Below are 56,293 nucleotides of genomic sequence, written 5' to 3'. Positions count from 1 at the left end.
TGTTCTATAGCAAAAACGGCGTGCCCATCAATGAAGATCTGACGTTCGACTACGGCAAGCGCTACACGCTCCGCAAAGCAGTACCGGCCGAAAGGTTCTGGGTAAAAGACGGGGAAGAGACCGCCGCGCTGCACTTTGACCGCGAGCCGCGTTTCTACGCCAGCGTATCCTTTGACCGGGGTACCTGGTTCGGCAACTGGGTAGAAAACTACGATGTTACCAAAGCGCTGCTGTACCCGCAGCTGCGGAACACGGAATTCAGCGCCCGCCGCGGCATCAGCAACTACTCCGTAACCGGCTACGGCATCAAGAAGCTGGTGAACATTGAAACCAGCGTGGCTACAGACGGCAACATGACCAACAACATCATTTCCTACCCCTGGCCCGAGTTCCGCATGGCAGACCTGTACCTGCTCTACGCCGAATCACTGAATGAGGCAAACGGTTACAGCACCGCCACTACTGAATACCTGAACTTGGTAAGGGCAAGGGCCGGCCTTAAAACTGTAGAAGAATCATGGAGCAGCTTCAGCCGCGAGCCGCAGAAATACCTTTCCAAAGAAGGCCTGCGCAGCATCATTCAGCAGGAACGCTGCATAGAGCTGGCGTTTGAGGGCAGCCGCTACTGGGACCTGCGCCGCTGGAAAACAGCGCACGTTGAGCTGAACAACCCCATCAAGGGTTGGGACATTACCCAGAAAGATGCGCCCTCCTACTACAAAGAAAGGCTGCTCTTCAACCAGCGGTTCACCATGCGTGATTACCTCTGGCCCATTGAACTGAACGAGATCACCATCAACAAGAACCTGGTGCAGAACCCGGGTTGGTAATGCCTGAAATGGTTTTGATTTTTTTCATGCAAAAACATTTTTTTATGAAACAACTGATCATTTGCTTTCTGCTGGCCGTTGCCATAACGGCCTGCAAGGAAGATTCCTTTTCTCCCATTTCCAAAGACGGGAATGTACCCCAACCCGTAAGCAACGCTACTTATGAAGCCATGGCCGGCGGGGCCAAAATCAGCTATTCCCTGCCCGATGACAAAAACCTGGCGTATGTAAAGGCTGAATATGAGGTGAACGGGGAAAAGCGGGAAATGAAATCGTCTTTCTACCAGCGCTCCCTCATTGTAGAAGGCTTCGGCAACACCAGTGAATACATCATAAAACTGTACAGCGTCAGTTATGCTGAAAAAACTTCTGCCCCGGTAGAGCTGAAAATACGCCCCCTGCCCCCGGCTATTGATACGGTACGGAAGTCCCTCCAGATCGTGGAGTCTTTCGGCGGCATCAATACCCGCTTCGATAACCCGCACAAGGCCAGCATCATGATAGGCGTGCTGCGCTGGGACGAAGCGCAGAAAGAATGGGTGAGCATAGACGCGCATTACACCGCGCTTGATTCCGGCAAGTTTTCCGTACGTGGCCAGGAAGCAGTGCCCATCAAATTCGGCATATTTGTGCGCGACCGCTGGAATAACCATTCCGATACGCTGCAGATCGTCAAAACGCCTATTTATGAAGAAGAGCTGGATAAAGACAAGATCAAGGACATGCGCAAGAAATGGCCTATTCCCCAGCGGGAGCCGCTGCCAAAATCAGGCGGCGCCATACTGGAACCCGGCAACCTCTCCAGCTGGAAGTTTGACGCAATGTTTGACGGCGTGATCGGCAACAATGGTTTCCATACCACGGAAAACAAAGACGTTCCCATCTGGATACCGATGGACCTTGGCGTAACAGCGCGGCTGAGCCGTTACAAGATCTGGCAGCGCCAGAGCGGCTACATCTACAACCACGGCAACCCTCACCAGTGGGAGATATGGGGTACCAACACCCCCACTAACGTGAATAGCTGGGTACTGCTTGACGCCCGCATTATGGTGAAACCCTCCGGCCGCCCCCTCAGCGACAACAGCACGGAAGACACCCAGGTGGCCGCCAACGGACAGGAATACGAGTTCCCGATAGACGCACCGGCCGTTCGGTACATTGCCTGGAAACATATTGACAGCTGGGCTTCCATAGAAGGTTACCTGGGGCACTTCCACCTCTCTGAAATGTCTATCTGGGGCCAGATTAAATAACATCTCAATCAAAAAGGACAATGCGAATGAAGAAATATATATGGGGCATACTGGGCCTTGGCCTGCTGGCCGCATGCAGTAAAATGGAAGACAACTACCAGGAGTACCTCAAAAACGGCGTGATCATCTATACGGCCAAGGTAGATTCCCTGAAAGCCTTTCCCGGCAGGAACCGTATTGCGCTTTCCTGGCTGCTGGTGTCTGACCCGAAAATAGACAAATGCCGGGTGTTCTGGAACAGCGGGAAAGATTCCGTGACCGTACCTGTACAGCGCAGCGCAGGCATTGATACCATCAACGTGGTGCTGGATAACCTGGAAGAAAATGTATTCACTTTTGACGTGTACACATATGACAACACCGGCAACTCTTCCGTAAAGGAAGAAATAATAGGCACGGTATATGGCGATAACTACATTGCATCTTTGTACAACCGGCCGGTGCGGAAAACCACTTACCAGGGCGGCACCAAAAGGGCGGAAATAATCTGGTTTGGTGTAAACCCGCAGGCGGTGGCCGTAGACATTGAGTATACCAATGTAAATGGGGACCTGGTAAAAAAACGGGAAGTGGCCGTAAGGCCGGACCCTTTCAAGCCCATGGCTTTCCCGGATACAACAAGGCTGGCTGACTACAAACAGGGCACCAGCTTCCGTTACAGAACGGCATACAAACCTGTGCCAACGGCCATTGACACGTTCTATACCGCCTATGATACGCAGGCGGTGCCGTAAACGCCGCTGCAGCTGAAGGGAGCTGATCTGTGAAAGTAGGTCAGCTCCCTTTTTTGTTAAAGATTCCCTAAAGCCCCTTCATCGTTCCCCCCTACTCTACAACTCAGCCCCCTTCCTCAACGGTTCAACAAAAATTTCATGGCGCCCCGGCGCAATGGGTGCACATTTGTTGTCAAATGCCATCAGCATGAAAATTTTAATGAACCTTATCATTATGAGCGCGGTGTTTATACAGCCACTTTTTGCCCGCCAGCCGCTTACCGGTGACTTTACGCTGGTAAAGCAGGCAGACAACATTTTCCTGTACGAGCGGTGGATAGACGCTCCTGAAAGCGGGAAAGTAAGGGAAATAAAAGCCGTGTTCCTGGTCAGGGCCAGCGTGCCCGCAATTGTAGCGCTGATCAAAGACCCTGCGCGCGGCCGCAGCTGGAATGCCAACGCCAGAACCTACCAGGTGCTGCCCCTGCAGGATGCCAACCGCTGGATCAGTTATATACAGTATGATATTCCCTGGCCGTTTGATGACCAGGACTGTTGCCTGGCATATCACTATCACAACAACGAAGTGAGCTTTGAAAGTACGCATAACGCCGCTTTCCCGGTTACGGCCGGCATGTCACGCATGACGGGCACCAAGGGCAAGTGGGTGATGGAAAACATGCACTCCGGCCATGTGAGGGTCACCTATTTCATCACCACAGACAGGAGCAAGAAAATACCGCGCTGGGTATCAGACCCTATTGTGCACAGCAACCTGTTCAAAACCATGGCGCAGTTCAAAAAACTGGCGGAGCAATAGTCAGGGGTGTGTGATAAACACCGGCACGTGCAGGTTGCGCAACAGGTTACGGGTATTGCCGGGGTTAAAAAAGCGGGAAAAAGTATTGCGGCCATATGCGCCCATTACCGCCACGGCGTCTTCCTTCTCCTGCAAAAACTTCCTGATCTCCACCTCCGGCAGGCCCTGCAATACTACAAAGGTCACTTCAGTAAAGTACAGGTGCAGGTATTCTTTCAGCAATTGTTCGTTGGGAATGATGGGGATGCCTTTCTCCGGCACATAAATAACGGTGGCCTTTTCATGCCCCAGGCGGGGAAACAGCTGCAGGAACTTCTTCATGGCGTATACAGAGGAGTAGCTGCCGTTGTAGGTAAACACCACTTCCCCGAAGCGGCCCGCGCCCTCCGGCAGTACCAGCACGGGGCACTGGGCGTCTGCCGGTACGTCTTTGATAAAACCAGGTACATCTGCCGGGAATAAATTACTGAGGGAGGTATTGCGGTCTATGAGCAGCAGGTCTGCAAACCGGCTCTCCCGTACCACTTCTTTCAGGGCAATGCCCTTGCCCCGCTGCCAGGTGGTTTGAATGCCCCGCTCGCGGCATTCCTCTTCCAGTATTTGCAGGTCTGCCGGCGGTATCTGTGCGGGGGGCTGCCACATTTCGGCGGGTACGGCGAGACTAGCCTCATTCTCCAGCAACAATACTTTCAGGCTGCCCTCCAGCAACCAGGTCACATACTGAAAAGCGTCTAACTGCTCTTCCCTGAAATGCACCGCGTCAACAACTGCTACTATCCTTTTCATATTTTCCGGCAATGGGTTTTGATTTGTCGCCAAATCTACCATGCCGCCATTCCCTCAGCAATGATGGATAACAGGGCTTTGTGTGACGCCTGTCATCAGTTCATCATCCTCTCCAGCTTTTTCAGGTTGGTGAGCACTATTTCTCCCTCCACGATGTTCACCAGCTTTTCATCCCGGAAATCTCCCAGCGTGCGTATGAGGGATTCCTTGGCTACCCCGGCCACTGCAGCCAGGTTATCACGGCTGATATCTATGCTGAATTGGGGGTTATTGTCCGGGTTATACTTTGCGTTGAGGAACAGCAGCGCGTCTGCCACCTTTTTGCGCAGGGAATTATAAGCTATACCCAGCAGTTGCCGCTCACTGTCTGCAATATTGCGGGCCAGCAGGTGCATGAACTTTTTCATCACGTCTATGCTGTTAAAGGCCAGCTCCTCAAAATCTTCCCGCGGAATAATGGCCAGCTCCGTTTCTTCCAGCGCCTCCGCGTTTTCCTTGTATATGCCAGACTCCAGCAAGGCGGTGTACCCCAGGAACTCTCCCTGGTTGTACAGGCCGGTAATTATTTCCTTGCCGTCTTCGTTGCGCTTGCAGGTTTTCACCTTCCCTTTCAGTATGTAATACAGATAGGCAGGATGGTTGCCTTCCGAGTAGATCACTTCCTTTTTCCTGTAGCGGTTTACGTTGCGGCCTTCCCGGAGGTCTTCCAGCAGGTCTTTGCCGCTAACGGAATGCAGCAGGGTATTGAGGCCGTTCATATCCTGCGGCAGCTCCTGCCTGAGACGGGCCGCCTTTTTCAGCCGGCCTTCAATGGCATTCAGCAGCTCTATGGGGTCAAAGGGTTTGGTGATGTAATCATCCGCGCCCATTTCCATGCCTTTCCGCACGTCTGACCGTTCCGAGCGGGCGGTGAGGAAAATAAAGGGAATGCCAGACATTTCCTCGTGCTTGTGCAGCAGGTGCAGCACGCCGTAACCGTCCAGCACCGGCATGGTGATATCACAGATCACCAGGTCTGGCTTGTGCTCCATGGCCAGCTGCACCCCTTCTTTGCCGTTCGGGGCCGTCAGCACCTTGTAGTTGGCCAGTTCCAGTATTTCTGCCGTGTTGGCGCGGATGTCCGCATTGTCTTCGATGACCAGTATTGTTACTGCCATAATATGTCAAAGGTTAAATATCACTGTAAAAGTAGTTCCTTTCTCGAGCTCGCTTTTGCAGGTAATACCGCCGTTCATCAGCTCGGCGTATTTTGCCACAATATGCAGGCCCAGGCCGGTGCCCTGGATGTTGTCTACATTACTGCCCCTGAAAAAGCGCTCAAAGAGGTGCAGCTGGTCTTCTTTTGAAATACCAGCCCCTTCATCCTGCACGCGCAGCGTAAACCGGCGGCCGTCATGCGTGGTGCTGACGCGGATAACGGAGCCCGGCGGAGAAAACTTGATGGCGTTGGAAAGCAGGTTCATCACAATATGCTTCAGCAGCGCCGGGTCCAGGTGGAGGCGGGCATTCCCTTCATGCACGTAGGTAACCTGCTGCCCTTCCTTGCGGAGGCCCTGCATTTCCGCTATTATATTGCCTACATGCTGCTGGGCGTCAAAGTCTGCGTACCGCACCTGTATCTTTCCTTCTTCAATTTTTCCGACAGACAGGAAATCGTTCAGGATGTCTGTCAGCATATTGACGGAGGATACGATACGCTGTGTATGCTTTTCCCGCTGCTCCTGCTCTTCCGCCCTTTTGTAGCGGGAAATGAGGAAGGTGGAGGAAAGAATGGTGCTCAACGGCGTGCGGAACTCATGAGAGGCCAGGGAAACGAAGCGTGACTTCAGCTCGTTCAATTCCCTTTCTTTTTCCAGCGCCACGCGCAGCTCGTTCTCCGCTTTTTTACGTTCCGAAATATCTATCGCAATGCCCAGGTACCCGCTGATAAGCCCATCTCCGTCTCTCAGGGCAGACACCGTGAGGGTAACGGGAAAGCGGCTGCCGTCTTTGGCCAGGTACTGCCATTCATGCTCACTGGGCAAGTTAAGCCGTGCCCTGGCCACGAACGTATCAAAGCCGGGCGCTACCTCCTGCTGCAACTGTGTGGAGAAAAGAGCGGCCCTTTCCGCCGTTTCCTGCGGGTCATGAAAAAGTGTGAGGCTGTGTTTGTTTACCACTTCTTCTGCTGTGTACCCCAGTTGCTTCTGCGCCGTGGGGTTAAACAGCTTGATGATGCCATTGCTGTCTGTGGCAATAATAATGGCTTCCGCGTGGTTCCAGATGCTGCTCAGGAAACTGTTCATGCGCTGCAGCTCCGTGTCTTTCGCCTGCACTTCCTTCATCTGTTCTCCCAGCTTTCTCACCGTGTCAGAAAGAGACTCCGTGCGTTCCGCCACCTTCATCTCCAGCTCGGCATTAAGGCGTTTCAGCTCGTTTTCAGATTCCTTGCGGTAAGAAATATCACTTACAAAAGCGATCACGAACTCACCGTCTCTCGTATTGTTATATGTGCCCAGGCTCACTTCTACCGGGAACTCTGTGCCGTCTTTCTTTACGCCGAACAGATCGAGGCCAACGCCCATGGGGCGGCTGCGGGGATGCTGATGGAACTTTTCCCGGTGCTGCTCATGGCGGTGGCCAAAGCGGGACGGCACCAGTTTTTCCACGCGTTCTCCCACCAGCTCCGCCTCCGTGTAGCCAAACTGGTTCAGCAGGAAGGGATTGGCCAGTATAATGCGGCCGCGCCCGTCTGTTACCAGTATCCCGATGGTAGCATGCCGGAACAATGCGTCAAAGCTGATCAAACCGTGTGATTCCTCCATTTTACTGCCTTAAATTATAAAAAGTAAATCTAGCATTTTTCCGTAACACATGCCGGTTTGATTAGTAGCTCCTTAGCTGTACAACAATAGCAACGGCTGTTTGGCGGCTAAATTAAATCCGGCCAAACGCCCGAAAAATGACCGCCGTTATGGTTTTTACTGATTTTAATTGGTTATGTTGCAGGAAGTGCTTCAGCAATATTACGGCTCGCTTATTGATGTTATATCAGGATGTATCAGTTTTACCATTTAAACCCTGTTATATGCTCACAGAAAAGTTCCATATCAATTTGAATTATGATGGCCGCCAGCTGCACCTGCCGGTAAAAATTGCGAAGTCCGGCATCTATTACGCCATTAGTGTTGAGGTAGACGGGGCAGAGATATTTTTCTCCCGAGACGGCCACCATGGCCTCCGGCCACTGTGCCACACGGATGATTTCGACCCCCAGTTCCTGTATTTGCTGGGGCGGGAGATAGAACATCAGAGTTGATCCAGATCTTATAAAAGAGAAGCGGGCCATGTTGAGGCCCGCTTTTTTTGCCGCATACAAAGTGGTGCGTTATTTCCCCAACATTCCACAACCGGGCGTTAGCGCACCGGGCGCAAATTCCAGCACACTTCCCTTCAAATGCACCAGCTTCACAAATGCGTCTGTTTCCCTGAACCCCGCGTCTATCCAAAGCTGCCGGCATTGGGGATTGGCATACAGTATTTTCACTGCGCGCGGCAGGCGCTGCAGCGATTTTTTTACCTGTTCAATAAAAAGCTCCATCATGGGCGCATCAAAGGGGTTGAAAAGAAAAATGACGCCCGTAGTATCAGGCACTTCATAGTAGCGGGCATTTACGCAATGTACGGCTATGGAAAGGTCTGCATAAGCGGTTTCCAGTTCTGCCCTGAGGCGGTTGGCCGCCATATAGAGTTTTGGAGAAAAGTCAATGCCTGTGATATGTCTGAAACCATATGCTGCCGCCATAGCCAGCACACGCCCCTTGCCGCAGCCAACGTCCAGGAAACCGGTTTGCAGGTCTGCCGGCTGTAAACGGTCAAACAGCCAGCCGGCGGAATAATAGTTCACCGGCTCGTACCAGGTAGCATACTGCCGGTCTTCCCGGGCAATAGCATCTGACAGGTTGTAGGTACCGGTAGTGCGGATGCCGTACTTCCGCTCGCCTGCAATTTCATGGCGGATCACGAAGTACGCCAGGGTAAAGTTCCAATGCCAGCCAATGTACAGAAAGTAATAAAAATACCGCATGGTACGGGTGAGTTTGGGCCATACCGAATATACTGAATTTCAAGGCATAACGCGTCTTTAGCCCGTTCTGCGGGAATGTGTTTAAATTTGGGAAGCATTCGCCGCACTGCCAAAGGGCATTTATTTTGTTACACCATCACCCAAACCGCTCCGTTATGAACAGCATCAAACGCACCATTTCCACCCATCTTCCGCCCATGCGGGCTTACGCAAAGTTTGTACATGAGCTGAACAACTGGTGGCCCAGGGAGTATACCTGGGCGCAGGAGAAGCTGCAGCATATTTGCATAGACGACCGGCGGGGCGGCTTTTGCCACGAAACGGGGCCTTACGGTTTCCGCTGTGACTGGGGCCGCGTAATTGCCGTAGAAGCAGGTGAGTCTATCGTTTTCACCTGGCAGATAGGGCCTACCCGTGCGCCGGAGCCCAACCCGGACAAATCCAGCGAAATAAGTGTACGTTTTTTACCTCAGGCTATTGAGTTTGAGCACCGGCATTTTGAGCGGCATGGAGATGGAGCGGATGAATACCGGCAGGCCATGGATTCAGAAAAGGGATGGGATTACATTCTGCAATGTTTCTCCGGTTACAGCAGGGAATAAAATATCATCACCGTATCATGAAAAGACCGTATAAAAAAACAGACCTTCCTGTATGGCAGGTCCGCAAATTCCTGGAGCCGGGGCCAATTGTGCTGGTCAGCTCGCACTGGCAGGGCAGGAACAATATCATGACCATGGGCTGGCATACCGTGCTGGAGTTTTCCCCTTCCCTGCTGGGCTGCATGATCACCAGCGCCAACCACAGCTTTGACATGATCCGCAAAAGCGGGGAATGTGTCATCAATATACCTACGGCAGACATGATAGATACCATTATTGCCATTGGCAACAGCCACGGTACACGGGTAAACAAGTTCTCCCGTTTTGGCCTTACGCCGGAGGCCGCCTCCACGGTAAAAGCTCCCCTGATAAAAGAATGTTATGCCAACATAGAATGCCGCCTGGCAGACCGCCGGCTGCTGGACAAATACAATTTTTTCATTTTTGAGGTACTGAAAGCGCAGGCCGCTGCTTACCCGGCATACCCTAAAACAGTGCACTACCGCGGAGAAGGTGTGTTTATGATATCCGGAAAGAACATTGCCATGCCGGAGAAATTCAGGAAAGAGAACCTGTAGCACATACCATCCGCCCTCTCGGAACATCAAAACAACCGCAGCTGCACTCCTTTGGCCCGCTTCGGCGGCTGCGCCTTGCCAAACACCGTACGCCCTCCGTACATCCAGGAGTTATCACGTTCCTGCTGCACCAGTTCCTCAAACCGGTCATTGGCCACAAAATCTTTCTCGGATCTCAGGGCCAGCTCATGCAGCGCCTTAATGGCCTGCTGTTTATCTCCCTGCCCTATTTTGGCCTTGTATACGGCTGTTTGCAACGTGCTGATGGTTTCGTCATATACTTTTAACGGTACGGGGAAAGGATGGCCGTCTTTCCCGCCGTGGGCAAATGCAAAGCGGGCAGGGTCTTTGAACCGGGAAGGCGTACCGTGTATCACCTCGCTCACCAGCGCCAGGGACTGCAGGGTGCGCGGGCCCAGCCCCTGCAGCAGCAGCAGGTCTTCAAAACCGGCCGGCTGCTGCTCCTGCGCCAGCCACAACACCGTACCCAGCCGCTTCAGGTCTACGTTTTCGGCCCTTACATCGTGATGGTGCGGCATTACCAGTTGCTGTACTTCCTGCAGCATCAGCTCCGGCTTTTCCTGCGTGAGGTGCAGAATGCCGTTACGGGCGCCTGCGGCTTCCTGCGCCGTGAGGTTGAGAATGGCGCCCTGATTGGGGCCGCATACTGCTGTATGCGGCTCTTCTACGAAAGACCTCAATTGCCCGGAATGCCAATGATAACGCCGCGCTGTTTTGCTGCCGGCGCTCATGCCCTGCTGTATAACAGACCAATGGCCTTCGCTGCTGACAATAAAGTTGTGCGTATAAAGCTGAAATCCGTCTTGCACGGCCGTATTATCTACCTTGGCGCTCAGCTTGCTGCAACGCACCAGGTAATTCCCGTCCAGCCCGGTTTGATCGGCAATTTTAAACAGCTCCGCGGGAGCTTCTTTGGAGAACTTCCCTTTGCCGCCGCAAATATAAATGCCAAGTTCTTTAGCATGAGGGTTGATGGCCTTTTTCAGAGCGCCCATCACGGAAGTGGTGATGCCGGAGGAGTGCCAGTCCATTCCCATTACCGCACCCAGGCTCTGGAACCAGAATGGGCTGCTGATGCGGCTCAGAAAGGCTTCCCGCCCATATTCCGCCAGAATGGACTCCGTAACGGCCAGGCCCAGGCGGGCCATTCTTTCCGCCAGCCAGCGGGGCACGTAACCGTAATGTAAAGGCAAGTCTGCAGATCCGGAGCGCTTCATGCTAACAAATTTAGCATTTTATGCATTACGGAGCGAATTATCTTTACCAGCGCGTGGGAACGCTCCGCACACTAACTTCCCTTCAACGCAGCTGCCCCGGGGCAACGCCGAACTTCTTCTTGAACTCGTTACTAAAATGCTGCAGCGTGGTATATCCCGTTTCATACGCCACTTCGGTAACCGTGCTGTTCCCTTCCAGCAGCAGCTGCCGCGCCAGGTTGAGGCGATGGTCTTTAAGGTAGCCGAACACAGTGTTGCCGAACACTTCCTTGAAACCGCTTTTCAGCTTGTATTCATTGAGGCCGGCCAGCCGGGCCAGCGCCCCAAGGGAAGGCGGGTGCTGTATGTCCCGCAGCAGGACTTCTCGGGCCTGGTGTATTTTGTCTACCTCCGTGCGCCGTAACGATGACAGGCGGACGGCATCTTCCTGTTGTTTGCATTGCAGCGCCAGCTGCTCCAGCGCCCGGGCCTGCAGGTAAAGATGCTGCCAGCCGCCCTCGTTGGTGATGTGCCTGTATGTTGTTTCCATAATAATCCGTTTTACGCAACTTGTTTTCCGTTTTCTGCAAGCCGCCGCTGTTTGAAATCCTTCTCTTTGCACTGCGCAGCAGCAGCGCTCTATAAAAGGAACGGAGAAAACAGGTTTCACCCCTACCCGCTCCTGCCACTTCATTAACTATATGCCAATGCTATATTTCATTTTGTATAAAATTTTCCGGTACCGCTATGGCGTAGTGGTGCAAAATCTTTCCCGCTCTTTCCCCGAACGGTCTTACGGCGAGATCAGGCAGGTAGCAGCGGGCTTTTACCGGCACTTCTGCCGTATATTCATCGAAATGGGCCTCATGTTGCTGATGCCGGAGCGGCGGGTGAAAGAAAAGGTAGTGGTGCGGGACACGGCATTGCTGGAGCACTACCACGCGCAGCAGAAGAACATCATCATCATGCTGGGCCACTATGGCAACTGGGAATGCCTCAACATATTGCCGCGATATTGCAGCTTTCCCCTCTATGCCGTATACAAACCGCTTTCCAATGCTTTCTTTGACCGCGTCATGCAGCGGCTGCGTTCCCGCTTCGGGCTGCGGCTGTTGCCTATGCACAGAACGGCGCGCCATATGCTGACCACCCGCGGCCCCAAGGGGGCATATATTTTCGTGGCGGATCAGTTCCCGCCCCAGGAGGCCCATACCCTGAGCTTTCTGCATCAGCCCACCCGGGTTATTACCGGGGCGGAAAGGCTGGCTAAAACAACCGGTGCGGCCGTAGTGTACGCATCGGTCAAAAAAACGGAGGGGCCGGCAGACTGGGAAATTTCCTTCCGGCTGATCTGTGATACCCCTGCCGTTTCTCCGCCCTACCACATCACCCGGAAGTTCACGGAAATGCTGGAGCAAGACATCTGCGAATCTCCGCAGTACTGGCTATGGACGCACCGGCGGTGGAAACAGCGGTAACAGCACCGGTGAACACCCTGCCACCTGTAGACATATTTCCGCATTCTGGGTACGCCGTGCAAGCCCCGCCCCTGCCACCATTCCACCTGGCAGGGAAGCTCCACCATCGGGAATATTTTTTGTGCCCATCTATCAGGAACAAAAAATTATAGCCATGAATACCATTGCAAAACGAAACAGATCATTTCCTGCGTACGACCCCTGGCGTGATTTTATGAACCTGGAAAGTTTTTTCCCGGAGTTTTCCACCAAACGCTCCGCCTTGCCGGCCGTAAATATTTCTGAAGATGACAAGAGCTACCAGGTGGATGTGGTAGCCCCAGGTTTCAAAAAAGAGGATTTCAAGGTAAATGTGGAAGAGGATACGCTTACCATCAGCGCGGAAACAAAACAGGAAACCACAGAAGGCGGGGACAACAAACAATACAGCCGCCGGGAATACAGCTACAGCTCCTTCACCCGCTCCTTCCGCCTGCCTGATAATACGCAGGACGGGGCTATTACCGCCAGCTATACAGACGGGGTGCTGAAGCTCACTATTCCCAAAAGCGAACAGCAGGTTAAGGCTAAAAAAGAGATAACCGTCGGTTAGGTACCTGCCCTGCCGGCGAATTGCCTGGGCTATGGATAGCGCCGGCTCACCTGTAATTGCACAGCGCGCTCCGGAAGGGCGCGCTTTTTTATGTAAAAAAAACGTGCGGCCGCATTGCAGCCGCACGTTTTATATTTCTCAGCATACTCAATAGCCGGGGTTCTGGGCCAGGTAACCCGGCAGGTTGCTGGCGCCGTCTATAGCGGTTTGCGGAATGGGGAAAATTCTTTTCTGTTTGTCTGTATTGGTCTTTTCCGTCCAGGTGCCTTCATATTTGCCGAAGCGGATCATGTCTGTACGGCGTTGCGCCTCCCAGTAAAACTCAAACCCTCTTTCCCGCAGCAGCAGGTCAAGCGTAATGGTGGTGAGCGGGGCAGCGGGCGTAGTGGCCGTTCTGGCCGCACGTACGGCATTTACGTCTGCCAGCGCGGCGGTGGCGGCGTCTCCCCTTCTCAGTTTGGCTTCTGCGCGCATCAGGTAAACATCTGCCAGGCGGAGTATCACAATATCATGCTCGCCAAAATTACGGCCGCTCACGGAAGTTTTGCTGAACTCGTACTTGGATACGCGGTAACCCGAGTTGTAATTGCTGCCGGCCACGGTGAAATCTACCTGCTCCGTAAAATCTACGGCTAGCGTGGGTTTGTTGCGGGTGTTGTAATACAGCTTCCTTACCGTCATTTTCCCGTCTGCGCATTTCAGGAACACACCGCCTTCCCGTATCAGGCCATATTGCTGGCCACGCAGAATACCACGGTTGATGTTGAATTTGGACGCTTCCACGCAGGAATCTCCGGGATTGGTGTAGATAGACAGGTTCTGCTTGTAGAAACGCGGGTCTGCCACGGCGGGGTCTAGCGGCGCGGTGGCATTTACCCAGGCCCTGTAGAAATCTGATGTAATGGCCGGGCCGTCTGTACCGTTGGCGCCAGTATAAGCGGGCAGCGGGAACTGGTCTCCCGATATGGAAAAGTACGCCATGCGGTTATGCCCGTTCAGGTCTGCGCGCTGGTCTACCACAAAGATCAGCTCCTTGTTGTTGTGATTGGCATCGTCAAACAGGGAAAAATAATCTGCCGACAGTGCGAACTGCGGCGTGCCGATGATCTTGTCACAATATTCCACCACCTTGTCCATGTCTTCCTTTTTAAAATCGAAAGTAGCAGCATACCTGTCGCGGTACACGGCCGCATTGAGGTGCAACCGCGCCAGCAAGCCCCATACCCCGGCTTTGGTGAGGCGGCCGGGGCCGGTGGTATTGTCCAGCACTGGCTCTACCGCCAGCAGCTCGGATTTGATGTATTCTAGGGCTTCCGTGCCGCGCAATATTTTGGAGGCCTCATCCAGCTTGTCTTTCACAAACACCAGCCCGAAGAGGTCAAGCGTAAGCATGGAGTAATAGGCACGCATGGCCTTTGCTTCCGCCAGGAAGAGCGCGGCATTGGGGTCTTTGTTTTCCGGCAATGTATTAATGGCGGTAATGGCACGTGATGCCCCCTGCAGAATGTTGTTCCAGGTACCGCGTACATTGGGGTCTGTGCTGGTGGTCTCATGCTTATGCAGGGAAATGTAGATACCGTTATCTCCCCAGTCCGTACCGCCACGGTAAGGCAGAATGGCCTCGTCCGTAGAAATTTCCTGCAACGCAAAATAATTGGTGTGCAGCCAGATCTCCGGCAGCTTGGCATATACCGGCGCTATAATACCTTCGGCTATCTGCTTGTCTGTAAGCCCGGTTACAGAAGATTCATCCAGTACTTCCTCGTTCAGCTTGGTACAGCCGGAAAGAATGGCAATGCCTGCGCCCGCTGCCAGTAATGCTAGTTTTATCTTTTTCATATACGAAAGCTCTTAGAATGAAACATTTAAACTGAAAATGACGGATTTGGCCTTGGGATAGCTCATGAAGTCAATGCCGTAAGACGAAATGCCGTTGATGGTCCTGTCTGTATTCACTTCGGGATCATAGCCGTCATATTTGGTGGCTACAAAAAGGTTCTGCCCGGTTACAGACAGCCGGAGCGAGTTTACCCAGTTCTTGATGCCGAGCGCGGTAGTGTTGAAGTTGTACCCCAGGGTAACGTTGTTCAGCCGCAGGTAAGCCCCGTCTTTTAAATAACGGGTGCTCACCGGGGCTGAGTTGTTCACTGATTCTTCAGGGTATGCGATGGCCTCCGGCGTGGTGTTCACGTTTTTGGAGAGCTTGAGTTTGTAGAAGCTGGCGTTGGCCGTATTGTCATAGATCTTGTTGCCGGACACGCCGTTGAAATTGGCGGTGAGGTCAAAGTTCTTATAGTTCACGCTGCCGTGGAAGCTGTACAGTACGTTGGGCAATGCAGTACCGGCGGCAACACGGTCTTTGTCTGACACTATACCATCTTTGTCAAGATCTGCGTAGGTGCTGAGGCCGTTGTTGTCAAAACCCGTCCACTCCTTCAGGTAGAAAGTGCCGATAGGTTCCCCGTTGATGTAACCGTTGATGGTGGCAGACGTAAGGCCCGAGCCGGAAGCGGAACCGGAAGGGATCACGGAGTAGGGAGATTTTTTCACCTCATTGTTCATGTAAGTGATGTTACCGCCCAGGTTGAAGCCGAGGCCGGAAGCCGTAAAGTGCTGCCGGTACTCCAGGTCAAGTTCCACGCCTTTGTTGGTGATGGTCATGTCTTTTACGTTGGTCCAGAACGTACCGGCCGGCTGCACAGGGTCTGCAGGTATCACCTCCAGCAGTATGTTGCTGGATATTTTGTTGAACACATCTACAGAACCTGAAAGCGCTCCTCTCATAAAACCGAAATCGAGGCCTATATTGGTCTGCTTGGAAATTTCCCACTGTATGTCAGGATTGGCAAGGCGGGAGTACACCGTACCTGCCGGGTAAGGCCCGGTACCGTAAAGCGGGTAGCTGGTACTGCCTGACACGGTAGACGTGAACAGCGCCTGCGTGATCTTGGAGGGTATTTCCTGGTTGCCCGTTTGCCCCCAGCCTGCGCGCAGCTTCAGGCTGCTGATGGAAGAAGAGCCTTTGAGAAAGTTCTCTTCAGAAATTTTCCAGCCCAGGGAGAAAGACGGGAAGAAACCGTACTTGTTGTTGGCCCCGAACTTGGAAGAGCCGTCTGCCCTGAAGTTGGCCGTTACCAGGTAGCGGTCTGCATACTGATAGGTAACCCTGCCAAAGAAAGACTGCAGCTCGTTGATGAAAGCATAGCCGCCCGGCCGGTTGTTGGCCAGCGTCAGCTCCTGTCCCAGCCCCGGATTGTAAATGGGGTCTACCGGGGAGATGGGAAACTTGTTGATGCTCGTATTCCTGCCTTGCACAAAAATTTTCTGATAAGAATGGCCGGCCATAGCCGAGAGGTTATGCAGGCCCTGGTCATACGTATAGGTAAGGTAGTTTTCTATCAGGCTGTTGCGGTTATAATTATGCCATGTTTCCAGGCGCCCGTCACGTTGCGGTACAGCACTGGGCTTGTTCACAATGTCACGCGTGCCGGTGGCATTGTCTATGCCGAAGTTCAGCTTGTACACCAGCCCCTTGATGATACGGAGGGAGGGAGAAATATTGCCCGTTACACGGTTAATGGTGGTAATGTCGTCATCCAGGTCGAAATACATCAGCGGGTTATTCATGTTCTCGTACCTGGCCTGCTGGCCATTGGCGTCATACGCCGGGTAGGTGGGATTGTTGCCGATGGCGTCCCCGATGATAGTGCTGATGGGCGGACGCTCGTTTTTGGTGTTAGACACACCCAGGTTCACTTCCACCACCAGCCTGTCATTATCCCAGAACTTCTGTGTGGCGTTGAAGCGGCCGGAATAGCGGTTCATTTCATTGTCTTTGATGATCCCTTCCTGCCGCTGCATGCCGAAAGACGCATAGTACGTCAGTTTGTTGGCGCCGCCGCTGAGGGCCAGGTTGTAGTTTTGGGTGAATGCCGTTCTGGTCACCTCTTTCTGCCAGTCCGTATCCCCTCCCTTATCATCCAGTGTGCCGCCGAGCTTGGGTACTTCCGCGCGGAACTCACTGGCGGTGAACAGGGGCAATGCCCTGGCCAGGGAAGAGAAACCCGCGCTGGCCGAAAACTGCAGCGAGGAAGCGCCGGCCTTGCCTTTGCGGGTGGTGATAAGAATAACGCCATTGGCGCCGCGGGAACCATAAATGGCCGTGGCGGAAGCGTCTTTCAATACGTCTATAGACTCAATGTCTTGCGGGTTGATGAAATTAAGCGGGTCACCGCCGCCGGTGCTGGAATTGTCAAGCGGCAAGCCGTCTACCACAAACAGCGGCGTGCTGCCCGTTCTCACTCCGCCGGGGCCGCGCACGGTGATACCCAGCATACCACCCGGTTCACCACTTACAGACGTAACGTTCACACCTGCCATCTTGCCCTGCAGCAGCTCCTGCGGCGCGTTGATGATACCTTTGTTGAAAGCTTCGCTTTTTAAAGACTTCACCGCGCCTGTTACATCCTTCTTTGCCTGCGTGCCGTAACCTACCACCACTACCTGCGTAAGGTCTGTAGTGGCCGGCTGCAGGCTCACGTCTATCCGCGTTTTGCCTGCAATAAGCACTTCCTGCGTTACATAACCGATGAAACTTACCACCAGCACGCTTGCATCGTCTGGCGCTACGAGCGAGAACGCGCCTTTTACATCTGTGCTGGTTGTTCTGGCAACGCCTTTGACGCCCACGGTGGCGCCCGCCAGCAGCTCCCCGGTAGTGGCGTCTTTTACAGTGCCGGTAATGGTTTGTTGGACCTTGGCGCTGCCTTTTTCATGTACAAGGCCGGCCGCCCGCGCATGGCCGGTAGTGGAAAGAGAACAGCAGCAGACTACAGAAGCGAGAACCAGCGGGAGGTAATGCTTTTTGAGGTAGAATTTGTTCATGTAAAACAATTGAGTTTGTTTACGTAATAAAAGGACAAAGAAAACAACCCGCTGTTACCGGATCGTTATGTGGAACTGAACACTGTATTATATTTTTTGTATCAGATCTTTTGGTTGATATACCTGTAATTGCGATAGTAATTTAACGGGTTTTATACACATGCACGATGATTTTTACGAAACCGTTTTCGCTGTTCTTTCGGTCATCCTGCATGTCTTTAATTCTCCGCTATGCCCTGCCTATAAAGCGTTTCAGGAACATTTAAAAAGCGGGCATGATATGTTAACCGGGGATGGGATGCCCGGCATGGGGTGTATTATTTAATTGTTAAGGGCGGGGCACAGTTTAAAGCATTATTGAAGGAATGGTCAATGCCATTCATCTTTATACACGAACTTCGGCATCTGCCATTCATACCGGATAGCTACAATGCGCAATACAAAACCCGCGGTTGCCGCAATGAGGCTTGCCCAATGCATGCCCCACTCCACGTATTGCAGGCCAACATAAATACCGCCGGTGACGATAGACACGCTGGCATATACTTCTTTCCGCAGCAGCAGCGGAATATCCCCGCAAAGCACATCACGCAGCACGCCGCCGGCGCAACCGGTGATCATACCGCTGAACAGCACAATGATGATGGAAAGATGCATGTCCTGCGCCATCTGGCAGCCAATGATGGTGAACACCACCAGGCCCAGCGCATCCAGGTAAAGGAAGAGTGTTTTGAGCTTTTTCATCACGGAAGCAATAAGCGCTGCAAACAAGGCCGCGCCTGCAGTGATCAGCAGGTATTCGGGATGCTCCACCCAGGTCATGGGGTAATGGCCCAGCAATATGTTACGAATGGTACCGCCACCCAGCGCGGTTACCCAGGCTATGATACAAACACCCACCCAGTCCATATTGCGCCGGCCGGCAGACAGCGCCGCCGTCATGGCTTCGGCGGTGATGGCAATAATGTAGAGGATATGCAGCATATATGTATGTTTGAGGCTGGATTAAAAATAGCGTTTCAGTGGCAAAGTGCCATGGAAAAATAAACAAGGCCGGCGGGGAAGTTCCCTGCCGGCCTTGTTGGTGTACCTTATGCATCAGGCCTAGTTTTCCCGTTTCCAGTAAACGCCCTGCCCGTCTATATCAATAATTTCTTCTGTAATGCCATGTTCCTTGCGGTAGTCCATTACGGCGCGGCGGCAACCTTCTACAGCGCCCCAGTCGTCAATAATGAGGAAGCCGCCCTTAGACAGCTTGGGATACAATGCGTTGAGCCCGTCTATGGTAGACTCGTACATGTCCCCGTCAAGCCGGGCCACGGCCAGTTGCTGAATAGGCGCGGTGGGCAGCGTGTCTTTGAACCACCCTTTCAGGAATTTCACCTGGCCGTCCAGCAGGCCGTATTTTTCAAAGTTGTATTGTACTTCTTCCTGTGATACGGCCAGCTCTTTAAAGATATGGTGAATGTCTCCCTTGTCTGCTTCATATTTATCATCCGGCTCCGGCAGGCCCTCAAAAGAGTCTGCCACCCATACGGTACGGTCCGTTACGTTCAGCGCGTAGAGGATGGCCCTCATCAGGATGGTGGCCCCGCCGCGCCATACGCCCGTCTCAATCAGGTCTCCGGGCACGTTGTTGCGCACCACTTCCTTTACGCAGTACTCGATGTTGTCCATACGTTTCATGCCGATCATGGAGTCTGCGTTCACCGGCCAGTCAAGCCCGTTGATACGCTGGTCCCGCATGAACTTCACCTCCTTGCAGACGGACATGTTCCACGGTTTTATCCACTTGTCTAAAATGCCCCACAGCTTCTTTTTGCCAAACAGGGTCATCCTGGATACCGGAACGTACTCGCCTTTTTCCAGGCGGTGCATATCCAGCAGCACGTTTTTCATCAGATCGATGTACTTCTCGTTTATGGAGTTCATTTGTATGTATTAAAGGGCGCTAAAGATAATAAAGAAAACATAATTTCACAGCTGCCGCTACATTACGGGCAGATCAAGGCGGCTATCTCCATAAAAATAGGGAAAATATAACATGTAACTTTTCCCTCCCCTGTATCGTTTAACAGGCATTGATCTCAACCCCCTCTTCATGAAAAACAAGATACTCACGCTTTCCGTACTGGCCCTGGCCGCCGGCCTTGCCGGCTGTAAAAAGGACAATACAGATTCAGCGTTTAACGGCAGCTGGGAAAAAAGGGTCAGCTTTGGTTTCACCGGCCGCATTGAATACCCCGAAGGCAATGGCACCGGTTTTGACTTTCAGGGCAACCGGTATACCGCGTTCAATAGCGGCATACCGGGCCAGGCCGGCACTTTCCGGCTGGCGCCCGACTGGTTTTACCAGTCCAACGAAAAAGGCTGGCGCATTGTTTTTGACAAGGAGCTGACCCAGAAGCGTTTTTACGAGCTCCGGGGAGATACGCTGTCTATTTTTGACGACCGGAGCGTATCAGACGGCGGCATGACGCAGTACGTACGCAGGGAGAGCCTTTTCGTGCAGCCTGAATAAGCATTACTCCGCTGCCGGCAGAATGGATTTTTTGATGTCTATCACCAGGGTGTCAGACCATTTGTCTTGCCAGGGGCGGCAGGGCGTGCCCAGGCCGCTGAGAGCGTTAAACGGAATGGCCCTGATGATGCCGCGCTTGAAAGCCGTACCGCCGGTAATGGGCGTACCATCTTCATTGACGGCCACGGTGCCGGTGATCATCTTGCCCAGCGTTTTGCCTTTAAAAAGCGCTTCCACCGTCCCCATGTACAGGCCATAAAGCAGCAGGGTAAGAAAACGGTCTATCAGCTCGCCGCCTGGGTTGTCTACGTAATCGAAAAGGGTCGGGTACAGTATGCCCAGTACAATAGCAAGCATGAACACTACCAGGTAAAAACTGGCCAGGTCAATCAGGTAATTGGCCAGGCGCTTGCCGCTGCTGGCCATTTCGAGGCTGATCTCATTGGCCAGCAGGTCCGGGGAGGGTTTTTCCATAGATGCAGATTCCATAGACAAGGGGGATGAAGGTTAAAAATGTTTACAGGCTAAAAATTAACACAATTTCTAATATCTGCAAATACCAGCCGCTATTTGGCCGAAAAAACGGGCAGCCAATGGAGTAAAACGCCCGTAAATAACAAGCCCCCGGCAGCGTCTGTGCTCCGGGGGCTTGTACGTTTATGTCACCGTGTTATTTCACTTTCCTGGCCAGGGCCTTACCGGCCATGGCATAAGCTTCAGATATCCTTTCGCCGGTATCGAAATCATTGCCCCAGAAGCTTCTGCCGGGCGCCTTTTCAATAGTGGCCTTTGCTACTACCTTGTTTTTGTCTGCCGTTTCCACGATCAGGATCTCCCCGTCTATATAAGCGTTCTTTTTCATCACGCCTACGTTAAAGCCGGGCTCTACAAAGGAGGTGTTGAAGATGATGGTGTATTTGGCTTTGGTGGCCAGCGTCATGTCGGCCGTTTTGGTGAACAGCTCGTCAAACTTCGGTTCAAAGCGGCTTTTGCGGTCTGCCACCCAGGCCTTGGCCCAGGTGTCTCCACGGCCCGGTTCCTTTTTGTTCAGCTCTTCCGTTCTGCTCGTTACATAATCCGCTTCCTTGTCAAATTTGCCCACTTTCATATGGTCATAAGAATACTCGATGTTGATGTCTTTTTCATTTTTCAGTACGTCCAGGCTGCCTTCTGTGACCCTGATGCGTTGGGCATGTACATTGGCGGCCAGTGCGGTAGCGGCTGCCATCAGCATAATGGGGCGTAAAACTTTCATGTTGGTGCTTGTTTTTTTTGAGGTTAAGAAAGCGCAAGTATAGAACTTTTCCGGCACAAGAAAGGCTATTTCTGCCAACCAGTTCGCCAATAGCATAAAATGAGGGGTGAATGGCGGATTATGGCCGGTGAAAGTATGCCCGCAGACGCATTCCCCAGCCATAAATTCATTATTATTGCAGGTATGCTCCTTTCCAAACCCATCTTGCTGGCCTTATGCCTGCTGCCTGCACTGCTGCAGGCACAGGAAAAGAAACGCAGCCGCGATTACGGCCTCCGCACGGGAGTAATGGCGCCCGGCCCGCTGAACGCCATCACAGACGTGCCCGGTGTAAAAGTAGGCCACACTACGCTGGTGAAGGGAGATTCCGTACGCACGGGCGTTACGGCCATTTTGCCGCATGGCGGTAATATTTTCCAGGAAAAAGTACCCGCCGCCGTCTACACCGGCAACGGCTTCGGCAAACTGGCCGGCAGCACGCAGGTAAACGAGCTGGGTAATATGGAAACCCCGGTAGTGCTCACCAACACCCTCAGTGTGGCCACCGCCATGGACGCCCTTATTACCTACACCCTGCGGCAAAAGGGCAATGAGAACGTGATGTCCGTAAACGCCGTGGTGGGAGAGACCAACGATGGTTACCTGAATGATATACGCGGCCGTCATGTAACAGCAGATGACGTGCTGCAGGCCATCTCCGGCGCCCAAAGCGGCCCCGTGGAAGAGGGCGTCACCGGCGCAGGCACCGGCACGGTCTGTTTCGGCTTCAAGGGCGGCATCGGCACTGCGTCGCGCCGGTTGCCTGCCAGCCTGGGAGGGTATACGGTAGGTGTGCTGGTGCAAACCAACTTCGGCGGCAACCTGCAAATTGGCGGGGCGCCTGTTGGCAGGGAAATGGGAAAGTTCAGTTTTAGCGACCGGCTGCTGAACAATGCAGACGGCTCCTGCATGATAGTGGTGGCCACCAACGCGCCCATTGACCACCGCAACCTGATGCGGCTGGCCAAACGCGCCATGCTGGGCCTGGGTAAAACCGGCGGCATTGCCTCCAACGGCAGCGGGGATTATGTAATTGCCTTCTCCACGGCGGAAGCGCTGCGCATCCCTCATTCCCTCGCTACGCCCGTTATCAGCACCCCGCTGCTGCAGAATGACAACACGTCTCCCCTCTTCATGGCCGCTATTGAAGCTACGGAAGAAGCCATCATCAACTCCCTGTTTGCCGCCCGCACCGTTACCGGCAGGAAAGGCAACAAGGCCATGGCCTTGCCATTAGAACAAGTAATCCCTATCTTGAAAAAATATAACAGCATTCAACAATGACCAATACCTACGCCGTGATCAACGGCACATACATTGCGGAAACAGAAGCCAGGCTGCTTATTTCAGATCTTGCCATCCAGCGCGGTTACGGCATATTCGACTACCTGAGAACGGTGAACGGCCAACCCGCTTTCCTGGATGATCACCTTGACCGTTTCTACCATTCCGCCGCTTTCATGAACCTGCCGGTAACGGCAGACCGTGCGCAGCTGAAGCAGCTCATACACGGCCTGACAGAGAAAAACAACCTGCCTGATTCCGGCATCCGCCTCACGCTCACCGGGGGCTATTCGGAAAACGGGTACACGCCCGCGCAGCCCAACCTGCTCATCACCCAGGCGCCTTTCATCTTCAACAAGGATGCGTTCAGCAAAGGCATCCGCCTCATCACCCATAATTACCAGCGGCAGCTGCCACAGGTCAAAACAATAGACTACCTGCAGGCCATTTACCTCCAGCCCCACATTGCGGAGCAGCAGGCAGACGATGTGCTGTACCACCATAACAACAGCCTCCGGGAATGCCCGCGGGCCAACTTTTTCATTGTAACGGAAAATGATGAGGTGCTGACGCCGGCGGAGAATATCCTGAAAGGCGTTACGCGAAAAAAGATACTAGCGTTCCCGGACCTGACAGTGAGGGAAGCTGATCTGCAGCTGGCAGACCTGGCCCGAGCCCGCGAAGCCTTTATTACCAGCACTACCAAAGAAGTGCTGCCCGTAGTGAGCATAGACGGCCGCCCTGTTGGCAATGGAACGCCGGGGCGCATCACGGCAGATATCTATGAACGCGTGCTGGCGCTACGCAGCTAACGCGTTACAGTACTCAGGAACCTGTATTGCGCAACTCCCGTAATTTTCCCAGCAACTGCTGCCCGGCATCTGAGGGCGGCATGTTACGGGTGCGGTATTCCATGTTACGGTCACAGGCGTGGATAGCCATTTTGCCGTTCTCCATTTTACCGAACAGCAGCCATTCCTCCCCTTTGGCAATGAACAGGTCGCAACTGGTGCCTTTGGCGGGCTCAAACACCAGCTTGCGCTTTTCTCCCCTGAACAGCTCTTTTACTTTGATCTTGATCTGTTGCCCTTTCACCTTTGTGACTTTCACACGGGCAATAAAACTGTAACCCTCCAGCTGGGCAGTATTTTCCAGCGCGGGCAAGGGCAGGCACCTGCAGGCTGAAGCAGGTTGCATATAGAGGAGCCCGGCCAGCAATATCAGGAGGTATTTCATATGAGTTTCCGTTTAGTTACAACAAAGATGTTTAAAAAACGCCAATTCCATAATTCCGGAAGGCGCCTAGAAGATATAAGGCGCTAACGGCGGGCCGGTTTTCTTTATGATCACTTCAGGGCCGGTAACCGTATCCTGCTGTTGCCGGCGCGCGGTTTCCATGTCTTTCCTGAACTGCTGCATCAGTTCCGTATACGCCGTATCGGCAGCCAGGTTGCGCCTCTCGGAGGGGTCTGCCCGCAGGTCATACAGCTCTTCCGCCGGGCGGTGATGATAGTGCCACAACACGGCGGCGGCATGCTCTCCGGTGAAAGCTGCTTTCCGCCAGGAATCCCAGTACTCGCGGCCGCCGTCGTGGTCACGGGCCTTGTTCATATGCGTGTTGTAGAGCGTGTCAGGCACAATGTTGAGAATGTATTTGTAGCGGGTGGTGCGCAGCATGCGCATGGGCGTGCGGTTCATCATGCCGTCTCCGGTGTGGCTGGCAAATACTGTTTGCCGGTGTGTTTGCAGCGCGCCTTTTTGCAGCGGAGCGTAGAAGCTGATACCGTCTATGTTTTGCGGCGGCGTGCCGCCGGCTATTTCTACCATGGTGGGCAGCAGGTCTACAAGTGAAACCAGTGCGCCGGTTTGTGTACCCGGTTTTACAACGCCCGGCCATTTAACCAGCAGCGGCACCCTGATGCCGTAATCATACAAGCTCCATTTGCCGAAGGCCCACTGCGGCCCCTGGTCTGCCGTGAACATAAGCACGGTGTTTTGCGAGAGGCCATGTTTGTTCAGCAGGGCCATCAAACGGCCCACGTTGCCGTCCATTTTGGTGATGTCTGTATAATACCTTGCCCGTGACTTGCGGGTTTCCGGGGTGTTGATGTGAAAGTCCGGCACGTCGATGCCTGCCGTATCATAGGTGGCTTTTTCCGGCCATATCACGTGCGGGCTGTGATCTGCCACCAGCAGCACAAAAGGTTTATTGTGCCCCGCTTTGCCCAGCCACTCGTCTACCGGCCCCAGGTTCAGGTCATAATGCAGCCCCGGTGTTTTCTCAAAGCCCGGCTCAATGGTATTGGTACCCGCAATATGCTCCAGCGGGAAAACGGACGCCGGCCCAAAGTGCAGCTTGCCCGCAATAGCCACGCGGTAGCCCAGCGCCTGCAGGTAGTGTACCAGCGAGCGGGTGCCTTCCTTCACTCCGCTGTGATTACCATGCGCCCCATGCCGCATGGGCAGCAGCCCGGTCAGCAAAGAACTGCGGGAGGGGCCGCAGGTGGGTGAAGCGGCAAAGGCTTGCGTGAACAGCAGGGATTCCTTCCGGAGCCGGTCAAGGTGCGGTGTTTTCACCACTTTGTTGCCGTAGGCCGGCAGGTCAATAGTGCCCAGGTCATCCGCTATGAAAATGACCATATTGGGTTTGTGTTGTGCAACAGCGGAAAAGCCGGCCGCCTGGAGCAGCAGCGTGAGCAGAAAAATGTTTTTCATGTTGATGGAAAGGGTGCGGCATAAAGATAATAGATAAATAACAGGCTGTACCCTTCATTGGCATTTCGGGAAAAACCGATATATCTCCGTACCTTTGCCGCATGGAGCATCTAGAAATATTCAAAGCGCTGTCTAACAAAACCCGCTTGCAGATCCTTCAGTGGCTGAAAGAGCCTGACAAGCACTTTCCCAACCCGCACAATAATGATTTTGAGCGGCAGGGCGTGTGTGTGGGTTATATTCAGCAGAAAGCGGGGTTGACGCAATCCACTATTTCCGAATATTTGTCCATGCTCCAGAAAGCCGGTTTGCTCACTTCCGAGCGGAACGGGCAGTGGACGTATTACAAACGGAACGAAGCGGCCTTCAAGGCCCTGAGCCGTATTATCAAAACAGACATTTAGCAGAGAGGAAATGAAAGACATTCAATTATCCGTTCTTGAACTGGCCACAGTAGTGGAAGGCGGCAGCGCCAGGGAAGCTATCAACACCACCGTAGCTGTAGCGCAGCACGCGGAAGCCCTCGGTTTCAAACGCATCTGGCTGGCAGAGCATCACAATATGGAGCACATTGCCAGCTCCGCCACATCCGTGCTGATAGGCCATGTAGCCGGTAAAACCAGCACCATTAGGGTGGGCTCCGGCGGCATTATGCTGCCTAACCACGCCCCGCTGGTAATTGCGGAGCAGTTCGGCACGCTGGAAACCCTGTACCCCGGCCGTATTGACCTGGGCCTGGGCCGCGCGCCCGGAACAGACCAGCTGACGGCCATGGCGCTGCGGCGCAACAATATGGCGTCTGCCCACAACTTCCCTTCGGAAGTGCGGGAGCTGCAGGCGTATTTCGAGAATGACGATACGGATACCAAAGTAAGGGCCTTCCCCGGTGAGGGCTTGCAGATACCCATGTGGATATTGGGCTCCAGTACAGACAGCGCCCACCTGGCCGCGGAAATGGGGCTGCCATATGCCTTTGCGGCCCACTTTGCCCCGGCGCAGTTTGCCACCGCCATAGACATCTATCGCAAGAACTTCCGCCCATCCCCCTACCTGCAGGCGCCCTACATCATAGCCTGTGTGAACGTGATTGCGGCAGATACGGACGCGGAGGCGGAGCACCTTGTTACCAGCCTCTACCGGCTCTTCATGAACATCATTACCAACAACCGCAGCGGCCTCAAACCGCCGGGTGAGCTGCCGGCCTTTTTCTACCACCCCGAAGTACAGGCGCACGTGAAAAACATGACGGCCTGCACCTTCACCGGCGGTGTAGACAGCCTGCGCCGCAAGCTGTCTTATTTCATTGAAGAAACCGGCGTTGACGAACTGATGATAGCCAGCCACATCTATGACCCGCAGGCCAAACTGAAATCTTATACCATACTGACGGAAGCCATCAGGGGTATTGAATAACGCGCTCAGAAACTGAAGCACCGCAGCTGGTTGCTACGCTCATTTTCCCGCCTGAAATAATAGCCAACGGATATTTCATGGGAGCCGCCTGCGTATGCCCGGTAGCTGCTGAGGGGATGGTCATATGAATACCCCACCCGCAATTGGGGCCGCGCAAATACTTCTATAATGCCCGTTATATCACTGGCGCGGGTGAGGCCTTTCTGCAAATGGGGCTTATTGTAAAGTAATACCGCCGTGCGGTAGCTGGCCCCCAGCCATACCAGCTCCTTCAGCAGCAGAAACAGGTTGAGGTCTGCGCTGGTGGGGCCGCCCCTGTCATCTTTCAGCAGGAAGGATGGTTTCAACCACACCTCCTCTCCCAGCTGCAGCATGCCGCCCGCCGTCAGGAAGTAGTGCGGTTTTGGTACGGGTAAGTAACTGGTGAGCGGTTTGTTTTTTTGCTGGTATTGGGCCGTGAGGTTGTCTGCAGAAAAACCGGCAAAGAATTTTTCCGTGCTGAAATAAACGCCGGCCCGCGCATCAAAGAAACGCATGCTTTGGCGGCCGGCAGCCAGCATGGGGTCATTGGGATTTTCTGTATCAATGCGGCCGGCGTCAAGCCCGGTTTGCGTGAGCCCTGCACCGATGCCGAAGGCCAGCTTCCCATGTTCCCCTACCGGGATGCGGTAGGCGTAGCTGGCGTACGTTGAAAAAAGGCTTTGCGCACCTACCCTGTCATGCGCCATTTGCAGGGCCAGCCCTACCCGCTCGTTGCCGGTAACGCCGTCTACCGCCAGGCTCATGGTTTCAGGGGCGCCGTTAACGCCCGTCCACTGCCGGCGGTAATAAGCATGGAGGTTCAGCTCCTGCCGGTAACCGGCGTAAGCAGGGTTGATGTAGATGCCGTTGAAAATATACTGGCTGAACTGCGCGTCTTGCTGTGCAGTGGCGGCACGGCAAACGGCCATCAGGCAGAAAAAACAGATCAGGGAACGCATGTTCATAAATTTCAGCGTGAACGGAGAATCATGATATAACCTTTAAAATCCTGCCAATGCCCGCCTTCATCTTTGATCCGTAACAGGTAGAAGTAGGTGCCTTCCGTGAGGCCTTTCCCCTCCCAGTTTTGCTGATAGTTCTTTTGTTCAAAAACATGATTGCCCCAGCGGTTAAGGATAATGAGCTCATTTTCAGGATACCGCTCCAGCCCCCTGATATGGAGGCGGTCGTTTATGCCGTCTCCGTTGGGAGTGATGGTATTCGGTATGTGGATGGGCAGCACCTGTTGCACATGCACGGCTGTGTTGTTGCCCGGTACGCTGTCTTGCTGCGCGGCGGTAACGCTGGCGGTGTTGGTAATAGCCCCCGCTTCCAGCACTTTGGCGGTAAGCGCCAGCGTAGCCGGCTGCTGTACACCCAGCTCTCCCACCTGCCAGGTAATACGGCGGGTGGCGGGGTCATAGCTGGCCGTACCCGCAGAAGGAATGCCGATGCTCTCCAGCCCCAGCTGCCGCGGCAGTGCGTCTGTTACCACCACGGCGGCGGCCGTTTGCGGCCCGTTGTTGATAACGGTGAGCAGGTAACCCAGGCTGTAGTCTACCAGCGCGGCCCGCTTGTCTGCCTGCTTGCTTATGGCCAGGTCAACTGCTGTGCCGGCCATTTCCCTGATCACCACCGGAGGGGAAAAATCAGAGGGGCATTCCAGCCGGTAATATGCCTGCACGGTGTAGGTGCCCGGCGTGGATGTAAGCAGCTCACGGGCCCTGGCCCCGTTCAGGGGCAGGCCATCGCGGTACCACTGGTAATGGGGGGCGGAAGACGCCGTGGCGGTGAGCTTCACCTGCTGGCCCGGAGTAATGTAACGGGTCAGTGGTGTGCCCTGCGCCATGACGCCGGCCGCGGCCCCGGTGAAGAAGGCAGCTAATATGACGGCGTTCAGGCGCATCCGTTATTCAATAGTGATGGTGGGAGCGCCGGGTTTCGGTGTTACGGTAATGGTAGCCGTACCGGAGCCGCCGCTGAGCACCGCGGTCACGTTCTTCAGGTCACAAGCCTTCACGGCATAATCTGCCTCCAGCCGGTAGGTGTACTTTTTTACGGTGGTAGCGCCGGTGGTGGCGGCATCGTTCACTTCATACTCGTCATCGTTACTGCCAACGGCAGTACCTGTAGCGCTTCCACCGTCTTCTACCTTGTACCAGGCGTAGTTGATCTTGAAGTCGGCAATAGTAAGCGTAGGCAATGTTGTAGTGGTACCTGCACCGGTGCTGCCGGGCACAGCGCGCAGCGCGGTGGCAAAGGAGGGCGTGGCTGTGAACCTGATTGCGCCGCCGGTGCTGGCTGCGGTAGGCGCGCCGTTTTCCGCGCAATAGGTCAGTTCGTCAGCAGTAGCTTTGTTGGCTTTGGCTTCCACGCTCAGTGCAGGTAATACGAATACCGTATACAGCACCGGGTCTGCCAAACACCCTGCCGTGCTTACGGCGGCGGTTACACGGTAAACATGCCAGCCCGGTGTGGCGCCGGTCATTCTCAGCTTGTGCGGCTCTCCGGTTACGGCGGCGCCGCTTTCAATAGTGGTTGACCAGGAGCCGTTTGTCTGCAGCTCCTCCCACTTCCAGTCGGTGTACGGAACGCTGCTGGCATCTGCCGTGGTAGATACCAGCGTAAAGGCCGCGGCGTTGGCGCAAATAATAGTGTTCCCGTCATTGGTGGAAGTACCCTGCAGCGGGTCTCCGGTGTTCTTGTAGAGGTCTGCCGGGGTGTTGATGGTCTGCGCCTGCAGCTGGCCGGCCAGCATCAGCAAAAACGCAAGGCAAAAGCCTGCAGTAATTTTGGTAAAAAGGGATGAGCATTTCATATGTTAAGGATTAGTTTGAATGGTGAGCGTTGGCGGCCCGGGCCGGGCGCTAACGGTGAGGGATAGCTGTTTTTTTGTTTCGATATTGGTGCAGCCCGTACGCTGGGCGGCTACATAGAAGGTATAAGTACCTGCTGTGGTGATGGCCGGCGTAAAAGTGGGGCCGGATGACAGCAAGGTATTGCTGGCGTTATACCAGCGGTAGGTGGCGCAGCTTTCCCCGCTGGCGGTGAACAGCACGTCGTTCACCTTTGTGATACAAACCGGGCTGCCGGCCGGCTGGCCGCCCAGGGTAAAATCGGGATCAGGCTCCCGGGCAATGCGTGTTACGTCATATATGCGCAGCTCTCTCGCCAGGCCGGTCAGCCCCCCTGCAATGATCTCCACCCGGTCAAAAGGGCCGGCTATAGCCGCGGTAAGCACATACTGCTGGTCTGTTCCCCCATCCAGCAGCCGGAGATTAAGCAATGCAGAAGCACTGGTAAGCGGGGCGCCCACGGGAGTTTGGCCCAGGTAGGGCTGCACGGTAAAACCCGTCAGCAAAGCAAGGGTCAGCACAGGGTTATTAGGGTCTTTGAGTATGACCCGCAGGGAATCTCCCGGGCTGGAAGGTGTTTTAAAAACCACCGTTTCATACAAGGCCGTTAGCACGCCCACGGCCGTTTGCAGGGCCGCATAAGTAGACAGGTCGTTATCGAAAGCTTTTTCCGGCTCAACTACCTTGTTGGCAAAGGTGAGCAGGTTGACGGCGTTGGCTTTTACGCCATAGAGGTAATCTACCGGCTGGTTGCAGGAAATGTCTGCGGTGGCATCCTTCATCACATAAGCGTGGTAAAGGGACATGCTCACCGTAGTCAGGTTTACTCCCCCCAGCGTTACAGAAATACCGTCGTAGTCTACATTAACCCCTGCCCCCGTCTTCGGGGTGAAAGTAAATTCCATACCACCGGAAGATGTCAGCACATTGAGCAGGGAGGCGTCAACCACCGGGCTGCCAACATTTGTTCTCACCCCTGATGAAGACTCCGTATAGGCCTGCAGCGTGAGATTGGAAAGCACGCCAATACCTCCCGAGGGGGCAGTCAGTTTTATGGTAACAGGCGTACCACCGGCAATTCGTTCACTGAACTTCAGGTATTGGGTACTGGTAAACACCAGCGTTGCCTTGATGGTGGAAAAATTGCCGGGCTCGCCGTCTACCGCACTCCCCGCATCCGTCACATCTCCGGAAGTTTTCGTTGAAGATGCATACAGGCGCTCCTGACGGGTGCACTGGGCACGCAACACGCCGCAATGAATTAAAATTATCCCTAATAGGAAGAAGGTGGGCCGCCATGCCCTGCCGGAATAGTTCCGCAGGAGAGTTTGGTTATGCATTACAGGACACGGCATCATTCGGTACAGGGATTTCTCATCAATAAGGGGTTGCTGCCCCCTGGGTTACTGTACCGGCAAAGCACGGTCAAAAACGCCGGTTTTGATATAGGAGCCAAGGAATGAACGGAAAATGAACAGGGAGATCAGCGAATGAACAGAATGAACAGTTGTTGCGGGGAGGTTCCCCCAGGAACGGTTTCAACAAGTGTGAACCCTACACTAGAAATTTTCACATTTTTTTTACACTTTTTATTTGTCTTTCTTTTTAATTTGGCCGCCGCCGGAGCAAAAAAAGTTCCGTATCCTTTGCTTAACGGAAAGGTAAATAGGTAGGTATTATTTCAACCGGAATATAATTATCATTTATTAATCTAATCAGCAATGTCAGCCAGTTACGAAAAACACCAACGCCGGATTAAGCTGTATCCGAACCACCTGTTTTGTTTTATTTTATCGTTCTTCCTGTTTGCCCAGCGGGGCACGGCCCAGACCAACAGCCCGTCTTCCCCGCCCTTCACAGTGCGCCTGATGAACATTGAGGCCGCGGGCAACGCCACTTTCACCTACAACGCCAGGCTGCAGAACGTCACCTCTTCACCGCGCATCTACCAGTTATCTGCCGCTGCCCCTCCGGGCTGGAACGTTTCTTTCAAGGTGGAAGGCATACAGGTTACTTCTCTCAGCATGGAGCCGCAAAAAGCGTATGACATTGTCATAGACGTCAATCCCGCTGTAGACGTAAAGCCGGGGAAATATCCCGTTCCTGTACGCGCTACCGCCGGCGCTGACTCGCTGAAGCTTGACCTGGAAGCGGTAGTAAAAGGCTCTTACGCCCTCACGCTCACCACGCCTACCGGCCGCCTCAGCGCAGACGTTACCGAAGGCAGCCGCAAGGAGATACGCCTGCAGGTGAAAAACACCGGCAGCATTGCGCTGGATAACATAGACCTCTCCGCGCAGGCGCCCCCGCAATGGGAAGCCACCTTTGCACCTTCCACCATCACCCGCCTGGAGCCGGGTAAAGATGCCGAGGTAACGGCCACGCTCAACGTGCCAGACAAAACCATTGCCGGCGATTATGTGACCAACTTCACCGCCAAAAACTCCAACGCCACGTCAAGCGCCTCTTTCAGAATGACGGTCAAAACCTCCGTGCTCACCGGCTGGCTGGGCCTGCTGGTGATACTGGCGGCACTGGGGGCCGTTTATTACCTCATCCGTAAATATGGCAGGAGGTAATGGGCTATGGAATCACCAATAATTGAAATGCATGGGCTGACAAAACGCTACGGCTCCCTCAAGGCCGTAGATAACCTGCACCTGTCCATAGCAAAAGGAGAAATCTTCGGCTTGCTGGGCCCTAACGGCGCCGGCAAGTCTACCACCATACTCATGCTGCTGGGCCTCACGGAGCCAGATGCAGGCGAGGCCCGCATCTGCGGCCTCAACGCCACGCGCAACCCCATTCCCGTAAAACGGAAAGTAGGGTACCTGCCGGATAACGTAGGGTTTTACAACGACCTCACGGCATTGGAAAACCTCTCCTACATTGCCCGGCTCAACGGCGTTCCCGAAGCGGAGGTGCACAGCCGCGCCCGCCAGATGCTCATAGACGTGGGGCTGGAGGCCGCCATTCACAAAAAGGCCGGCGCCTTTTCCCGCGGTATGAAGCAGCGCCTGGGGCTGGCAGATGTGCTCATCAAACAACCGGAGGTGATCATTCTCGATGAGCCTACCCTGGGCATAGACCCCGCCGGCGTGCGTGATTTCCTGGAGCTGCTGCGGCAGCTCAACCAGCAGCAGGGCCTTACCATATTGCTTTCTTCCCATCACCTGCACCAGGTACAGCAGGTCTGCAACCGCGTAGGCATTTTTGTAGGCGGGCAGCTGCTGGCGGAAGGCAACGTGGAAAAGCTGGCCGCCAACCTCTTCAATGCGGCCCCCTGGGTAGTGGAAGTAACGCTCAAAGCGGCCGTGCCGCAACGTGAAGCGCTGGAGCAGGAGCTGCTGCAAATGCCCGGCGTAAAAACGGTTACCGGCGGTGCTAATACCGTGGAGATCTCAGGCGGGGAAGATATTACGCCAGACGTTGTGCGTTTCTTCGTTGCAAAAGGTCTTGACGTAACGGGCGTGCACAAAAAAACCTACGGGCTGGACGAGATCTATCACCGTTATTTTGAAAACAACTTAAACGAAAATATTGCCAATGAAAAGTCAAGCGGCCTATTTCAACGGTCTTTTTTCGGCAGGTCAAAGAAACGTTAGCGCCTCTCCCTTTTCGGTGATGGTGCGCAAGGAAGTATCTGACCAGGTGCGGAGCTGGCGGTTTATTGTACTGGCAGGGCTGATACTGCTTACTTTCCTTGGTTCCATGTACGTATCGCTCTCCAACATCCAGAAAGCAACGGCCAACGTGGCAGACCCGGACAGGCTGTTCCTCTACCTCAAGCTGCTGACCATTACAGACGGCACCCTGCCGCCCTTCCATGTGTTCATCAGCTTCCTGGGGCCTCTGCTGGGCATTGCCCTGGGTTTTGACGCTATCAATTCGGAACAGTCTAACGGCACGCTGGTACGCCTCATGGCCCAGCCGGTGTACCGGGATTCGCTGATCAACGCCAAGTTCACGGCTTCCCTGATTGTGATCAGCACGCTCTTCCTTTCCCTCAGCCTGCTGATGATAGGCGGCGGCCTCTTCATCACCGGCGTAAAAATTGAGCCGTCAGAACTGGTGCGCATACTCTGTTTTACGGCGCTGAGCGTTGTTTACGTTGCCTTCTGGCTCAACCTGTCCATACTGCTGTCTGTAAAGTTCCGGCAAACGGCCACCTCAGCGCTGACGGCTATTGCCATCTGGCTGTTTTTCACGGTGTTTTACCAGATACTGGTAAACCTCGTCATCAGGGCCGTGCTGCCAGACCCTAACACGCTTTCGGAAGACCAGATCATTTCCTATAACAACATCATCCTCACCTTCCTGCGCTTTGTGCCCAGCCAGCTGTTCACAGACGCCACCACTACCCTGCTGATGCCCTCTGTCCGCAGCCTGGGCCCGCTCACTATGGAACAAATGGCCGGCGCCATTCCTGCGCCCATTTCCGTGCGGGAAAGCCTGCTGGTGGTATGGCCGCAGGTAAGCGGGCTCATTGCCGCCACGGTGGTGTGCTTTGCTTTGTCTTACTACCTGTTTATGCGCAGGGAGATACGGACCTGATGAAAAAATAGGTATCCATAAAAAAGGGCTGCCTCCAAACCCGGGGCAGCCCTTTCAGTTCATGTTCATGTTGATGGGCGCTACTTCTTTTCGTAATCATAATTCACCATCCAGACAATGCCGAACTTGTCTGTGAAAGAGCCAAAGAGCGCACCCCAAAAGGTTTTTTCCAGCGGCATCATGATTTTCCCGCCGGCAGACAGCCCGTCGAAGATCCTTTTTGCTTCTTTTTCCGATTCCACGTTCACTGACAGCTGTATGTTGTTGCCGTCTACAGTTTGTTTGGCCCATTCACCGCCAATGTCACTGCCCATCAGCACGGTTTCCTTGCTGATGGGGAGAGACATGTGCATGATCTTTTCCCCGTCAACATTCCCGAAATGCTGGGCATCATCTTTAGGCATGTCTTTGTAACGGCCTACCATCGGAAATTCTCCACCGAATACCGACTGATAGAATTTGAAGGCTTCTTCGCAGTTGCCCCTGAAATTGATGTACGGATTCACTTGTGGCATAAAATAAGTTTTGGTAAAAGTACGCCGATTTCCATCAATCCATGCCGGCGCTTTCACACATAAAAAAAGGGATGGCAGCACCCCGCAATCCCTTTTTTTACCCTGCTGTTCCGTTAGCCCAGCGAACGGCTGATCTTTTCTGCAGCCTGGGCCAGCAGGTCTATCAATTCATTCTTGTTGGCATTTTTATACCGGAAATCCGGCAGGTAAACACTGAGTGAGGCTACTACTTTTTCTCCCAGGTATACGGGTACGGCCAGCCCCACTATCTTGCCGGCCGTTTTTTGCATGGCATAACCTTGCTGCCTGATCTTGGCGGTTTCTTTCAGGAGAGACTTTTTGTCTTTCGCCTCTTCCCACTCCCCTGCTTTCGGCAAACCGTATTTTTCAAGAAAAGCCAGCAGCTCCGTTTCCGGCAGCATGCCTATCAGCAGGCGCCCGGAAGCGGAATCATACGCGCGTTTCTCCTGGTTGGTAACGGCCTGTACCGGGTGGGTGCTGCTCACACTGGCAATCACGAGGCGGGTTTCTTTGTTCAGCACGGCCAGCACGGAATTTTCATTCAGCTTGCCGGTCAGCTTTTCCATTTCTTTTTTTGCCGCGGCTATCAGCTCTCTCTTATATCCCTCATTGCCGGTAAGCGCATAGGCCCTTGCGCCCAGGCAGTACCCCTGCCGCTTCTCTAACTTGTCAACAAACTTTCTATGTACCAGGGTTTTGATAATGTTGGCGCAGGTGCCTTCGTTCAGATTTAAATGCCCGGCAATTTCGCCCAACGGCTTGGGCCTTTCCGGCTCAGCAGCCAGGTATTCCAATATGTCAATTGCCCTGTTGATTACCTGTATCATTGGCCAAATATAACAAATGCGCTCCTTTACAACTAAAGTTGTATTTTTAATGACACATAGTTAATCCGTTTATGCAATTACCTTTTATTGAGATTATTGAATCCGTTACGCCACACCCCAATATGCTGATGTGGAAGTTTGCGGATGGAGACAAGGAAATAAAGGATGGCGCCATGTTAACCGTAAGGGAAAGCCAGCAGGCCCTGTTCCTGAATGAAGGCCAGCTGGCCGATGTATTCACTGCCGGCAAGTACAAGCTGGAAACAGCCAACATCCCCCTGCTTACCCGCCTAAAAGGCTGGAAATACGGCTTCAAAAGCCCCTTCAAGGCAGACGTCTATTTTTTCAACACCCACCCTTTCATCAACCTCAAATGGGGTACTCTTGCGCCGGTACTGATGCGAGACCAGCAGTTCGGCCAGGTGCGCGTGCGCGCGTTCGGTTCCTTCAACGTGCAGATAACGGATGTGGGCAGGTTCTTTAAACAATACGCAGGCACCTGGCCGCAGCTCAGCGTAACAGAACTGGAGTGGGAGCTGCGTGATTTTATTGCGCCCAAATTTGCGGAAGTGCTGGCGCAGGCCAACATCTCTGTGATAGACGTAGCCTGCAACCTCACTGCGCTGAATGAAAAGGTGCAGCCCCTCATTCAGCCCTATTTCAACGAGCTGGGGCTGGAAGTGACCCACTTCACCATTGCCAGCGCTACCCTGCCGGAAGACGTGCTCAAACATTACGATACCGTTACCGGCATGAACATGGTGAATGATATGGACAAGTTCACCCGCTTCAACTCCGCCAATGCCATCGGTAAAGACCATACCGCGCTGAATGACGCCGTGAAGCAGGCAGCCGCCTTCAGCATCATGATGCAGCAGCAGCAACCCGCCCAACCGGCGGAAGACGTAACGGCCCGCCTTAAAAAGCTGAAGCTGCTTTTTGAGGATGGGCTTATTACTGAGGCAGAATATACCGCCAAGAAAGAAGAGCTGTTAAAACTCCTGTAGACATGACAGACGAAGAAAAGAAAAAGACCCTCAGCTACCTGGAAAAGCTGAAGCAGAAAGCCATTAACCAGCAACATTATGGTGGTGACGTGCCGCAGGAGGAAGCAAGGATAGAAGCGCGGGACTGCCCCAATTGCGGGGCCGGCAGGGCTTACAGGCATGGTTTGACGCACTGCGCCTATTGCGGCTTCAGCTTTATGAACATCCGGCTTACAGATGGCATTCACATCAGGAAAGAAAACAATTCATGATGAACGAAGTGATGCAGCAAACGAAGGAGCGGTGGTTTGTTTTCCTGGAAAAGCTGGAGGTCCGCATGGAGGAAATGTGCACCGCCGCCGTGCCTGAGCTCAAAAAAGTTTTTGAAGAAGATACAGACCCGTATAAAAGAACACACGGCCGCCTGCTGGCCGGGTTGCTCGGCCAGCTGAACCAGATACGCGCCAAGGCCACTGAAGTAAAGGAGCAGCAGATCATCGGCCTGCTGTATACCACCGGGCACACCGCCTTTGCGTTCCAGGAAGCCTGCTACAACCGTCATTACCAGTTTGAGGAAAAGGTGCACTATTACACCAGCCTGCTGCAAGAAGCCGCCGGTGAGCAGGACCTTGAGACTTTTTACCAGGAGCAAATGGCTGCCTTTGAACAGATCAAAGACAAGTTCACCTGCAAACAATGCAGCGGCCACATCGGCATCCCAAAAATGTTCTTCATTGCCACGTATGTAACCTGCCCCTGGTGCCAGACGCAGAACACCTTTTTACCCTCCAGCGGCGCGCGCATGGTGCTGCACCAGGCCCGCAGCCTGGCAGAGCAGCGTACCGCCCATTTGCTGAAGGCGTATGAAAACAGCCAGCCTCAGAACCCTGCTTTGTACAAACAATACCTCCGGGCCATGTTCGATGAATGGAACAAGATCACCCCTGACATGGCGGCGGAGAACGAAAAATTCTACCTCCGCCTGCTGGAGGATTACCATATTGATCATCTTTAAATACCATGTTTATGTCTCAGAACCCATTATTAGCGCCCATTCACGGCATCAGCCTGGAAGATTACAGCGCCGCCTGCGCCAAACAGGCCAACGGCTTAACAGAAGAAACAGTGGCGCAGGCCCTGGGCGTTGAACTACCCGTATGGCAGGAGGCCAGCCTGCTGTGGACGGAGCGCATGAAGCAAGACTCCACTTTTGAAGTGGTAACGCTCTTTGGCCAGTACTTCGGCCAGGCAGACCAGCATCCCAAATTCAGCAACGCAGCGCCCGCAGCCTCCGCTGAAGAAGGTTACACCGCGCAGATCAAGGCAGACAAAGATTTTTACCAGGAGCTGGAAGTGGCGCGCTCCATAGCTTATGAATACGGGCTGGACGGCGCGCAGTGGATAGCAGACAAATACGGCATTGCCCTGGGAGATTTCCAGATGGCCGCGTCCAAATGGAACGCGCAGATACATGCAGATATACAGGCCGATTTCCAGGCCTACACACAACGCCAGGACGCCTACCGTGCCAAATACCAGCAACTGTTTACAGAAGACCAGGGCGGCAATGTGGCAGACGATATTACATTTTAACGGCCAATACCTTGTTCTTTTCCAGGAACAACCGGGCGGCAGCCAGCTCTGGCCGGCTGGCGCCCGTTGCATTGGAGGTTTTGAGCAACTGGGCATAGTAAGAACGCGCTTTTTCAGCGTTGCCCGACCTTTCCGCTGCAAGGCCCGCATTGTAAAGCGCGTTAAACCGGTTGGGCCGGTCTTTCAGGTTGATCTCATAAGCCTCCAGGGCTTCCGCCGGTTTATTCATGGCCATGAGCATATCACCCAGCAATTCCCTGGCGGGCGCCACTTCACCCGGCGTTACCGGCGGCTTGGGCGTTGATTCTTCCATAACGGCCGCTGCCGTACTGCTGTCTGTAAAGTTCCGGCAAACGGCCACCTCAGCGCTGACAGCTATTGCCATCTGGCTGTTTTTCACAGTGTTTTACCAGATACTGGTGAACCTCGTCATCAGGGCCTTGCTGCCAGACCCTAACACGCTTTCTGAAGGCCAGATCATTTCCTATAACAACATCATACTCACCTTCCTGCGCTTTGTGCCCAGCCAGCTGTTCACAGACGCCACCACTACCCTGCTGATGCCTTCTGTCCGCAGCCTGGGCCCGCTCACCATGGAGCAAATGGCCGGTGCCATTCCTGCGCCCATTTCCGTGCGGGAAAGCCTGCTGGTAGTATGGCCGCAGGTAAGCGGGCTCATTGCCGCCACGGTGGTATGCTTTGCTTTGTCTTATTATTTGTTTATGCGAAGAGAGATCAGGACGTGACAAGAATTGCAATAAAGGGGCATTAGATTATCTGATCAGTAGCACATGACCGGATGTCACCACATTGTTTCCTCTTATGTCCAGCCCCTTTACTACCCAGATGTACGTGCCGGCGGACTGGGGCATATTGTTCAATTGCCCGTTCCACCATGCGTCAGCATCATTGGTTGTAAATACGGGCGTTCCCCAGCGGTTAAAAATGGTGAAGTAATCAAGCCTGGCAAGCCCGTATGCGTGAATGCGGAAACGGTCGTTCCGGCCGTCGTTATTAGGACTGAAAGCGGTAGCCGCCACTACTTTCACGTCGTCTACCACGTTCACCATTACTTCCTTCCGGGGGCTTATACAGGTGCCAGACTGCAGGGCAATATAGAATGGCGTGGTTTTCTCAATGCCCTCTAACACGAACTGGCCTGCTTCGTTGTATTGCAAAGGGTTGGCATCAGGGCGGTCATATAAATAGTACATTCCCGGAAGCGGGTCTGTGACCTTCAGTGTAGCCTGCATGCCTTTTAATATTGTGACAGGCTGTACCTGCGGCTCGGCCAGCACCCTGTCAACGTTTGGCACGTTATATACTCCGCTTTGCGCCTTGCAGCCATACTTGTCTGTTGCCAGCAGGTAGTAGTCCCCCGCCGGGATGCCTGACAGGCCCTGGCCATGGCCCGCAACCGCATTGCTGCCGGTATACCAGGTGTAAGAGATGGGCTGCCCGCCGCTTGCGGTAATTCCTGAAATGGCCCCGGTAAGCTGGTTGCACTGGTCCGGGCTGATCTTTACCTGGCTCTCATCCAATGCCGGAAGGGGCGCCGTTTCTATCACTGCGGTGGCAATAAGCTGTTCACAACCTCCGGCGTCTGTAACGTGAAGCTGATACGTTCCCGGCGCCAGGTTGCCCATTGTAGGCTCAGTGCTGCTTAGCTGCTGCCTGTCGTCTACCCACCTGTAAGCAACAGGTACGCTTCCCTTAATCACAAGTTCTGTTACGGCGCCGTTATTTTCACCACAATGCGCAGGCACCGTAGCCAGCCGCTCCACGCTCATGCCGGAAGCCTGCATCCGGGTTACCTCCATAAAAGCGGTAGATACCTCACATCCATATGCATTGCTCAATAGCAGCCTGTATTTTCCCGGCGGGGCATTTTCCAGGCTGGGTGATTGCGCCACCGTTTCTCCGTTCTCATTTACCCATTTGAAGCTTGTGGCCCCGGTGGTTTCTATACCGCTGATGCCGCCGTTGTCTGCCGTGCAGCTGGCCAGGGTAATTTTCAAATTAGCCGTTGATACACTGATGCTTCCATTACTGCCCAGCGTAAAAGTATCCGAAACGGCCTGGGCACAACCGCCGGCATCTTTATACTTCAACACGTACTTTCCGGCGGCAGCACCCGTAAGGTCAGGGAGCGTACTCACAATGCTGCCCGCTTCATTTACCCATTGATATTGAACAGTGCCCGTGCCTTGCACCGTAATACCTGCGATGCTGCCATTTGCCTGGTTGCAAAGCGCCGGCGTAACAACAGCCTTGCTGATGTCTAGCACCGGGCCAGACATACTTTTTATTTCAAACGGCCCTGCCACTGCCGGGCAATCTCCCTCTTTGATGCTGACCGTGAGTGTGTATTTTCCCGGTCCAATGGGATATAGTTCCGGCTTGTCCCCTACTATTTCCCCCACCTCATTGCGCCATGCGTAGGAAGTATTTGCCGTGGTGCCGTTTACATACACTCCCGTAATAAAGCCGTTTTTTTGATTACAGGAAGAATGGCTGATACGCATGAAACGGGAATCGATAGACGGCGTTTTGTCTTCCAGCCTGAAATTAGAATGAAAAAGGCAGGTGTTGCAGCCCGCGCCCGCAGTAATCATCGTGTAGGTTCCCGGGGGTACGTTCACCAGGCTGGTATCCGTGCTGATCAGGTTGCCGGCGCCATCCTTCCATCCTATCACCAGGCCCTGGCTTACCTTCATTCTTATGGCACCGTTGGCCTTGCCGCAGGTAGGGTCTGTCACCTTGTTACTCTCGTCATGCACCAAGGTTACGGTGGAATACTCTGACGTGGCGCCCTGCGGGTCAGTAGCCGTTACCACCACACCGGCAGTGGAAGGATAGAACCACTTGCCGTTGGCGTCTGCGGTTACAGATGTAATATATTTTCTGCCCTGGCAGTGAGCGCCTATCAGAATGCCGCAATTATCGGGCTGAAACAGCTCTATCCTGGAGTTGGGGGTAGCAGTTCCCCCGGTGCCTGCAGAAGAGCATTCAGTGATATTCACAAAAGGTTTAGGGCGGCCGATCCGGTCTTCGAACCAGGATATATGTATACCCACCGTATTGCAAAACATTTCGTTGGCGCTGATGGTAACGCTGGGGCAATTGATCATATTGATCCCTGCAAATGCGCAGCCTGCTATAATGTTGGCATTACCGTTCTCTCCGCCAACCAGCCCTTTTTGGCATTCCAGCATCATCAAACCTACTTCATGCCGCAGCGTAGTGGTGAGCTTCTGCTGCCCGCTGGCATCGGTGCCAATTTTGTTCCGCTGCACTACAAAGGGGTGAATGAACCTGATGAGGTATAACAGCCCGTTACCGATATGGTTATCTGTTATTTTTATATCGTCAGCATTCCCCATGAGCCACACGTCATAAGCCCGTATTTCCCTGTTTCCGGTGTAGTCTACCGCAATTTTATTCTCTTTCACGATCAATGGCCCCCCGGTGGTATTCACGTCCATTCCACCTGAACCCAGGTGATTGCCCTGCATAACGATCCCATTCACAGATTCCAGGTGTATATTGCAGGGGCTACCGGTTATGCCATCTTCCTCCACGCCCAGCATGTTCCCTTCCACCACAAGGTCTTCAATGGTACCCTGGTCGTTGTAAAATCCGTTATTGAAACCATACACCAGGTTGCCTTTCCCGCTGGCGCCTATTCTGATATGCCGGGCATTCTCCAATGTTATGCCGTAACCATAGTAGCGTTGGGTAGTATGTTTGAGGGCAATCCCGTATATTTCCACGTACTCCGCATTTTTGATCTGGAAAGCAAAGAAGCGGTTGTCTGGCAACGGACTGAGGACGTCTGCCCGGAGGATAGCCACCCCTGCATCACTTCTGCCCAGTTTGTCTCCGGGTTGCATGGTGGCATCTATAACAATGTTGCTTCCGATCTCCGGCAGGCTGCTGTACAATACAATAGTACGCTCATCCCAGGTGGTATACGGAAGGTTAAAATGTATATAATCTTTCTCAGTGCTACCATTGGCGGCGGCTTTCTGTAAAGCCTCCCGTAAAGTGCCGGGGCCGCTGTCTGCATTGGAAGTTACCACAAAAGTTTCCGCCCTTGAGGTGAAGGCCAGGTGTAGCAGAATCATTAAAATGCGGGGAAACTTCCTCATAGCGTGCAGGGATATGCAGGGCCTAAAATAAGAATAATCCCTGAATATTCAGCAGCACACCATATTGCCTATTTCGCGGCCAATACCTTGTTCTTTTCCAGGAACAACCGAGCGGCAGCCAGCTCCGGCCGGCTGGCGCCCGTTGCATTGGAGGTTTTGAGCAGCTGGGCATAGTAAGAACGCGCTTTTTCAGCATTACCTGACCTTTCCGCTGCAAGGCCCGCATTGTAAAGCGCATTAAACCGGTTGGGCCGGTCTTTCAGGTTGATCTCATAAGCCTCCAGGGCTTCCGCCGGTTTATTCATGGCCATGAGCATATCTCCCAGCAATTCCCTGGCGGGCGCCACTTCACCCGGCGTTACCGGCGGCTTGGGCGTTGATTCTTCCATAACGGCCGCTGCCGTCATCAGCTGCAGCGCCTCTTCGTGCTTTCCTTCTTTCAGCCGCACCCAGGCTTCCGCCCCTTTCACCTGTATCTGCACCTGGTTGGCCTTGTAAGCCTCCTCTTTCTGCAGCAATGCATCGTGCAGCTGGTGAAGCACTTTCACTTCCGCGCGGGCCACATCCAGTTGGTTCTGGTGTACCGCGCCAAGCGCCCGCGCAAAATGTACAATGGCTTTCTCCCAGGGATATTTGTCCCAGTTAAGGCCCGCCATAGAGTGGGGCTCCAGCACGGCCGCTTCCGCCCACAGCCTGTTTTCCAGCGCGTAACGTGCGGGAATGGCGGAAAAAGCATACACCACTTTCGGCGTTTCCGGGTAAATTTTCCTGATGCTGCGCAGGTAGTCGCACTGCTCTTTGGCGCGCTGGTTGTCTGCCTGCTGCAGGTAGGAGTACACCAGGTAATCCATGCTATGCAGCTCCTCATCCCAATGCCCGTCAAGCCCCAGGCTCTCCGCGTAACATTTGGCAGCCGCGCCAGACACCTTGTTGGCGTAAATACTTTCATTCCAGAGACCCAGCCGTACAAAGATGTGTGAAGGCATGTGCTGCGCATGCGCAGAGGAAGGCGCCACAGAAGCGTACTTTTGCGCCGCCGGCAGCGCCATGGCTGCCAGGGCGGGATAATCGTAACTATGTATCACGTAGTGGATCACGCCGGGGTGAAAAGACTTGTCTGCCCCCAAAGAAGCCAGCACCTCCCCTGCCTTCCGCTGTTTGGCATAGGTTTTATCTGCCGGGTCTGCCGCGCTGTTCAGCGCCAGCGCATAGAACGCGGCCGCATCTTTATCTTCCGGGTATTGCCGGTGCAGCTGTTCCATAGCTTTTTCAAAGTTGGCGCAGCGGTTGCGGTGGGTCGCGTTTGCTTCATAAAATGCTGCTATGGCATTGATATAGTCAGTCTCCCTTTTTGATTTGTTGTTGATAGACTGTGCAATGGCCACGGCCTTGCGGCCCTTTTCAAACTCGTCTTTAGCAGGCGGCGACCACAGCGGGTGAAAATTGCTCATGGCCACGCCCCAATACGCCATGGCGCAGGCCGGTTCTTTATGAATGATGGCGGCAAAGGCCTTTTCCGCCTCGTCATATTCAAATGAATGCAGCAGGGCCAGCGCCATGTTGAACTCTTCCTTCACTTTGCCGGAGCAGGAGGTCTCGAATGAAACGGCGCCCAGCTGCTTGTCTGCCGGGCCGCAGAGAATGGTTTTGCCCTGCTTCAGGTTCATGGCGGAAATGGTGGCCGCTGTGGGCACCTTGTTGCTGTTATTACAAGCCGCCAGCGCAAGCAGGAAAATGCAGGGAAGTGTACGCAGCTTTTCCATGGTTGTTAATTGAGGGGGTGTACAGTAATTTAAACAATATGGGGATGCCCGCCAAATACGGGTTTGTGGATGGCGGGGTTGGGGGGATAACTGGTGACGATCCACTCAAAAGCTTTCATTATCCCGATTAAATTTCTATTTTGTGCACGCCTACAGTAATCAACCCGTTTTAACAGGCTGTGCATTCTTCCACGAAACAGATGAACAGCCCATCAACGTTTTCTCAAAACCAAAGCATGAAGATGAACAAACTCTCCAGGATGTTGTTCCTGGCCCTTCTGCCCGCCACTACAGCCATAGCGGCGCCGGCGGCAGACACGTCTTTTTCCGTTATCCCGGCCCCGCTCCACATCCAGGCCGGCAAAGGCAGCTTTCCGCTCAACCGGCAAACACGCATCCTGGTGGAAGCAGGCAGCAAAGATCTCCAGAACGTGGCCAAAGAACTGGCCGCCGGCATCCACCGGCAAAGCGGCCTTCAATTACCTGTAGGCGCGCTGGGCAAAATGGTGCCGGTAAACGCCATTGTGCTGCGGCTGCAGGCAGACACGCTGGGCAATGAAGGTTACCGCCTGACGGTGAGGCCCGGCCTTGCCACCGCCAGCGCCTCCCAGCCCGCCGGTGTTTTTTATGCGGCGCAAACCATCCTGCAGCTGCTGCCGGCAGGCCCGTCTAAAAGCCCGGTGCTGCCCGCGGTGACCATTGCAGACAAGCCCCGCTTCGGCTGGCGCGGCCTCATGCTGGATGTAGGGCGTTATTATTACCCGGTAGACTACATCAAGCAGTATATAGACTACATGGCCATGCACAAGCTCAATACCTTCCACTGGCATCTCACAGAAGACCATGGCTGGCGCATCGAGATCAAAAAGTATCCCCGCCTCACCTCCGTAAGCGCCTGGCGCAATGGCACCCAGTTCACCAACAACCGGGTGAATGACCATCCGCACGGCGGTTTTTATACGCAGGAGGAAGTGAAGGAAGTTGTGGCCTACGCCCAATCCAAATTCATTACGGTGGTGCCTGAAATTGAAATGCCCGGCCACAGCCTGTCTGCGCTGGCTGCTTACCCGGAGCTGTCCTGCACCGGCGGGCCGTTTGAAATGCCTGTGAAATGGGGTATCCAGAAAGATGTGTATTGCGCCGGTAACGACAAAACCTTCGCCTTCCTGGAAGACGTGCTCACCGAAGTGGCCGCCCTCTTCCCCGGCGAGATCATTCACATTGGGGGAGACGAATGCCCGAAAGACCGCTGGAAAGCCTGCAGCCGCTGCCAGCAACGCATCAAAGACAACAAGCTCAAAGATGAGCACGAGTTGCAGAGCTACTTCATTACCCGTATAGAGCAATTCCTGCAAACCAAAGGCAAGCGCATTATTGGCTGGGACGAAATACTGGAAGGCGGCCTGGCCCCCAACGCAGCGGTAATGTCATGGCGCGGTACCAAGGGCGGCATTGAGGCTGCCCGGCAGCTTCACCCCGTAGTAATGACCCCTAACAATTTTATGTACTTCGATTATTACCAGGGAGAAGCTTACCTGGAACCTTATTGCATTGGCGGTTTTGTGCCCCTGCGGAAGGTATATGAATATGAGCCGGTGCCGGCGGAGCTGAATGCGGAAGAAGCCAAATTCATCCTGGGCGTGCAGGCCAACATATGGTGCGAGTACATTCACAGCCCTGAAAAAGCGAACTATATGACCTTCCCCCGCGCCGCAGCCATGGCGGAAACAGGCTGGAGCAGCGCCGGGCGGAAAAACTGGGAAGACTTTACCCGCCGCATGGAAAGCCAATACCTGCGGTATGATAACGCCGGCATTGGTTATGCCACCAGCGCATACAATGTGATGTTCAAAGTAGAAACAGACTCTGTGCGGAACAAGGCGCGGGTAACGCTGCAAACAGACAGCTACCGGCCCAACATCCGGTACACTACTAACGGTAACGAACCTACGGCCACTTCTGCCCAATACCGGCAGCCCTTCGAGGTAGACCTGCCGGTAAATATCAAGGCGGCGGTTTTCCAGGACAACCGTGTACGCGGCCAGGTGAGCGGTACGGCCATTCTCCGCAAATCCGCCCGGTAATATCTTGCTGCCTGTTATATAAAAAGGCCACCCTCTTGCAAGGGTGGCCTTTTTATATAATGCCTGTGCCGGTATGGTTACCGGCTTTTCAATTGCTTCAACGGAATTTTAGCGAGGTAAATGGATGTTTTGCCTTCGTGGGAAGAATAGTAAGACATCCACAACTTCCCTTTATGGAACAACATGCCGGGATAGCTGTTGTCTCCTCCGCTGGGCACGTCAATGCCTTTGAGCACGTTGCCTTTGAGGTCAGTTACATACACCACGGTGCCTGTTTTCGGTACATACTTGCGTACGCCCATCACCAGGGTTTCATCATTGAGGAAAAGGAAGTTGGGGCCGCCCAGCCGGTGTTTCATTTTCGACAGCTCCCATTGTTTGTACGGCGCGGTTGCTGTAGCTATCATGGCCATGCCGTCACCCTGATCCCGGCGTATCAATACGTACATTTTGCCATCCTTGTCAAAACGGATAGTGCTTTCATTGGCATAGCCGTCTACTTCAATTTGCGATACGCTTTGGAAATAGCGGCCGTCTTTGGTGCTGACGAGAAAGACCTTGTCCGCTCCTATCTGGTAGAGAATGGCGTAACCGGTGCCCTCGAGCCAGGTAAGGCGCCATACCCAGTCTGACCAGGAAGCAATGGCCGGGTCTACCACAGATTCCTCCGGGGTGCTGAACGTGGTGCCGGATGCGTCGGATATGGATATCAGCGGCTTGCGGCTGATCACCTTTTTACCTTCATGCGCCTCCACGTCCATCAGCACCATAATCCGGTTGTCTGGGGTAATGGACAGCTTGGGGTCTCTCACGTCCCGGTCTTTTACTTCCAGCAAGGCCACGCTTTCCCATTGTTTACCGTCTTTTGAACGGAGTATCCTGGCTTTACCGTCCGGCCCGGAAACGTGGCCATTGCCTTCGCGGAAGGCGCAGTAAAAAGCGTTGTTGAAGCGGAGCAGGTCTGTGAAGGCGTTGTGCGGCGCCTTGTCCCAGATCTTTTCCACTTCAGGCGCCGGGGTTTCGCCGGCGGAAGTTCCCTTGTTGCTTGCGCAGGCCTGCAGAAAAATGGCGGCCGCGAACATGGCTGATAAAATTCTCATATTGCTGATGAATTATTGTAGGCTTTGTAATAGTTGTAACAGGCGGGCTGTTATTTTCTCTTCTGCGGCGGCTTCCAGCAAGCTGTTGCGGCAGCGCCAGGTTTCATAGCCGCCGCGCTCCATCTCTGCCAGCGGCGGTACATACCCAAGGTTGGCATTGGCCAGCCCTATCGTAAAATAATGTGGCATGGCCTCCTTCAGGCGCAGCCCTGTTCCTGCAAAGAACTCGCCGGGCAGGGCGCCTATTGTGACATCTCCTGCGCGCAAGGCCTGCACGGGGCAAAGCAGTTCATCAGGCATATCTGCCAGTAACACCTGTTCTCTTGCATAAATGCGGCGCAAGGCGTCCATGTTGAAAGAGAGCGCGGTGTAATCCGTAGCCGCCATCAGTTCCCGCGCTGCACTGACTTCCGCCGGCAGGGGTTTGCGAACCTTGAGCAATACCTCGTCATGCGCTGCCGCCAGCACGGGGGCGGCGTTCCACTCCAGCTGCGGCAGGGCGCTGTACACCGCTTCCGCAAGGTCTTTGCCAATGATGTCACTTTTGGCGTAGTGAGCCGTGGGGTAACGCTGCGGTTGCAGGAAATCCCATATGTTCACATCACCGCTGGTACCATTGCTCATAATAGCCTGGAAACCGCTGCCGGCTTCCAGCAGTTGGGTGAGATGGCGGGAAAACACGCCGAAATAATCAGGCGAAATAGTCCCGTTTTCCCAGTCTCCCGCGTAATGGAGTGAATAATTGGCCAATACGGAAATCCACTCCCCGCCTGCTCCTTTTACGGCCAGGAAACTCAGGCCCGTATCTGCTTCCGCCACGCGGCGGTCTATCATATGTTCCGCGCCGAAGGGATTGGTTTTGACAGCATCCGTACCGCCGCTGACGGGGTTCTCCGGCACATATCCTTCTTTCATGAAATAGCGGCGGCATACTGCGTGCTGCGGCGCCTGCACAGAGCCGTACGCCATTACCGCGGGCCGCAATTCCCCCATGGCCAAGATAACCGCCTGGGCCACCAGGCCGGGCAGCAAGGCGGCGTAAGCTTCATCAGGCGGGGTGAGAAAAATATCTCCCACAGAACCGGCTGCATGCGTATGGGTACAGGAAACAAGCATGTGCGGGGCAGGTATGCCCGTTTGCCCGGCAATGATAGTTTTGATCTCATCTATCATCCCGCGGGGTATTACGCAAATATCCACCACCACTATGGCCAGCCGCATATCCCCTTGCTCCAGCACCAGCGCCCGGGCATGCAGCCTGTCATGAATATGGGTGGCGCGGTGCGGGAAAAAATCTCCGTTCACCAGCGTTCCCGGGGAAGGTGTAATATCTGTGGCGGCCGCGCCGGCCCTGAATACTGTTTGTGTCATAAACTCTTTTTATGCAGCCCAGGCATTTCTTAAAAACCGGAGCCAGTTGCCGTGCAGGATGTTGTTGATGTCTTCCTGCGCATAGCCTCTGCGGCCAAGTATATCCCGGAACTTTTGCAGGTCTGCGATGGATTGCATGTCCCATGGCGACTGTTCCGTACCGAATATACCGTCCAGGTCGCTGCCAATGGCTACGTGCCTGCTGTTACCGGCCAGCTGGCAGATGTGGTCCCAATGATCCACCAGTTGCTCCAGGCGGATATTGAGCTGCCAGGGGTCAGACACGGTATCTATAAAACGTATATCCATGGCCCAGCAATCCAGCATGCCTCCTATCACGGCATCCCTTTCTACGAGGCAGCGTATCTGGTGGTCTGTGAGCTGCCGTTGTGTAGGCACTATTGCCCTCACGTTGTGATGGCTGGCCCATACCGGGCCCTGGTACAATTCCAGCGCCTGGTAAAACCCTTCATCTGTAAGGTGGGTTACGTCCAGTATCATGTTCAGGCTGCTCATTTCCTTCAGCAGGGCAACGCCCTGTTCTGTCAGCGGCCCTTCCATTTTGGTACCGGGAGCATACCGGCCGGGGCCGAAATGCGACAGGCCTGCGGCCCGCAGCCCATTCTCGTAAGAGCGGTGCAGGTAAGAAATATCCACCAGCGAGTCTGCTCCTTCCAGGCTCAGGATGTAGCCAACCGGCTTTTGCGCGTCCGGCACGGTTTCATTTTCCCACAGCTGCAGATGCGCTTCCAGGCCGGGCAGGTCTTTGATCTGCACCATTTCCCCCAGCGCTTCCATTTCCCGGTACCATGCCAGCTGCGCCTGCGTCATGGCCCAGGCCTGCTGCGGGGAATGCCAGCCCGCCAGCGCGCTGCCGGGCGGTGTGTACCGCGCCAGCTGCGTGGCTACTACCAGGCCAATTTTCCCTTTCCGCAATTCCGGCAGGCACACCGTACCCCGGCCGCGGTCAGGCTTGTCTTTCATATGCATCTCGCGCTGGCGGATGCTGTTGAGCGGCTGTGTAAGGTCACGGTTCCACTCTATGGCATTCATGGCCAGGTCCAGGTGGGCATCTACGATAAAGGTACCCTTCATACTTTATTTTTTTCATTTTCTCCAAAAGGATAGCGGTCCATCAGCTGCCGTATGCGGTAGCTGAAGCGGCTGAACACTGCCTTCCAGTTTTCCGCCTCTTCAGGGTTATATTCATAAAAGCCCTTTCCCGCGTCCATACCGGTGTGGCCGGCGGCCACCAGCTCGTTCATGAACGGGGGCGGCTCGCTGTCACGGGCCAGTTCGGGGTTCAGGTCTTTCATCACCAGGCCGTACGCGTAGGGGCCCATAAGGTCCATATACCGGAAGTTGCCGGCAAAGGGCAGGTAATAACCAGCATCGTTACGGCAGGCGCGGTCTATATCTTCCAGGGTGGCATACCCGTTTTCCACGAGGTAAAATGCCTCACGCGCCAGGGCGCTGAGCATACGGGAGCGGATGCCTTCTTCCCCGGTAATGAGGTAAGGGTCTTTCCCCCAGCCGAGGGCCATCTTCCTGAATGCCTGCACCAGCGGTTCCCGGCATGTTCCGTTCACGATCATTTCGAGAAAAAGCGTGGTATGCGCCGGCTCCGCCCAGTTCACGCCAATGATGCGAAAGGGATGAGCGGCGCCTTCCTGCAGGGCGCTGAGGGGAATGCTCTCCGTGTTGACCGCAATAACCGCATCTGGCGGCATGATGCCTTCCAAGGCCGCCAGCAGCTGCCTTTTGCTACGCTCACATTCTGCCGTTACGGCAATGGCCGCGCTGAAATTGCGGCCCGTGGGCAGGCGGTAAGTGATTTCGCAGTCTTGCGCGGATATACGGCGGCCGGCGTATTTGCCGGCCTGTTCAATATGTTTTTCTATTTGTCCGGCCGCGGCAGCCGCGTCTGCGGTATGCAGGGTAACCGGGTGGCCTGCCTGCAGCAGGCACACTGCAATGCCTGATGCAAGCGGGCTTTTACCGGATACCAGCAGCGGCTCCTTCCGGGCTTGTTCTTCTTTTCCTTTTTCCATAGTTCGGTGATTGTGCTACATGTCCTGCATCACGCTTTCCGCTGTACGTACGGCATGGCGGATGTCTTCTTCCGTATGCGCGGCGCTGATATACCAAAGGCCGCGGCCAATGATGCGGACGCCGCGGTTGTGCATGCCGGCAATGAACGCTGCCAGTTTTCCCTTGTCGAAAGAAAGCGTATCCCTGTAATCCCCAGCTTCCGTGCGGCTGGTAAACGCTATGTGGAACATGGGGCCGGGACCGGATACCAGGAGCTGCTGCCCTGTTTTTTCCGCCGCCTGGCGCAACCCTTCCATCAGCAACCGCCCATACCGGAAGAGACGCTCATAAGGCTGCGTCTCCTCCAGCACCTGCAGCGTGGCCTGCGCCGCGGCAATGGTGGGGTTACCGGCATTCATAGTGCCGGCGTGCACCACACTGCCTTCCGTGATCAGGCTCATCCACTCGCGCTTGCCTACAATAGCGCTAATGGGGTAACCGCTGGCCATGGCCTTGGCAAATACAGAAAGGTCGGGCGTAACATTAAAATATTGCTGAGCGCCGCCGGTAGACAGGCGGAAGCCGGTAATCACTTCATCAAAGATCAGGGCAATGCCATATGTGCTGCACAGCTCCCGCAAGCCTTCCAGGAAACCCTGGCGGGGAAGTATGCAGCCGTTGTTGCACATCACGGGTTCCGTAATGATGGCGGCTATTTCCTGGTGGCGCGCCGCCAGGGTATTTTTCACCAGCTCAAGATCGTTCCAGGGCAATATGATAAATTCATCTGCGGTACGCGCGGGCAGGCCGGCAGACAAGGGCTGGGCCACGGGGGCCTCCCTGCTGCCGAGCGCAGCTTCATCGGGCGCGGAAATGCCCCAGCAAACGTTATCCAGCCAGCCGTGATAGTGCCCCTCAAAACGGAGGAACTTAGGGCGCCCGGTTTTTGCGCGCGCCACGCGGAAGGCGGTTTGCACCGCCTCCGAACCGTCAAGGCAGAAACGCATGATTTCCGCGGAAGGTATCAGCCGCTGCAACTGTTCCGCCAGCTCCAGCTCCCTGATATGCTGGCCGGCAAACAGCTGGCCGGCAGCGGAATATTCCTGCACGGCCTCCAGCACGCGGGGGTGTGAATGCCCCAGTATCAGCGGGCCCTGGCTCAGGGTAAAATCAAGGTACTCATTGCCGTCTGCATCATAGATACGGCTGCCGGCGCCATGGGTATAAAACAAGGCATGCGGATGATTGTATTTCCTGAACTCGGAAGAAACTCCTCCTGCCAGCACTTTCTGCGCTCTTTCAAGCAGCGCGGCAGACTGCGTGTATTGATATGCTTTCATGATCTTCTTTTTTCCGGCCGTATCATACATTAGCCGGTGTAACGGGGTTGGACGGGTAAAGCCTGGCAAGGCGGTGAATATCCCGGTTGAAATGCGAGAACGCTTCCTCCCAGCGCCGCGCCTCTTCGGGCGTATACTCGTAAAAGCCGTTGCAGTTGTGCACGCCCCGTGCGTTTTCACTCACCATCTGCTGCATCAGCGGCGGCACGCCACTGGCATTGCTGAGGCGGGGAAAATAGTTCCTGAAAACCGCGGCATGGTCTTCCAGCCCTGTGAAGTCCATTCTCCTGAAGATGCCCATCAGGGTTATCCAGGAGCCTGCATCGTAACGGAAACACTTGTCTGCGTCTTCCAGGGTGGCGCAGCCTTTTGCCACCAGGTGCAGCACTTCGCGGTACACTGCGTACATGAGGCGGTTGGTGATAAAGCCCCTGATGTCTTTACGGAGCAGCGTAGGTTCTTTCCCCCACTGGTGGGCAAGGGCAAACACCCATTCTGCATGTTCCGGCGTTGTGAGGGCGCCGCAGGTGATCTCCAGGAAGCGGGTGGCATAGGCGGGCTCCGCCCAGTGCAGGCCCAGGAAACGTTCCGGCGCGGGCACCAGCAGCTGCAGGGTGCTGATGGGAATAGCGGAAGTATTGCTGACTATCACGGGATTCTCCGGCGTTGCGGCCGCCATTTTCCGGTATACCTGTTCTTTTATCTCCACTTTTTCTATGACGCATTCCTGCAGCAGGCTGCAACCGCGCAGCGCGCCGTAATCGTCCGTTATGGTGAGCCGGACCAGGCAATCTTCTACGGCGCCTTCCAGCAGGCCGGCGGCCTTGCAGTACAGGAGCTGCTCACGGATGCGCCGCGGCCCGGCTTCCATATCTTCGGGAAGCGGGGCAATGGCCTTTACAGCATGCCCCGCCATCAACAGGGATACCACTATGCTGCTGCCCATGAGCCCCAGCCCCACCACGCCCACTGCTGTGGCGGCCGTATTGAAACGATCTGCCATCAGCCGGGAAGTTTTGCGATGCAGTCAATTTCCACTTTCAGGCCTTCGGCCAGTACCGATTGTACAGTGGTGCGCACCGGCCTGATACCGGTGAAGTATTTCGCGTATACGGCATTGTAACGGTCAAACTCGGCAATGTCTGCCAGGTGCACGGTACACTTCACCACATCCTCCATACCGGCGCCGGCGGCTTCCAGTATGGCCCTGATGTTGTCAAGCGTTCTGGCGGTCTCTTCCTCTATGGTACCTTTTACAAACTGCGAGGTAGTGAAATCAACGGAAGCCTGCCCGCTTACAAAAAGCAGCCCGTCTACAATAAGGGCGTCTGAATAAGCACCAGTCACAAAAGACGGGTTGCGGTGCGGATGGACTATTTTCTGTTTCTTCATTTTCCAAAAGTACCCTGCGCCCCTTCTTTTTCCTGTTACTTTTGTTTACAATTGTGATACGATCTTTCAGAAAGCTATTTTCACCTTTACATCACAGTGGTTATTTTGCTATCTTGTAGTCACCAACTATTGCAGTCATGAAAGCTACAGAACACCGTATACCAAAGGATTTCGACAAGTCGTTCACCGTGTTCCGGGAAGTAGGCACTTTTTTCCCTTGCCCATGGCATTACCATCCCGAATATGAATTAGTATTAGTTACCAAAAGCACGGGCCGCCGCATGGTGGGCGATCACATTGGTTATTTCGAAGAGGATGACCTCGTGTTCATGGGGCCCCGGCTGCCGCATGTATGGGTAAACGATGCGGTATACCTGAACGGCGAGGCAGACCACCAGGCAGACGCCGTTGTGTTGCATTTCATGGAAAACTTCCTTGGTGAAGAATTTATTGCGGCGCCTGAAATGGAAATGATGCAGCCGGTATTCCAGATGGCGGGCCACGGCATGGCCATCAAAGGCGAAACCCGCAGCAGGATCAACGCCGTGATGAAAAAGATGCAGGCCATGAACGGCATGCAGCGGCTCTCCGCGCTGTTCACCATTTTTGACCTGCTGGCCAACACCACCGAGTACGAGCTGCTGGCCAGCCCGGCGTTTGTGAAGAACGTGCAGTTCAAAACGTCCAGCCGGTTCAGCGATATTACAGACTATATCATGCGCAACTTCGACCGTGACATTCCGCTCACGGAAATAGCGGGCGTTGCCAACATGGCGGTTACCACCTTTTGCAACTACTTCAAGGAACACCACCGTGTTACGTTCATTGAATACCTTAATTCCGTGCGGGTAGGACATGCCTGCAAACTGCTATCTGATAAAGACCACAACATTGCCGAAATTGCCTATGAATGCGGCTTTAACAACCTTGCCAACTTCAACCGGCAGTTCAAGAAGCTGAAAGGCATGACGCCGAGTGAATTCAAGCGCACGCTGGTGCTCTAAAAAACAGCAAGCCCCCGTTGCCGGGGGCTGGTGCCGGGTATATGAGGGTTACATTTTACGCGTTCAGGCCGCCGTCCATCAGGATGTTTTCCCCGTTGATGTAAGCCCCTGCATCGGAGGCCAGCAATACTACCAATCCTTTAATATCGTCGTTGTTAGCCATTCTGCCCAGCGGCACTTTCCTGCAATAGTTGTGGAGGAATTGCTCCGGCTGGTGGTTGAACAGGCCGCCGGGACTGATGCAGTTCACCCGCACCTGCTTGCCTGCCAGTATACGCGCCAGGTAGCGGGACAAATTGATGAGCCCCGCGTTGTGAAAAAAGTAATCAGGCGGCGGATGGCCCATGTCCGTACCCTCGTAATTGGAAAGGTCAGGGCCTTTCATGCCCATCATGGAAGCAATGTTGATGATGCTGCCGCCGCCGCTTTCAGCAATAAGAGCGGCCATTTCGCGCAGCAGGTCCATCATGCCGGTGGCATTCACCTGCATAGACTCCGCAAACTGCTCAATAGGCGCGTCATAACCTTTCATAGGGCGGCTGACGGCGTTATTCACGAATACGTCAAGCCTGCCATACTGGTCCCTGACCTGTGCGGTCAGGGCGGCAATGGAACCATGGTCTCCCTGGTCAAGCCGCAGCGCGTCTACCAGCAGGCCCTGCGCCCTGAAAGCATCCGCCGTTTTGCGGCCTTCTTCCAGGTTACGCGAAGCTATCACTACCGTGGCGCCGGCTTCTCCCAGCGCCTCCACTATACATTTGCCGTACTTGCCGGCGCCGCCGGTTACCAGCGCCACCTTGCCCTGCAGGTTGAATAATTGTTGAATATGCATGGGTCCCGTTTACTTTAAGTGTATCTTTTTTCCGCCCTGCTCCAGGCTTTCGCGGGCGGCAATAAGCGTGTGAATAATGGCGGCCGTTTTTTCGAAAGGAAGCCGCGGTTTTCCCTCCTGCACGGAGCGTATAAATTCGATGATATTGTCCCGGAACATGGCGTAGAAATTTGTCATCTCCACCAGCCGCCAGCCGTTATGGCCGAATACAGACAACTGGAAGGTAGGCGTAATATCCATGAACAGGTGGATGCCAGCCCGCACGCCGTTCTCAAATTCCAGCGTTACCATGTCCTGCCCCGCTTTGCCGGTATGGGTAACGGCAAGGGGGCGCGGATCGTTCAGCAGGGCAAACACCGCTTCCAGCATATGCACACCGTATTTGACCCAATCCTTTTTGCCTACCGCCGTTACCAGCTCTATTGGCCCCAGCGTGTGCAGGTTTGCCCTGGCAGACGAGCATTCTGCCGCATAGCGCATGGAGGAGCAGCTCATGATGAACCGGCCCTTTGCCACCTGTTCCGTAAACCAGGCCAGGTCATCCCGGCTGATGGTCAGCGGTTTGTCTATGAATATGGGAATGCCGGCGCTGATGAACGGTTCCGCCATTTCGCGGTGATGTTCAGGATCGTCCCGGGCCAGTATGACGGCGTCTACCTGGCCTATCATATCTTCCAGGCGTGCCGCCACATGGGGAATGCCGGCAGCGCTGGCAATGCTTTCCGCTATATCCGCGCTTTGCGCCCACACATGCGTTACGCGCGCGGCGGGGATGCCGAGCGTGTCCTGGTTAGCATGCAGGTA

General features: G+C 54.3%; 56 protein-coding genes (2 of these 56 only partly in view). 24 read left to right on the top strand and 32 right to left on the bottom strand.

Annotated features, from left to right (window positions below):
• The 4 genes from ABDW36_RS20655 to ABDW36_RS20640 form a co-directional block, all read left to right on the top strand.
• Positions 1-830, top strand: partial view of a RagB/SusD family nutrient uptake outer membrane protein gene (locus ABDW36_RS20655; RefSeq protein WP_343703819.1) — the 3' portion only. It extends 1,099 nt beyond the left edge of the window; 830 of the gene's 1,929 nt are visible here — the last part of the coding sequence; its start codon lies beyond the left edge, outside the window; its stop codon occupies positions 828-830.
• A 44-nt stretch (positions 831-874) separates the two neighbouring features.
• The gene (locus tag ABDW36_RS20650) at positions 875-2,086 is read left to right on the top strand and encodes a DUF5000 domain-containing lipoprotein (protein WP_343703818.1); all 1,212 of its coding nucleotides are present in this window, start codon (positions 875-877) and stop codon (positions 2,084-2,086) included.
• A 26-nt stretch (positions 2,087-2,112) separates the two neighbouring features.
• Complete coding sequence (locus tag ABDW36_RS20645; RefSeq protein WP_343703817.1) at positions 2,113-2,820, top strand: DUF4998 domain-containing protein; 708 nt, start codon at positions 2,113-2,115, stop codon at positions 2,818-2,820.
• A gap of 187 nt (positions 2,821-3,007) precedes the next feature.
• The gene (locus ABDW36_RS20640; RefSeq protein ID WP_343703816.1) at positions 3,008-3,619 is read left to right on the top strand and encodes a hypothetical protein; all 612 of its coding nucleotides are present in this window, start codon (positions 3,008-3,010) and stop codon (positions 3,617-3,619) included.
• On the opposite strand, the gene ABDW36_RS20635 is transcribed toward ABDW36_RS20640, so the two are convergent.
• The 3 genes from ABDW36_RS20635 to ABDW36_RS20625 all read right to left on the bottom strand — a co-directional run bounded on the left by ABDW36_RS20635 (position 3,620) and on the right by ABDW36_RS20625 (position 7,209).
• Positions 3,620-4,405 carry a universal stress protein gene (locus ABDW36_RS20635; RefSeq protein ID WP_343703815.1) on the bottom strand — a complete coding sequence of 262 codons (786 nt, stop codon included), beginning with the start codon at positions 4,403-4,405 and terminating at the stop codon, positions 3,620-3,622.
• Positions 4,406-4,500: 95 nt separating this feature from the next.
• A complete protein-coding gene (locus ABDW36_RS20630; RefSeq protein ID WP_343703814.1) occupies positions 4,501-5,562 on the bottom strand; it encodes a response regulator in 1,062 nt (353 codons plus the stop codon).
• 6 nt (positions 5,563-5,568) lie between these two features.
• Positions 5,569-7,209, bottom strand: coding sequence for a PAS domain S-box protein (locus tag ABDW36_RS20625; RefSeq protein ID WP_343703813.1), 1,641 nt, complete (start codon positions 7,207-7,209; stop codon positions 5,569-5,571).
• Between the two features lie 263 nt (positions 7,210-7,472).
• Between ABDW36_RS20625 and ABDW36_RS20620 the strand changes: the two genes are divergently transcribed.
• A complete protein-coding gene (locus ABDW36_RS20620; protein WP_343703812.1) occupies positions 7,473-7,703 on the top strand; it encodes a hypothetical protein in 231 nt (76 codons plus the stop codon).
• A 69-nt stretch (positions 7,704-7,772) separates the two neighbouring features.
• Here the strand turns inward: ABDW36_RS20620 and ABDW36_RS20615 are convergent, their stop codons facing one another.
• Entirely contained in the window at positions 7,773-8,471 is a 699-nt protein-coding gene (locus tag ABDW36_RS20615; protein ID WP_343703811.1) for a class I SAM-dependent methyltransferase, read from the bottom strand.
• 155 nt (positions 8,472-8,626) lie between these two features.
• Between ABDW36_RS20615 and ABDW36_RS20610 the strand changes: the two genes are divergently transcribed.
• Both ABDW36_RS20610 and ABDW36_RS20605 read left to right on the top strand, forming a co-directional pair.
• Complete coding sequence (locus ABDW36_RS20610) at positions 8,627-9,073, top strand: SRPBCC family protein (protein ID WP_343703810.1); 447 nt, start codon at positions 8,627-8,629, stop codon at positions 9,071-9,073.
• Positions 9,074-9,090: 17 nt separating this feature from the next.
• Positions 9,091-9,651 (top strand): flavin reductase family protein, encoded by a 561-nt coding sequence (locus ABDW36_RS20605; RefSeq protein WP_343703809.1) that lies wholly within the window; start codon positions 9,091-9,093, stop codon positions 9,649-9,651.
• 26 nt (positions 9,652-9,677) lie between these two features.
• Here ABDW36_RS20605 and ABDW36_RS20600 read toward each other — a convergent pair whose 3' ends face one another.
• Entirely contained in the window at positions 9,678-10,889 is a 1,212-nt protein-coding gene (locus tag ABDW36_RS20600) for a DUF763 domain-containing protein (RefSeq protein ID WP_343703808.1), read from the bottom strand.
• 82 nt (positions 10,890-10,971) lie between these two features.
• On the bottom strand, positions 10,972-11,418 hold the full coding sequence (locus ABDW36_RS20595; RefSeq protein WP_343703807.1) for an AraC family transcriptional regulator: 447 nt from the start codon (positions 11,416-11,418) through the stop codon (positions 10,972-10,974).
• Between the two features lie 157 nt (positions 11,419-11,575).
• On the opposite strand from ABDW36_RS20595, the gene ABDW36_RS20590 reads away from it, so the two are divergent.
• Entirely contained in the window at positions 11,576-12,346 is a 771-nt protein-coding gene (locus tag ABDW36_RS20590; RefSeq protein ID WP_343703806.1) for a lysophospholipid acyltransferase family protein, read from the top strand.
• Positions 12,347-12,500: 154 nt separating this feature from the next.
• Positions 12,501-12,938 carry an Hsp20/alpha crystallin family protein gene (locus ABDW36_RS20585; protein ID WP_343703805.1) on the top strand — a complete coding sequence of 146 codons (438 nt, stop codon included), beginning with the start codon at positions 12,501-12,503 and terminating at the stop codon, positions 12,936-12,938.
• 147 nt (positions 12,939-13,085) lie between these two features.
• On the opposite strand, the gene ABDW36_RS20580 is transcribed toward ABDW36_RS20585, so the two are convergent.
• From ABDW36_RS20580 to ABDW36_RS20565, 4 genes are all read right to left on the bottom strand, one after another.
• The gene (locus ABDW36_RS20580; RefSeq protein WP_343703804.1) at positions 13,086-14,777 is read right to left on the bottom strand and encodes a RagB/SusD family nutrient uptake outer membrane protein; all 1,692 of its coding nucleotides are present in this window, start codon (positions 14,775-14,777) and stop codon (positions 13,086-13,088) included.
• A 12-nt stretch (positions 14,778-14,789) separates the two neighbouring features.
• Entirely contained in the window at positions 14,790-17,822 is a 3,033-nt protein-coding gene (locus tag ABDW36_RS20575) for a TonB-dependent receptor (protein ID WP_343703803.1), read from the bottom strand.
• A 369-nt stretch (positions 17,823-18,191) separates the two neighbouring features.
• Positions 18,192-18,806: a trimeric intracellular cation channel family protein gene (locus ABDW36_RS20570; protein WP_343703802.1), complete on the bottom strand. Its 615-nt coding sequence runs from the start codon at positions 18,804-18,806 to the stop codon at positions 18,192-18,194.
• Positions 18,807-18,926: 120 nt separating this feature from the next.
• The gene (locus ABDW36_RS20565) at positions 18,927-19,754 is read right to left on the bottom strand and encodes a TylF/MycF family methyltransferase (protein ID WP_343703801.1); all 828 of its coding nucleotides are present in this window, start codon (positions 19,752-19,754) and stop codon (positions 18,927-18,929) included.
• Between the two features lie 169 nt (positions 19,755-19,923).
• Between ABDW36_RS20565 and ABDW36_RS20560 the strand changes: the two genes are divergently transcribed.
• Positions 19,924-20,343, top strand: a complete 420-nt coding sequence (locus ABDW36_RS20560) for a hypothetical protein (RefSeq protein WP_343703800.1) — start codon at positions 19,924-19,926, stop codon at positions 20,341-20,343.
• Between the two features lie 3 nt (positions 20,344-20,346).
• On the opposite strand, the gene ABDW36_RS20555 is transcribed toward ABDW36_RS20560, so the two are convergent.
• Together ABDW36_RS20555 and ABDW36_RS20550 are read right to left on the bottom strand one after the other, a co-directional pair.
• Positions 20,347-20,832, bottom strand: coding sequence for an RDD family protein (locus tag ABDW36_RS20555; RefSeq protein WP_343703799.1), 486 nt, complete (start codon positions 20,830-20,832; stop codon positions 20,347-20,349).
• A 181-nt stretch (positions 20,833-21,013) separates the two neighbouring features.
• A complete protein-coding gene (locus ABDW36_RS20550; RefSeq protein WP_343703798.1) occupies positions 21,014-21,598 on the bottom strand; it encodes a hypothetical protein in 585 nt (194 codons plus the stop codon).
• 120 nt (positions 21,599-21,718) lie between these two features.
• Between ABDW36_RS20550 and ABDW36_RS20545 the strand changes: the two genes are divergently transcribed.
• On the top strand, positions 21,719-22,921 hold the full coding sequence (locus ABDW36_RS20545) for a P1 family peptidase (protein ID WP_343703797.1): 1,203 nt from the start codon (positions 21,719-21,721) through the stop codon (positions 22,919-22,921).
• Positions 22,918-23,733 carry an aminotransferase class IV gene (locus ABDW36_RS20540; protein WP_343703796.1) on the top strand — a complete coding sequence of 272 codons (816 nt, stop codon included), beginning with the start codon at positions 22,918-22,920 and terminating at the stop codon, positions 23,731-23,733. The genes ABDW36_RS20545 and ABDW36_RS20540 overlap by 4 nt, the downstream gene beginning before the upstream one ends.
• A 13-nt stretch (positions 23,734-23,746) precedes the next feature.
• On the opposite strand, the gene ABDW36_RS20535 is transcribed toward ABDW36_RS20540, so the two are convergent.
• Together ABDW36_RS20535 and ABDW36_RS20530 are read right to left on the bottom strand one after the other, a co-directional pair.
• Positions 23,747-24,157 (bottom strand): hypothetical protein, encoded by a 411-nt coding sequence (locus tag ABDW36_RS20535; RefSeq protein WP_343703795.1) that lies wholly within the window; start codon positions 24,155-24,157, stop codon positions 23,747-23,749.
• A gap of 66 nt (positions 24,158-24,223) precedes the next feature.
• Entirely contained in the window at positions 24,224-25,636 is a 1,413-nt protein-coding gene (locus tag ABDW36_RS20530) for a sulfatase-like hydrolase/transferase (RefSeq protein ID WP_343703794.1), read from the bottom strand.
• A gap of 101 nt (positions 25,637-25,737) precedes the next feature.
• On the opposite strand from ABDW36_RS20530, the gene ABDW36_RS20525 reads away from it, so the two are divergent.
• The gene (locus ABDW36_RS20525) at positions 25,738-26,040 is read left to right on the top strand and encodes a metalloregulator ArsR/SmtB family transcription factor (RefSeq protein WP_119081200.1); all 303 of its coding nucleotides are present in this window, start codon (positions 25,738-25,740) and stop codon (positions 26,038-26,040) included.
• 10 nt (positions 26,041-26,050) lie between these two features.
• Entirely contained in the window at positions 26,051-27,049 is a 999-nt protein-coding gene (locus tag ABDW36_RS20520) for an LLM class flavin-dependent oxidoreductase (RefSeq protein WP_343703793.1), read from the top strand.
• A gap of 5 nt (positions 27,050-27,054) precedes the next feature.
• Here the strand turns inward: ABDW36_RS20520 and ABDW36_RS20515 are convergent, their stop codons facing one another.
• The 4 genes from ABDW36_RS20515 to ABDW36_RS20500 are packed head-to-tail and all read right to left on the bottom strand — an operon-like array spanning position 27,055 to position 31,175.
• Entirely contained in the window at positions 27,055-28,029 is a 975-nt protein-coding gene (locus ABDW36_RS20515; protein ID WP_343703792.1) for a type IX secretion system membrane protein PorP/SprF, read from the bottom strand.
• 11 nt (positions 28,030-28,040) lie between these two features.
• Entirely contained in the window at positions 28,041-28,976 is a 936-nt protein-coding gene (locus ABDW36_RS20510; protein WP_343703791.1) for a gliding motility-associated C-terminal domain-containing protein, read from the bottom strand.
• Between the two features lie 3 nt (positions 28,977-28,979).
• Positions 28,980-29,888 carry a hypothetical protein gene (locus ABDW36_RS20505; RefSeq protein WP_343703790.1) on the bottom strand — a complete coding sequence of 303 codons (909 nt, stop codon included), beginning with the start codon at positions 29,886-29,888 and terminating at the stop codon, positions 28,980-28,982.
• A gap of 3 nt (positions 29,889-29,891) precedes the next feature.
• A complete protein-coding gene (locus ABDW36_RS20500; RefSeq protein ID WP_343703789.1) occupies positions 29,892-31,175 on the bottom strand; it encodes a hypothetical protein in 1,284 nt (427 codons plus the stop codon).
• 471 nt (positions 31,176-31,646) lie between these two features.
• On the opposite strand from ABDW36_RS20500, the gene ABDW36_RS20495 reads away from it, so the two are divergent.
• From ABDW36_RS20495 to ABDW36_RS20485, 3 genes are read left to right on the top strand one after another with little or no spacing between them, the layout of a single operon-like run.
• A complete protein-coding gene (locus ABDW36_RS20495) occupies positions 31,647-32,504 on the top strand; it encodes an NEW3 domain-containing protein (protein WP_343703788.1) in 858 nt (285 codons plus the stop codon).
• A 27-nt stretch (positions 32,505-32,531) separates the two neighbouring features.
• Entirely contained in the window at positions 32,532-33,530 is a 999-nt protein-coding gene (locus ABDW36_RS20490) for an ABC transporter ATP-binding protein (RefSeq protein ID WP_343703787.1), read from the top strand.
• Positions 33,472-34,479: an ABC transporter permease subunit gene (locus ABDW36_RS20485; protein ID WP_343703786.1), complete on the top strand. Its 1,008-nt coding sequence runs from the start codon at positions 33,472-33,474 to the stop codon at positions 34,477-34,479. The genes ABDW36_RS20490 and ABDW36_RS20485 overlap by 59 nt, the downstream gene beginning before the upstream one ends.
• Positions 34,480-34,559: 80 nt before the next feature.
• Here ABDW36_RS20485 and ABDW36_RS20480 read toward each other — a convergent pair whose 3' ends face one another.
• Both ABDW36_RS20480 and ABDW36_RS20475 read right to left on the bottom strand, forming a co-directional pair.
• Complete coding sequence (locus tag ABDW36_RS20480) at positions 34,560-34,994, bottom strand: VOC family protein (RefSeq protein WP_343703785.1); 435 nt, start codon at positions 34,992-34,994, stop codon at positions 34,560-34,562.
• Between the two features lie 113 nt (positions 34,995-35,107).
• Entirely contained in the window at positions 35,108-35,842 is a 735-nt protein-coding gene (locus ABDW36_RS20475; RefSeq protein ID WP_343703784.1) for an IclR family transcriptional regulator, read from the bottom strand.
• 71 nt (positions 35,843-35,913) lie between these two features.
• On the opposite strand from ABDW36_RS20475, the gene ABDW36_RS20470 reads away from it, so the two are divergent.
• From ABDW36_RS20470 to ABDW36_RS20455, 4 genes are read left to right on the top strand one after another with little or no spacing between them, the layout of a single operon-like run.
• Positions 35,914-36,849, top strand: a complete 936-nt coding sequence (locus ABDW36_RS20470; protein ID WP_343703783.1) for an SPFH domain-containing protein — start codon at positions 35,914-35,916, stop codon at positions 36,847-36,849.
• Positions 36,850-36,851: 2 nt separating this feature from the next.
• Positions 36,852-37,100: a hypothetical protein gene (locus ABDW36_RS20465; protein ID WP_343703782.1), complete on the top strand. Its 249-nt coding sequence runs from the start codon at positions 36,852-36,854 to the stop codon at positions 37,098-37,100.
• Positions 37,097-37,843, top strand: a complete 747-nt coding sequence (locus tag ABDW36_RS20460) for a hypothetical protein (protein ID WP_343703781.1) — start codon at positions 37,097-37,099, stop codon at positions 37,841-37,843. Before ABDW36_RS20465 ends, ABDW36_RS20460 begins: the two co-directional genes overlap by 4 nt.
• An 11-nt stretch (positions 37,844-37,854) precedes the next feature.
• Positions 37,855-38,421 (top strand): DUF6620 family protein, encoded by a 567-nt coding sequence (locus ABDW36_RS20455; protein ID WP_343703780.1) that lies wholly within the window; start codon positions 37,855-37,857, stop codon positions 38,419-38,421.
• Here the strand turns inward: ABDW36_RS20455 and ABDW36_RS20450 are convergent.
• On the bottom strand, positions 38,411-38,650 hold the full coding sequence (locus tag ABDW36_RS20450; RefSeq protein ID WP_343703779.1) for a hypothetical protein: 240 nt from the start codon (positions 38,648-38,650) through the stop codon (positions 38,411-38,413). The genes ABDW36_RS20455 and ABDW36_RS20450 overlap by 11 nt on opposite strands.
• Positions 38,651-38,654: 4 nt before the next feature.
• On the opposite strand from ABDW36_RS20450, the gene ABDW36_RS20445 reads away from it, so the two are divergent.
• Positions 38,655-39,167, top strand: a complete 513-nt coding sequence (locus ABDW36_RS20445; protein ID WP_343703778.1) for an ABC transporter permease subunit — start codon at positions 38,655-38,657, stop codon at positions 39,165-39,167.
• 27 nt (positions 39,168-39,194) lie between these two features.
• On the opposite strand, the gene ABDW36_RS20440 is transcribed toward ABDW36_RS20445, so the two are convergent.
• Complete coding sequence (locus ABDW36_RS20440; protein ID WP_343703777.1) at positions 39,195-42,548, bottom strand: gliding motility-associated C-terminal domain-containing protein; 3,354 nt, start codon at positions 42,546-42,548, stop codon at positions 39,195-39,197.
• A 92-nt stretch (positions 42,549-42,640) separates the two neighbouring features.
• A complete protein-coding gene (locus ABDW36_RS20435; protein ID WP_343703776.1) occupies positions 42,641-44,335 on the bottom strand; it encodes a tetratricopeptide repeat protein in 1,695 nt (564 codons plus the stop codon).
• A 236-nt stretch (positions 44,336-44,571) separates the two neighbouring features.
• Between ABDW36_RS20435 and ABDW36_RS20430 the strand changes: the two genes are divergently transcribed.
• Positions 44,572-46,419, top strand: coding sequence for a family 20 glycosylhydrolase (locus ABDW36_RS20430; protein WP_343703775.1), 1,848 nt, complete (start codon positions 44,572-44,574; stop codon positions 46,417-46,419).
• Between the two features lie 77 nt (positions 46,420-46,496).
• Here ABDW36_RS20430 and ABDW36_RS20425 read toward each other — a convergent pair whose 3' ends face one another.
• The 7 genes from ABDW36_RS20425 to ABDW36_RS20395 are packed head-to-tail and all read right to left on the bottom strand — an operon-like array spanning position 46,497 to position 53,653.
• Positions 46,497-47,519 (bottom strand): sialidase family protein, encoded by a 1,023-nt coding sequence (locus ABDW36_RS20425; RefSeq protein WP_343703774.1) that lies wholly within the window; start codon positions 47,517-47,519, stop codon positions 46,497-46,499.
• A gap of 12 nt (positions 47,520-47,531) precedes the next feature.
• Positions 47,532-48,890, bottom strand: a complete 1,359-nt coding sequence (locus ABDW36_RS20420; protein ID WP_343703773.1) for a hypothetical protein — start codon at positions 48,888-48,890, stop codon at positions 47,532-47,534.
• Between the two features lie 9 nt (positions 48,891-48,899).
• Complete coding sequence (locus ABDW36_RS20415; protein WP_343703772.1) at positions 48,900-49,985, bottom strand: membrane dipeptidase; 1,086 nt, start codon at positions 49,983-49,985, stop codon at positions 48,900-48,902.
• On the bottom strand, positions 49,982-50,941 hold the full coding sequence (locus ABDW36_RS20410) for a 3-hydroxyacyl-CoA dehydrogenase NAD-binding domain-containing protein (RefSeq protein WP_343703771.1): 960 nt from the start codon (positions 50,939-50,941) through the stop codon (positions 49,982-49,984). Before ABDW36_RS20410 ends, ABDW36_RS20415 begins: the two co-directional genes overlap by 4 nt.
• 15 nt (positions 50,942-50,956) lie before the next feature.
• Complete coding sequence (locus ABDW36_RS20405) at positions 50,957-52,261, bottom strand: aspartate aminotransferase family protein (RefSeq protein ID WP_343703770.1); 1,305 nt, start codon at positions 52,259-52,261, stop codon at positions 50,957-50,959.
• A gap of 22 nt (positions 52,262-52,283) precedes the next feature.
• The gene (locus ABDW36_RS20400) at positions 52,284-53,264 is read right to left on the bottom strand and encodes a 3-hydroxyacyl-CoA dehydrogenase family protein (RefSeq protein ID WP_343703769.1); all 981 of its coding nucleotides are present in this window, start codon (positions 53,262-53,264) and stop codon (positions 52,284-52,286) included.
• Complete coding sequence (locus ABDW36_RS20395) at positions 53,264-53,653, bottom strand: Rid family detoxifying hydrolase (protein ID WP_343703768.1); 390 nt, start codon at positions 53,651-53,653, stop codon at positions 53,264-53,266. The genes ABDW36_RS20400 and ABDW36_RS20395 overlap by 1 nt, the downstream gene beginning before the upstream one ends.
• 137 nt (positions 53,654-53,790) lie before the next feature.
• Between ABDW36_RS20395 and ABDW36_RS20390 the strand changes: the two genes are divergently transcribed.
• Positions 53,791-54,657, top strand: a complete 867-nt coding sequence (locus tag ABDW36_RS20390) for an AraC family transcriptional regulator (RefSeq protein ID WP_343703767.1) — start codon at positions 53,791-53,793, stop codon at positions 54,655-54,657.
• Between the two features lie 55 nt (positions 54,658-54,712).
• On the opposite strand, the gene ABDW36_RS20385 is transcribed toward ABDW36_RS20390, so the two are convergent.
• A complete protein-coding gene (locus ABDW36_RS20385) occupies positions 54,713-55,489 on the bottom strand; it encodes an SDR family oxidoreductase (protein WP_343703766.1) in 777 nt (258 codons plus the stop codon).
• A 9-nt stretch (positions 55,490-55,498) separates the two neighbouring features.
• Positions 55,499-56,293: the 3' portion of a Gfo/Idh/MocA family oxidoreductase gene (locus ABDW36_RS20380; protein WP_343703765.1), read on the bottom strand. The gene runs 126 nt beyond the window's last position; the window shows 795 of its 921 coding nt (coding positions 127-921); its start codon lies off the right edge, out of view — the gene reads right to left on this strand; its stop codon occupies positions 55,499-55,501.

It is taken from the genome of Chitinophaga sp., from assembly GCF_039596455.1.
In the GTDB taxonomy this organism is placed as follows: Bacteria; Bacteroidota; Bacteroidia; order Chitinophagales; family Chitinophagaceae; genus Chitinophaga.
Note: the sequence above shows the minus strand (reverse complement) of the source record. Positions and strands in the feature narration are given on the sequence as shown.

Coding starts and splice junctions, on each gene's coding strand:
- ABDW36_RS20650 (WP_343703818.1), top strand. CDS start 875: ATGAAACAACTGATCATTTGCTTTCTGCTGGCCGTTGCCATAACGGCC.
- ABDW36_RS20645 (WP_343703817.1), top strand. CDS start 2,113: ATGAAGAAATATATATGGGGCATACTGGGCCTTGGCCTGCTGGCCGCA.
- ABDW36_RS20640 (WP_343703816.1), top strand. CDS start 3,008: ATGAAAATTTTAATGAACCTTATCATTATGAGCGCGGTGTTTATACAG.
- ABDW36_RS20635 (WP_343703815.1), bottom strand. CDS start 4,405: ATGAAAAGGATAGTAGCAGTTGTTGACGCGGTGCATTTCAGGGAAGAG.
- ABDW36_RS20630 (WP_343703814.1), bottom strand. CDS start 5,562: ATGGCAGTAACAATACTGGTCATCGAAGACAATGCGGACATCCGCGCC.
- ABDW36_RS20625 (WP_343703813.1), bottom strand. CDS start 7,209: ATGGAGGAATCACACGGTTTGATCAGCTTTGACGCATTGTTCCGGCAT.
- ABDW36_RS20620 (WP_343703812.1), top strand. CDS start 7,473: ATGCTCACAGAAAAGTTCCATATCAATTTGAATTATGATGGCCGCCAG.
- ABDW36_RS20615 (WP_343703811.1), bottom strand. CDS start 8,471: ATGCGGTATTTTTATTACTTTCTGTACATTGGCTGGCATTGGAACTTT.
- ABDW36_RS20610 (WP_343703810.1), top strand. CDS start 8,627: ATGAACAGCATCAAACGCACCATTTCCACCCATCTTCCGCCCATGCGG.
- ABDW36_RS20605 (WP_343703809.1), top strand. CDS start 9,091: ATGAAAAGACCGTATAAAAAAACAGACCTTCCTGTATGGCAGGTCCGC.
- ABDW36_RS20600 (WP_343703808.1), bottom strand. CDS start 10,889: ATGAAGCGCTCCGGATCTGCAGACTTGCCTTTACATTACGGTTACGTG.
- ABDW36_RS20595 (WP_343703807.1), bottom strand. CDS start 11,418: ATGGAAACAACATACAGGCACATCACCAACGAGGGCGGCTGGCAGCAT.
- ABDW36_RS20590 (WP_343703806.1), top strand. CDS start 11,576: ATGCTATATTTCATTTTGTATAAAATTTTCCGGTACCGCTATGGCGTA.
- ABDW36_RS20585 (WP_343703805.1), top strand. CDS start 12,501: ATGAATACCATTGCAAAACGAAACAGATCATTTCCTGCGTACGACCCC.
- ABDW36_RS20580 (WP_343703804.1), bottom strand. CDS start 14,777: ATGAAAAAGATAAAACTAGCATTACTGGCAGCGGGCGCAGGCATTGCC.
- ABDW36_RS20575 (WP_343703803.1), bottom strand. CDS start 17,822: ATGAACAAATTCTACCTCAAAAAGCATTACCTCCCGCTGGTTCTCGCT.
- ABDW36_RS20570 (WP_343703802.1), bottom strand. CDS start 18,806: ATGCTGCATATCCTCTACATTATTGCCATCACCGCCGAAGCCATGACG.
- ABDW36_RS20565 (WP_343703801.1), bottom strand. CDS start 19,754: ATGAACTCCATAAACGAGAAGTACATCGATCTGATGAAAAACGTGCTG.
- ABDW36_RS20560 (WP_343703800.1), top strand. CDS start 19,924: ATGAAAAACAAGATACTCACGCTTTCCGTACTGGCCCTGGCCGCCGGC.
- ABDW36_RS20555 (WP_343703799.1), bottom strand. CDS start 20,832: ATGGAATCTGCATCTATGGAAAAACCCTCCCCGGACCTGCTGGCCAAT.
- ABDW36_RS20550 (WP_343703798.1), bottom strand. CDS start 21,598: ATGAAAGTTTTACGCCCCATTATGCTGATGGCAGCCGCTACCGCACTG.
- ABDW36_RS20545 (WP_343703797.1), top strand. CDS start 21,719: ATGGCCGGTGAAAGTATGCCCGCAGACGCATTCCCCAGCCATAAATTC.
- ABDW36_RS20540 (WP_343703796.1), top strand. CDS start 22,918: ATGACCAATACCTACGCCGTGATCAACGGCACATACATTGCGGAAACA.
- ABDW36_RS20535 (WP_343703795.1), bottom strand. CDS start 24,157: ATGAAATACCTCCTGATATTGCTGGCCGGGCTCCTCTATATGCAACCT.
- ABDW36_RS20530 (WP_343703794.1), bottom strand. CDS start 25,636: ATGAAAAACATTTTTCTGCTCACGCTGCTGCTCCAGGCGGCCGGCTTT.
- ABDW36_RS20525 (WP_119081200.1), top strand. CDS start 25,738: ATGGAGCATCTAGAAATATTCAAAGCGCTGTCTAACAAAACCCGCTTG.
- ABDW36_RS20520 (WP_343703793.1), top strand. CDS start 26,051: ATGAAAGACATTCAATTATCCGTTCTTGAACTGGCCACAGTAGTGGAA.
- ABDW36_RS20515 (WP_343703792.1), bottom strand. CDS start 28,029: ATGCGTTCCCTGATCTGTTTTTTCTGCCTGATGGCCGTTTGCCGTGCC.
- ABDW36_RS20510 (WP_343703791.1), bottom strand. CDS start 28,976: ATGCGCCTGAACGCCGTCATATTAGCTGCCTTCTTCACCGGGGCCGCG.
- ABDW36_RS20505 (WP_343703790.1), bottom strand. CDS start 29,888: ATGAAATGCTCATCCCTTTTTACCAAAATTACTGCAGGCTTTTGCCTT.
- ABDW36_RS20495 (WP_343703788.1), top strand. CDS start 31,647: ATGTCAGCCAGTTACGAAAAACACCAACGCCGGATTAAGCTGTATCCG.
- ABDW36_RS20490 (WP_343703787.1), top strand. CDS start 32,532: ATGCATGGGCTGACAAAACGCTACGGCTCCCTCAAGGCCGTAGATAAC.
- ABDW36_RS20485 (WP_343703786.1), top strand. CDS start 33,472: ATGAAAAGTCAAGCGGCCTATTTCAACGGTCTTTTTTCGGCAGGTCAA.
- ABDW36_RS20480 (WP_343703785.1), bottom strand. CDS start 34,994: ATGCCACAAGTGAATCCGTACATCAATTTCAGGGGCAACTGCGAAGAA.
- ABDW36_RS20475 (WP_343703784.1), bottom strand. CDS start 35,842: ATGATACAGGTAATCAACAGGGCAATTGACATATTGGAATACCTGGCT.
- ABDW36_RS20470 (WP_343703783.1), top strand. CDS start 35,914: ATGCAATTACCTTTTATTGAGATTATTGAATCCGTTACGCCACACCCC.
- ABDW36_RS20465 (WP_343703782.1), top strand. CDS start 36,852: ATGACAGACGAAGAAAAGAAAAAGACCCTCAGCTACCTGGAAAAGCTG.
- ABDW36_RS20460 (WP_343703781.1), top strand. CDS start 37,097: ATGATGAACGAAGTGATGCAGCAAACGAAGGAGCGGTGGTTTGTTTTC.
- ABDW36_RS20455 (WP_343703780.1), top strand. CDS start 37,855: ATGTCTCAGAACCCATTATTAGCGCCCATTCACGGCATCAGCCTGGAA.
- ABDW36_RS20450 (WP_343703779.1), bottom strand. CDS start 38,650: ATGAATAAACCGGCGGAAGCCCTGGAGGCTTATGAGATCAACCTGAAA.
- ABDW36_RS20445 (WP_343703778.1), top strand. CDS start 38,655: ATGAGCATATCACCCAGCAATTCCCTGGCGGGCGCCACTTCACCCGGC.
- ABDW36_RS20440 (WP_343703777.1), bottom strand. CDS start 42,548: ATGATTCTGCTACACCTGGCCTTCACCTCAAGGGCGGAAACTTTTGTG.
- ABDW36_RS20435 (WP_343703776.1), bottom strand. CDS start 44,335: ATGGAAAAGCTGCGTACACTTCCCTGCATTTTCCTGCTTGCGCTGGCG.
- ABDW36_RS20430 (WP_343703775.1), top strand. CDS start 44,572: ATGAAGATGAACAAACTCTCCAGGATGTTGTTCCTGGCCCTTCTGCCC.
- ABDW36_RS20425 (WP_343703774.1), bottom strand. CDS start 47,519: ATGAGAATTTTATCAGCCATGTTCGCGGCCGCCATTTTTCTGCAGGCC.
- ABDW36_RS20420 (WP_343703773.1), bottom strand. CDS start 48,890: ATGACACAAACAGTATTCAGGGCCGGCGCGGCCGCCACAGATATTACA.
- ABDW36_RS20415 (WP_343703772.1), bottom strand. CDS start 49,985: ATGAAGGGTACCTTTATCGTAGATGCCCACCTGGACCTGGCCATGAAT.
- ABDW36_RS20410 (WP_343703771.1), bottom strand. CDS start 50,941: ATGGAAAAAGGAAAAGAAGAACAAGCCCGGAAGGAGCCGCTGCTGGTA.
- ABDW36_RS20405 (WP_343703770.1), bottom strand. CDS start 52,261: ATGAAAGCATATCAATACACGCAGTCTGCCGCGCTGCTTGAAAGAGCG.
- ABDW36_RS20400 (WP_343703769.1), bottom strand. CDS start 53,264: ATGGCAGATCGTTTCAATACGGCCGCCACAGCAGTGGGCGTGGTGGGG.
- ABDW36_RS20395 (WP_343703768.1), bottom strand. CDS start 53,653: ATGAAGAAACAGAAAATAGTCCATCCGCACCGCAACCCGTCTTTTGTG.
- ABDW36_RS20390 (WP_343703767.1), top strand. CDS start 53,791: ATGAAAGCTACAGAACACCGTATACCAAAGGATTTCGACAAGTCGTTC.
- ABDW36_RS20385 (WP_343703766.1), bottom strand. CDS start 55,489: ATGCATATTCAACAATTATTCAACCTGCAGGGCAAGGTGGCGCTGGTA.